Annotated in this window: 47 protein-coding genes and 4 pseudogenes (1 of these 51 only partly in view); 36 read left to right on the top strand and 15 right to left on the bottom strand. The window is 37.1% G+C overall.

Annotated elements, in window-relative coordinates:
* Nucleotides 1-562, top strand: the 3' portion of a protein-coding gene (locus ACM03V_RS09280; RefSeq protein ID WP_414620475.1) for an FAD-dependent oxidoreductase. Its footprint begins 431 nt before the window's first position; the window shows 562 of its 993 coding nt (coding positions 432-993); the start codon falls outside the window, past its left edge; its stop codon occupies nt 560-562.
* Nucleotides 563-1,506: 944 nt separating this feature from the next.
* Here the strand turns inward: ACM03V_RS09280 and ACM03V_RS09275 are convergent.
* The 3 genes from ACM03V_RS09275 to ACM03V_RS09265 all read right to left on the bottom strand — a co-directional run bounded on the left by ACM03V_RS09275 (nt 1,507) and on the right by ACM03V_RS09265 (nt 6,986).
* On the bottom strand, nt 1,507-4,800 hold the full coding sequence (locus tag ACM03V_RS09275) for a PAS domain S-box protein (protein ID WP_414620474.1): 3,294 nt from the start codon (nt 4,798-4,800) through the stop codon (nt 1,507-1,509).
* A gap of 1,395 nt (nt 4,801-6,195) precedes the next feature.
* Complete coding sequence (locus ACM03V_RS09270) at nt 6,196-6,453, bottom strand: DUF1816 domain-containing protein (RefSeq protein WP_414620473.1); 258 nt, start codon at nt 6,451-6,453, stop codon at nt 6,196-6,198.
* An 8-nt stretch (nt 6,454-6,461) separates the two neighbouring features.
* On the bottom strand, nt 6,462-6,986 hold the full coding sequence (locus ACM03V_RS09265) for a hypothetical protein (RefSeq protein WP_414620495.1): 525 nt from the start codon (nt 6,984-6,986) through the stop codon (nt 6,462-6,464).
* A 64-nt stretch (nt 6,987-7,050) separates the two neighbouring features.
* Between ACM03V_RS09265 and ACM03V_RS09260 the strand changes: the two are divergent.
* From ACM03V_RS09260 to ACM03V_RS09240, 5 genes and pseudogenes are all read left to right on the top strand, one after another.
* A pseudogene (locus tag ACM03V_RS09260) lies at nt 7,051-7,212 on the top strand (ISLre2 family transposase); the annotation flags it as partial.
* A 214-nt stretch (nt 7,213-7,426) separates the two neighbouring features.
* The gene (locus tag ACM03V_RS09255) at nt 7,427-7,909 is read left to right on the top strand and encodes an adenosine-specific kinase (protein WP_414620472.1); all 483 of its coding nucleotides are present in this window, start codon (nt 7,427-7,429) and stop codon (nt 7,907-7,909) included.
* Nucleotides 7,910-8,098: 189 nt separating this feature from the next.
* Nucleotides 8,099-9,004, top strand: coding sequence for a cation diffusion facilitator family transporter (locus ACM03V_RS09250; RefSeq protein ID WP_414620471.1), 906 nt, complete (start codon nt 8,099-8,101; stop codon nt 9,002-9,004).
* Nucleotides 9,005-9,458: 454 nt separating this feature from the next.
* Nucleotides 9,459-10,565 (top strand): class I SAM-dependent methyltransferase, encoded by a 1,107-nt coding sequence (locus ACM03V_RS09245; RefSeq protein ID WP_414620470.1) that lies wholly within the window; start codon nt 9,459-9,461, stop codon nt 10,563-10,565.
* Nucleotides 10,514-10,756: a S16 family serine protease gene (locus ACM03V_RS09240; protein ID WP_414620494.1), complete on the top strand. Its 243-nt coding sequence runs from the start codon at nt 10,514-10,516 to the stop codon at nt 10,754-10,756. Before ACM03V_RS09245 ends, ACM03V_RS09240 begins: the two co-directional genes overlap by 52 nt.
* 53 nt (nt 10,757-10,809) lie before the next feature.
* On the opposite strand, the gene ACM03V_RS09235 is transcribed toward ACM03V_RS09240, so the two are convergent.
* From ACM03V_RS09235 to ACM03V_RS09210, 6 genes and pseudogenes are all read right to left on the bottom strand, one after another.
* Nucleotides 10,810-15,162, bottom strand: a complete 4,353-nt coding sequence (locus tag ACM03V_RS09235; protein WP_414620469.1) for a PAS domain S-box protein — start codon at nt 15,160-15,162, stop codon at nt 10,810-10,812.
* A 321-nt stretch (nt 15,163-15,483) separates the two neighbouring features.
* Nucleotides 15,484-16,515, bottom strand: a complete 1,032-nt coding sequence (locus ACM03V_RS09230) for an Acg family FMN-binding oxidoreductase (RefSeq protein ID WP_414620468.1) — start codon at nt 16,513-16,515, stop codon at nt 15,484-15,486.
* A 51-nt stretch (nt 16,516-16,566) separates the two neighbouring features.
* Nucleotides 16,567-16,797 (bottom strand): DUF3796 domain-containing protein, encoded by a 231-nt coding sequence (locus ACM03V_RS09225; RefSeq protein WP_414620467.1) that lies wholly within the window; start codon nt 16,795-16,797, stop codon nt 16,567-16,569.
* Nucleotides 16,798-16,914: 117 nt separating this feature from the next.
* Nucleotides 16,915-17,445, bottom strand: a complete 531-nt coding sequence (locus tag ACM03V_RS09220) for a universal stress protein (RefSeq protein ID WP_414620466.1) — start codon at nt 17,443-17,445, stop codon at nt 16,915-16,917.
* A gap of 134 nt (nt 17,446-17,579) precedes the next feature.
* Nucleotides 17,580-17,798: pseudogene (locus ACM03V_RS09215) on the bottom strand (putative PEP-binding protein); the annotation flags it as partial.
* A pseudogene (locus ACM03V_RS09210) lies at nt 17,794-18,184 on the bottom strand (PEP/pyruvate-binding domain-containing protein); the annotation flags it as partial. The pseudogenes ACM03V_RS09215 and ACM03V_RS09210, both read right to left, overlap by 5 nt.
* A 285-nt stretch (nt 18,185-18,469) precedes the next feature.
* Here ACM03V_RS09210 and ACM03V_RS09205 point away from each other — a divergent pair.
* On the top strand, nt 18,470-18,760 hold the full coding sequence (locus ACM03V_RS09205; RefSeq protein WP_414620465.1) for a hypothetical protein: 291 nt from the start codon (nt 18,470-18,472) through the stop codon (nt 18,758-18,760).
* 113 nt (nt 18,761-18,873) lie between these two features.
* Here the strand turns inward: ACM03V_RS09205 and ACM03V_RS09200 are convergent, their stop codons facing one another.
* Nucleotides 18,874-19,404 (bottom strand): universal stress protein, encoded by a 531-nt coding sequence (locus ACM03V_RS09200; RefSeq protein WP_414620464.1) that lies wholly within the window; start codon nt 19,402-19,404, stop codon nt 18,874-18,876.
* A 286-nt stretch (nt 19,405-19,690) separates the two neighbouring features.
* Here ACM03V_RS09200 and ACM03V_RS09195 point away from each other — a divergent pair, with 286 nt between their 5' ends.
* The 6 genes from ACM03V_RS09195 to ACM03V_RS09170 all read left to right on the top strand — a co-directional run bounded on the left by ACM03V_RS09195 (nt 19,691) and on the right by ACM03V_RS09170 (nt 27,580).
* Nucleotides 19,691-23,626 carry a response regulator gene (locus tag ACM03V_RS09195; RefSeq protein ID WP_414620463.1) on the top strand — a complete coding sequence of 1,312 codons (3,936 nt, stop codon included), beginning with the start codon at nt 19,691-19,693 and terminating at the stop codon, nt 23,624-23,626.
* Nucleotides 23,627-23,790: 164 nt separating this feature from the next.
* Nucleotides 23,791-24,168, top strand: coding sequence for a response regulator (locus tag ACM03V_RS09190; protein WP_414620462.1), 378 nt, complete (start codon nt 23,791-23,793; stop codon nt 24,166-24,168).
* Nucleotides 24,169-24,322: 154 nt separating this feature from the next.
* Nucleotides 24,323-24,916 (top strand): Hsp20/alpha crystallin family protein, encoded by a 594-nt coding sequence (locus tag ACM03V_RS09185; RefSeq protein ID WP_414620461.1) that lies wholly within the window; start codon nt 24,323-24,325, stop codon nt 24,914-24,916.
* A gap of 99 nt (nt 24,917-25,015) precedes the next feature.
* A complete protein-coding gene (locus ACM03V_RS09180) occupies nt 25,016-25,729 on the top strand; it encodes a GerMN domain-containing protein (protein WP_414620460.1) in 714 nt (237 codons plus the stop codon).
* A 24-nt stretch (nt 25,730-25,753) separates the two neighbouring features.
* Nucleotides 25,754-25,930, top strand: a complete 177-nt coding sequence (locus tag ACM03V_RS09175) for a hypothetical protein (RefSeq protein ID WP_414620459.1) — start codon at nt 25,754-25,756, stop codon at nt 25,928-25,930.
* A 102-nt stretch (nt 25,931-26,032) separates the two neighbouring features.
* Nucleotides 26,033-27,580, top strand: coding sequence for an AAA family ATPase (locus ACM03V_RS09170; RefSeq protein WP_414620458.1), 1,548 nt, complete (start codon nt 26,033-26,035; stop codon nt 27,578-27,580).
* Nucleotides 27,581-28,196: 616 nt separating this feature from the next.
* On the opposite strand, the gene ACM03V_RS09165 is transcribed toward ACM03V_RS09170, so the two are convergent.
* On the bottom strand, nt 28,197-28,856 hold the full coding sequence (locus ACM03V_RS09165) for an IS1634 family transposase (RefSeq protein ID WP_414620457.1): 660 nt from the start codon (nt 28,854-28,856) through the stop codon (nt 28,197-28,199).
* Between the two features lie 46 nt (nt 28,857-28,902).
* Here ACM03V_RS09165 and ACM03V_RS09160 point away from each other — a divergent pair, with 46 nt between their 5' ends.
* From ACM03V_RS09160 to ACM03V_RS09080, 17 genes and pseudogenes are all read left to right on the top strand, one after another.
* Nucleotides 28,903-30,219 (top strand): TonB-dependent receptor plug domain-containing protein, encoded by a 1,317-nt coding sequence (locus ACM03V_RS09160; protein WP_414620456.1) that lies wholly within the window; start codon nt 28,903-28,905, stop codon nt 30,217-30,219.
* 616 nt (nt 30,220-30,835) lie between these two features.
* Nucleotides 30,836-31,825, top strand: coding sequence for a helix-turn-helix domain-containing protein (locus ACM03V_RS09155; RefSeq protein ID WP_414620455.1), 990 nt, complete (start codon nt 30,836-30,838; stop codon nt 31,823-31,825).
* A 181-nt stretch (nt 31,826-32,006) separates the two neighbouring features.
* Nucleotides 32,007-33,014 (top strand): AMIN domain-containing protein, encoded by a 1,008-nt coding sequence (locus ACM03V_RS09150; protein WP_414620454.1) that lies wholly within the window; start codon nt 32,007-32,009, stop codon nt 33,012-33,014.
* A 32-nt stretch (nt 33,015-33,046) separates the two neighbouring features.
* Entirely contained in the window at nt 33,047-33,448 is a 402-nt protein-coding gene (locus ACM03V_RS09145) for a TonB-dependent receptor (protein WP_414620453.1), read from the top strand.
* Between the two features lie 302 nt (nt 33,449-33,750).
* Nucleotides 33,751-34,605 carry an iron-siderophore ABC transporter substrate-binding protein gene (locus ACM03V_RS09140; RefSeq protein ID WP_414620452.1) on the top strand — a complete coding sequence of 285 codons (855 nt, stop codon included), beginning with the start codon at nt 33,751-33,753 and terminating at the stop codon, nt 34,603-34,605.
* A 17-nt stretch (nt 34,606-34,622) separates the two neighbouring features.
* Entirely contained in the window at nt 34,623-35,945 is a 1,323-nt protein-coding gene (locus ACM03V_RS09135) for an MFS transporter (RefSeq protein WP_414620451.1), read from the top strand.
* Between the two features lie 27 nt (nt 35,946-35,972).
* Nucleotides 35,973-36,266 carry a hypothetical protein gene (locus tag ACM03V_RS09130; protein ID WP_414620450.1) on the top strand — a complete coding sequence of 98 codons (294 nt, stop codon included), beginning with the start codon at nt 35,973-35,975 and terminating at the stop codon, nt 36,264-36,266.
* Nucleotides 36,263-36,598 (top strand): hypothetical protein, encoded by a 336-nt coding sequence (locus ACM03V_RS09125; RefSeq protein WP_414620449.1) that lies wholly within the window; start codon nt 36,263-36,265, stop codon nt 36,596-36,598. Before ACM03V_RS09130 ends, ACM03V_RS09125 begins: the two co-directional genes overlap by 4 nt.
* 23 nt (nt 36,599-36,621) lie before the next feature.
* The gene (locus tag ACM03V_RS09120; RefSeq protein WP_414620448.1) at nt 36,622-37,623 is read left to right on the top strand and encodes an ABC transporter substrate-binding protein; all 1,002 of its coding nucleotides are present in this window, start codon (nt 36,622-36,624) and stop codon (nt 37,621-37,623) included.
* A 111-nt stretch (nt 37,624-37,734) separates the two neighbouring features.
* The gene (locus ACM03V_RS09115; RefSeq protein WP_414620447.1) at nt 37,735-38,436 is read left to right on the top strand and encodes an ATP-binding cassette domain-containing protein; all 702 of its coding nucleotides are present in this window, start codon (nt 37,735-37,737) and stop codon (nt 38,434-38,436) included.
* A complete protein-coding gene (locus ACM03V_RS09110; protein WP_414620446.1) occupies nt 38,436-39,230 on the top strand; it encodes an ABC transporter permease in 795 nt (264 codons plus the stop codon). Before ACM03V_RS09115 ends, ACM03V_RS09110 begins: the two co-directional genes overlap by 1 nt.
* 117 nt (nt 39,231-39,347) lie before the next feature.
* Nucleotides 39,348-40,346, top strand: a complete 999-nt coding sequence (locus ACM03V_RS09105; RefSeq protein ID WP_414620445.1) for a helix-turn-helix domain-containing protein — start codon at nt 39,348-39,350, stop codon at nt 40,344-40,346.
* A gap of 258 nt (nt 40,347-40,604) precedes the next feature.
* Nucleotides 40,605-42,081, top strand: a pseudogene (locus ACM03V_RS09100) (TonB-dependent siderophore receptor).
* A gap of 5 nt (nt 42,082-42,086) precedes the next feature.
* A complete protein-coding gene (locus tag ACM03V_RS09095; protein WP_414620444.1) occupies nt 42,087-43,064 on the top strand; it encodes an ABC transporter substrate-binding protein in 978 nt (325 codons plus the stop codon).
* A 107-nt stretch (nt 43,065-43,171) separates the two neighbouring features.
* Nucleotides 43,172-43,999, top strand: a complete 828-nt coding sequence (locus ACM03V_RS09090) for an IucA/IucC family C-terminal-domain containing protein (RefSeq protein ID WP_414620443.1) — start codon at nt 43,172-43,174, stop codon at nt 43,997-43,999.
* Between the two features lie 219 nt (nt 44,000-44,218).
* Complete coding sequence (locus ACM03V_RS09085) at nt 44,219-45,238, top strand: ABC transporter substrate-binding protein (RefSeq protein WP_414620442.1); 1,020 nt, start codon at nt 44,219-44,221, stop codon at nt 45,236-45,238.
* Nucleotides 45,239-45,352: 114 nt separating this feature from the next.
* Entirely contained in the window at nt 45,353-46,675 is a 1,323-nt protein-coding gene (locus ACM03V_RS09080; RefSeq protein WP_414620441.1) for an MFS transporter, read from the top strand.
* Nucleotides 46,676-46,740: 65 nt separating this feature from the next.
* Here the strand turns inward: ACM03V_RS09080 and ACM03V_RS09075 are convergent, their stop codons facing one another.
* The gene (locus tag ACM03V_RS09075) at nt 46,741-48,306 is read right to left on the bottom strand and encodes an energy transducer TonB (RefSeq protein WP_414620440.1); all 1,566 of its coding nucleotides are present in this window, start codon (nt 48,304-48,306) and stop codon (nt 46,741-46,743) included.
* 414 nt (nt 48,307-48,720) lie between these two features.
* On the opposite strand from ACM03V_RS09075, the gene ACM03V_RS09070 reads away from it, so the two are divergent.
* From ACM03V_RS09070 to ACM03V_RS09045, 6 genes are all read left to right on the top strand, one after another.
* A complete protein-coding gene (locus ACM03V_RS09070) occupies nt 48,721-49,374 on the top strand; it encodes a MotA/TolQ/ExbB proton channel family protein (RefSeq protein WP_414620439.1) in 654 nt (217 codons plus the stop codon).
* A complete protein-coding gene (locus tag ACM03V_RS09065) occupies nt 49,358-49,762 on the top strand; it encodes an ExbD/TolR family protein (RefSeq protein WP_414620438.1) in 405 nt (134 codons plus the stop codon). Before ACM03V_RS09070 ends, ACM03V_RS09065 begins: the two co-directional genes overlap by 17 nt.
* A gap of 128 nt (nt 49,763-49,890) precedes the next feature.
* Nucleotides 49,891-50,886, top strand: a complete 996-nt coding sequence (locus ACM03V_RS09060) for a helix-turn-helix transcriptional regulator (protein WP_414620437.1) — start codon at nt 49,891-49,893, stop codon at nt 50,884-50,886.
* A 480-nt stretch (nt 50,887-51,366) separates the two neighbouring features.
* Nucleotides 51,367-54,096 carry a TonB-dependent receptor domain-containing protein gene (locus ACM03V_RS09055; RefSeq protein ID WP_414620436.1) on the top strand — a complete coding sequence of 910 codons (2,730 nt, stop codon included), beginning with the start codon at nt 51,367-51,369 and terminating at the stop codon, nt 54,094-54,096.
* A gap of 77 nt (nt 54,097-54,173) precedes the next feature.
* Nucleotides 54,174-55,481: an MFS transporter gene (locus ACM03V_RS09050; RefSeq protein ID WP_414620435.1), complete on the top strand. Its 1,308-nt coding sequence runs from the start codon at nt 54,174-54,176 to the stop codon at nt 55,479-55,481.
* Nucleotides 55,482-55,755: 274 nt separating this feature from the next.
* Nucleotides 55,756-56,640: an iron-siderophore ABC transporter substrate-binding protein gene (locus ACM03V_RS09045; RefSeq protein WP_414620434.1), complete on the top strand. Its 885-nt coding sequence runs from the start codon at nt 55,756-55,758 to the stop codon at nt 56,638-56,640.
* Here ACM03V_RS09045 and ACM03V_RS09040 read toward each other — a convergent pair.
* The 3 genes from ACM03V_RS09040 to ACM03V_RS09030 all read right to left on the bottom strand — a co-directional run bounded on the left by ACM03V_RS09040 (nt 56,615) and on the right by ACM03V_RS09030 (nt 57,589).
* On the bottom strand, nt 56,615-56,860 hold the full coding sequence (locus tag ACM03V_RS09040; protein WP_414620433.1) for a hypothetical protein: 246 nt from the start codon (nt 56,858-56,860) through the stop codon (nt 56,615-56,617). The two genes, ACM03V_RS09045 and ACM03V_RS09040, sit on opposite strands and share 26 nt — an antisense overlap.
* A gap of 107 nt (nt 56,861-56,967) precedes the next feature.
* Nucleotides 56,968-57,315: a type II toxin-antitoxin system RelE/ParE family toxin gene (locus tag ACM03V_RS09035; RefSeq protein ID WP_414620432.1), complete on the bottom strand. Its 348-nt coding sequence runs from the start codon at nt 57,313-57,315 to the stop codon at nt 56,968-56,970.
* Nucleotides 57,299-57,589: a type II toxin-antitoxin system Phd/YefM family antitoxin gene (locus ACM03V_RS09030; RefSeq protein ID WP_414620431.1), complete on the bottom strand. Its 291-nt coding sequence runs from the start codon at nt 57,587-57,589 to the stop codon at nt 57,299-57,301. Before ACM03V_RS09030 ends, ACM03V_RS09035 begins: the two co-directional genes overlap by 17 nt.
* Nucleotides 57,590-57,671: the final 82 nt, after the last annotated feature.

Below are 57,671 nucleotides of genomic sequence, written 5' to 3'. Positions count from 1 at the left end.
AATTCGCTTAAATGTCAATGTCGCGGATATCTCTAGAATGGCGGATGGTGTCAAAATTGAACTATCCGACGGTGCAACTTTTGGATTTGATAAAGTTGTGCTTGCAACTCCACCAGATAAAGTACTAAAGCTATTATTAGATCCCACAGTTGCTGAAATTAGACGTTTTAGTGCTTGGGAAAACAATCAAATAACTACGCTAATTCATGCCGATACTTCGATGTACGATCGATACGGTATTAAACAACCTTCGGAGTTTGATTTTTTCGAGACAGCAGCGGGATGGGGATATAACGCTTATCTTAATCAGTTGTGTGGAGTCTCATCTGAGATTAAATATAGTTTGGCATTTAATCTTGAATCTTTAATCGATCGAGATAAAATCGTTCAGCGTTTAGAACACAATACACCTCTGTATACTGTTGAATCTTTCCGATACCGAGACGAGGTAGTTGATACCAATGGCGAAAACCATACTTATCATGCAGGGGCTTATTTAGGAGATGGCTTACATGAAGGTGCGATCGCATCGGCAATTCGGGTAGCTGAATTAATCGGATAGCCTACAATCACGGTGTTATGAACCAAACTATCCCTACCCGAAAAAAAAGACAAACACCAAGTTGTGATGGTAATTGGTGTTTGTCCTAAAAGATGGAGAAGCGCATCGTAAAACCGTAAAAATAGAAAATCGCAGTAATTACGAAGTAGAGATTCAAAAAGGCTTAATAAGAATGAAATAGTAATTTTATATCCGAGCGAACAAATAGAAGCAGGTATCGCTATAAAAGTTCGATAAACCCAAATTTAGCCTTTACAATACTTCATATTTATAGAAGTACAAATTATCAATATGATTAAAAAAGTAACGCATTTTGAATGAAAAATATTGATTAAATTTAAAGGTAAAGATTCGTATCAAAATAGTCTACCTTTAATTAATGATTGCTATATTAAAGATGAAGCAATAAAGCTTCCCTGGCAGATAAAATAGCCTGGTGCATACAGGTTCAATCAAGTGAAAAGGTAAGAAAACTGTTTCATAATCTGTCTCGAAAACTAACAACAACACCCAACTTGAACGCTTATAATTCCTCGCTGTGAGAGTCAGGGGGCAACGTAACTAGCAATTTGTTAAGCAGTTGATTAGTACGTCCCTGTAAAGACAAAGAAGAAGAGGAAATCACTGAGCAAGTAGATGCTTGGGTGTTGTTGTTTTAAAAGTATAAATCTTTAAAGATTTAGTACTGCTGATTTGAACGGCAGTAATTGTTTTTTATATCTAAAAATATTTCTGTAAGTAGCTATTGAAAAATTGCTTTAAAGAAAAATAGTTTTATATTTACAGGTTAAAGGTGATGCCTAACAAATATAAAACTATCTTTGTAGACAGTAATCAGTTAGCTAATCTGATTACTGGCAAGTTCAATATACACAGTAAAATAAAAATATGAGGAACTTGTGAGGAAAAATGTTTATTATCTAAATCCTATGAAATCGGAAAATTTATTCAAGATTAATAACTTGATGCAGCTTTCTCAACAAATCTTCGCTGGTATAAGGTTTAGATAAAAATAACTTGGCACCATTACTCATAGCTGCATTAACCTTATCGCTAGTAGATAATCCGCTGACGGCAATTATCTTAACTTGAGGATTCATTCTTTGCAGCGTGCGAATGCTTGTTACACCATCCATTTCCGGCATCATCATATCCATTAATACGGCGCTGATTTCGTTTTTATGTTGGGCATAAAGCGCGATCGCTTCAATTCCATCGTAAGCGGTAAGTACTCGGTAGTTATGATTTTCTAGAGATGTTTTAGTAATATCCCTAATACTCATCTCATCATCTACTAAAAGGATTAATTCCCCTTTCCCTTGAGGAATTTCTACTTTTTCATCTTGGACAATTTCATCTGTATGGACTACTGGCAAATAAACTTGAAATTTAGTTCCTTCATCGATTTCGCTGTAAACATTAATAAAACCACCGTGGCTTTTGATAATACCAATTGTGGTTGAAAGTCCCAATCCCGTACCTTTACCTTGTTCTTTGGTAGTAAAAAATGGTTCAAATATTCGTATCTTAGTTTCTGGAGGAATACCCGTACCCGTATCTGTAACTGTAATTAAAATATAATTTCCTACGCTAGCATCAAGATTCATTTTGATGTAGTTTTCGTCAATATCAATATTTTCGGCTTTGATACTCAGCGTACCTCCTTGCGGCATGGCATCGCGAGCATTAACGCAAAGATTCATTAGCACCTGATGAATTTGTGTTGCATCGGCGCTAATTAACCGTAAATTATCGGGTAAAGCAACTTGAATTTCAATTGATTTAGGAAAAGTATTGCGAGCAAATTCCTGAATTTCCGAAATGATATGCTTTGCTTGAAGCACAGTGCGATCGCCTTGTACTCCTCGTGCAAAAGATAGCACTTGCTTTACTAAAGTAGCCCCCCGTTTAGCACTGGTTTCGAGGATGTCAAAGAAATGCTGAGTTTGCTCATCTACTTTCGGGATTGTAAGCGGGAGAAGCTGGGAAATCGCTAAAATTGGTGTGAGAATATTGTTTAAATCGTGAGCAATTCCGCCAGATAATGTACCGATACTTTCCAAACGTTGAGCGCGAAGAAATTGAGCTTCTAATTGTTTTTTCTCGGTAATATCAGTATTAACAATTAGCGTTGATTTGGGATTTCCTTGCTCGTCGCGAACTAAATTCCAGGTACTAAAAACAACGATATCCTTACCCTGCTTGGTAACTTGATGCAATTCACCTTTCCAGTAATTTTCGTTGAACAATACTTGATGAATTTTTTCTAATTGTGGTAAAGACTCGCAGAAAAGTAATTCATTGCCATTTTGGCCCAATGCTTCTGCCAAAGTATAACCATATAAACTTTCCGCTCCTTGATTCCAAAATAAGATTTGGCTTTCCAAACTACGAACCATAATTGCATCTGTTGCAACATCTAATAAAGCGGCTTGTTCGTGAATTTTTTCTTGCGTATGCTTGTACTCCGTTACATCCCGTGCTACCGAATAAAGCATTTGTTCGTAAGGAGTCGCATTCCACTGCAACCACTTATAGGAGCCATCTTTGCAGCGATAGCGGTTTTCAAAAGCAATCGTTTTGACTCCCTGGGAAAGTTTATCCATTTCCGAAGTAGTCGGTGCAACATCATCCAGATGAATAAAACTTAAAAAGGGTTGTGCAAATAACTCAGCTTTTGTATATCCTAAAATTTCTTCAAAAGCTGGGTTAATTTGTTTGAAATAACCATCAAATCCAGCAACACACAACACATCCAGAGACAGTGAGAAAAAGCGGTTTAAATCTTCTTCTAATTGCTTTTTCTCGGTAATATCAATTCCTGTGGCAATAATATATTTGACCGAACCATCATCATCAATTAAACAAGTATTTGACCAGCTAATTAAACGGCGATTTCCATCTTTTGCTACCCAATGATTTTGGTTTTGATTGGGAAAATCACCTCTTTTAAGCTGTTCAAAAACTTTTTTAGTAGTTTCTATATCTTCTGGGACAATCAAATTCCATATCTCTCTATTTTCTACCTCTTTAAAGCTGTAGCCCGTAATTCGCTCGCAGGCTTGGTTAAAACGAACAATTTTTCCTTGTTTATCGAGGACAACAATTAAAGCACCAGCAACATCTAAAATTGCAGATGTGAAATTTCTTTCTTGTCGCAGTGCTTTTTCTATTCGTTTGCGTTCTTCAAGTGCTGTTTGTGTTTGCTGATAAAGCTGAGATTGCTGGGTGTAGCTTTGCGATAGTTCGCTTCTTTGTACTTCCAAGCGTTCTACTTGGTGCTGCAATAGTTCAAGAACCCCATACATCTCAGTCGGGTCTAAAGCTTGCAATAAGCTAGTTTCCGTTATTACACCTCTTAATTCTTGTTGCTCCCCTGCAACTACCAACCGCCGTACTCGATGATAAAGCATGGTTTTGTGTACATCCCATAACGACTCATCCGTACTTATCAAAAACAACGGCGCACTCATCACTGCTTGTACCTGAGTGCGTTCTAAATTCAACTCCAATTTTTGAAATTGTAGAATATCGCGTTCGGTGATAATTCCGATTGGGAAAATTAATTGAGTAGAGGAGTCACACATAGATAAATTTTTCTCCCCATCCTCTTGTCCCCCCATCCCCCCATCTGCTTGTGTCTCTTCCACAATCACCACGCAGCTAACATGATGCTCAACCATTAACTTAACTGTGTCGAGTACCGATACTGTTGCAGGTGCATGAATAATTTCGGTATTCATCACCTCCTCTACCCGGCGAAATCTCAGCCACTCGGTAGGATGTAAAGCTCGTCGCATACCTTCGGTGGTGATGACTCCCAAAAGTTGATTCTGCTCGTCAACAATTGGTAAATGTCGAATCTTGCGATCGCAAGTTAAACTCAAAACCGTAAAAACATCTTCAACTTCAGAAGCTTTGAGCGTAACAACTTCCTTGCTCATCACTTCTGCTACAGTAGTCTGGTGTAGTATTCTACCAGCAGCAAGCAACCGCACCATGTCGCGCTCGGTAAAAATACCAACTATCTGCGAATCCTGCATTACTAAAGCAAAACTACTATGCGCTGGCAATACTTCCGAATCATTTGTTGTTGAATCATTTTGATCGAGATGACAAATTCTTCTCCACCCCTGGCTCATTAAGTGAACCACTTCAACTAAAGCTCTGTCAGGAGTAACAATCAAAGGATTGCGTTCTATCGCTTGTTCCAGTACAAATCGCTGGTTCTGCTGCATAGTGCTAGTGCGGGTGGTAATTTCAAGAAGGCATTTTTGTCTTTAATCTTTACAATAGGACATATTTAAGATTTGTGTAACCATCGATGTCTCAAATTTTCTTTACTTAATCAGGACTTACGCTTGTCAAATTAGAAGATAAAAATAATTTTTCATGATGCCGAAGAAGACTACAACCCGTCAAAAGTTGTAAAGATAGCGCAAATGCGAATAAAAAATTAGTGATTTAGGGCATCGTATTGTTTTCATCAAACCCGCCTTAGCTTCAAAGCGATTGTTTTATTTCTATTTCTAAGCTACTCCTATCCCGCTCTAAGATTACCTATCTCTCTTTATCTCTTTTCTCTGCGCTCTCTGCGTCTAGTAAGGTTTTTTTCGGTAATCTTCTGGCGGAAAGGTAGTAAGTAATTAATTTGAGGAAGTTGTGAAGAATTGGGAATCGTTAGGAGTTAGGAGTTATAAAACTATTTGTAGTGGGAGCATCTTGCTCCCTTGTTGTTTCTATCCCCCATCTCCCCCTCTACCCATTCCCCAATGTAAGCCGGAGGCTTTCGCAGAGAACAACTTTTCAAGACAAGAGATATAGGTAATTACAGAACGCGTTGGGAGTAATTACGATTTTCAACGCCAATCTACTTATTTGTTAAAAAAATTCACTTTTTAAAATATTTTCGATTTTCCTCACGAGTTCCTCATATTGTTGGAGTAATTTTAATTAGTAACAATTAAGAAACTTATCTTGCTCTTGGAAAGCTGCTATCTCCTACGAATACTAAGCTCATAGTACTATTCTTAGGAATACTATTTAATAGAATTATGTTTCATTTTGTGATGTCAATTCTATTCTCTATTAGCCATCATACAGGGCAGAGTTAAAAGAGCAATAAATCCTGGTTTCTTGTTTGCTAAGTAGCTGAAGCTTCCTTGTGTATAGTCTTTTGCGAGTTCCTTCCGTTTTTATAAGTGCAAAGAATGTATACGTTTGCTCTGGTTAGGGGCTACAAAAAGGCGATATATTCTTGGCACTTATTTTTTACCTCGCCCTAACCCTCTCCTTTGCTTTGAAGTAGACTTTGAAACTAGTTGCTTGTTTGTCACTATATACATTGATAAATCCACCGTAACTTTTGACAATACCAAACATAAGTAATAGCACGACCAACCGTAAGCGTTTGAAATCACCAGCAATTAAGCATTATTTTTTACATATATAAAATGATCTTCACAAGTTCCTCAAGTTTATTTTTTACCCTAAAAATATAGACAAATAACTGCCGTCAAGAGATTGTTTTATTATAATTAGCTGCTTATATAGCCTAGTTTATCGATTATTAAAGCATTCTGTTGGAGACGTAGCAATGCTACGTCTCTACATCATTGTTAACCGTTGCCAAATTAATCTTCTTCATACACAGTCAAATTTTTCGGTTTACATTTCTTAATTTCAACATATATTCCCGAAGCTTGTTCTTCAATTAAATCTTCGACATAACCATTCTGATTAAGTTTAGCTTCTTGAGAATTATTAAAAGGACCGAAGTAATAAATACACTTGGGTTGAGCCGTTCTAATTTTTATCCAGTACGGTATATTTTGATTTAAAAAAGGAATATTATTTAAGAAAGGAAGATTTTTTATTACAGGAAGATGCATGGCAAATGTTACTCCTTGATGATTTGACTAGCTATTTTCAAAATTGCTTGATATTCTTCGTCGGTTAATTTATCACCCGTTTCAATACTTTTACAAACAGATGGTAATTCTCTCCTCATCACTCCACACAGTATTGTACTAACCCGATCAATTTCTTCTAAAGGCACTGAGTCAAAAAGACCACTAGTTACCGCCAAAAGCACTGCTATTTGTTCGGCTGCTTGCAGGGGTTGAGATTGGGGTTGTTTGAGTATTTCCCGCACTCTTCGTCCTCTAATCAAAGTCTTTGTAGTTTGTTCGTCAAGTTGCGTACCAAAACGGGCGAAAACTTCTACTTCTTGGAATTGAGAGTAAGACAGTCGTAAATCTCCAGCAACAGCACGGTAAGCGTTTAATTGAATTTTACCGCCTACTCGTGAAATAGACTTACCTACATCTATAGCGGGGAAAACAGCTTTTTGAAATAAGTCTGGAGACAGATATATTTGCCCGTCTGTAATCGAAATCAAGTTTGTAGGAATGTATGCCGAAATATTCTGCGCTTGTGTTTCTACTATAGGTAATGCTGTTAAGGAACCACCCCCATATTCATTACTTAAATGGGTTGAGCCAAAGCTTTTAACTATTTACACAGTTGGCAAAAATGGTAAAAAAATTAAAAATGGCGTAATTCCTATTATAAACGATAGGACTTATGAAGATTATCAGGGATTTCTAAAGATACTAGAAATGTACCTTGTTAGTTTAGGAATGAAACAACTTTACCGAAGCTGGTTTGATCTAGCACAGCCATGTATATTCACTCCTTTTTAAAAGTTTTTATTACAAATTTGAGGAAGTTGTGAGGAAAAATAATTTAATTCGGAAGATAACACCTTCACGATTTCCCCATATTCTTTATTTAATATAAAAACAAGATTATGTTACTACAAATAAGAATTTAAAATTGTTATTTGCTTAGGTTATAAAAATTATGCATATCAAAATAGTTTCAGTAGAAATTCCTGAAGATTGTAATATTATCATTGGTCAAAGTCATTTCATCAAAACTGTTGAAGACTTACATGAAGTAATGATTGCAAATTCCACACAAGTCAAGTTTGGATTAGCTTTTTGCGAAGCATCGGGAGATTGCTTGGTTCGACATTCAGGAAATAATGAATATTTACAAGCAGTAGCTCAGAAAAATGCTTTAGAGGTAGGGGCAGGACACTGCTTTATTATCTTGTTGAAAAATGCTTATCCAATGAACTTTCTTAATACTATTAGACAAGTTCCTGAAGTTTGCACGATTTACTGTGCTACTGCCAATCCAGTAGAGGTAATTGTGGCAGAAACCGAGCAAGGGAGAGGGATTATCGGTATTATTGATGGATTTGCGCCGAAGGGTGTAGAATCATCTCAAGATATGATAGAACGTAAAGATTTTCTACGTCAGATTGGATATAAACTTTGATTTACAACATTTTATCGAATTGTCAATGCAAATATAAATCGCGGCGTTGCTCAATTAAAATATGATGTCACAATTTCACAAAATGTAGAAACCTGGCAATATGCCCCAGGCTACAAAGGATATTCTACAAGAATTAAAAGTCTTGGTATCGCTTAAGAAGGAAACCAAGATAATAAACAGGGTTGCTCCATGAATCTCGATAATCGTCTCACAGTTCAAAAAGTTTTAACTATTACTTTGTTATTCAATTTGTTAGTTATGGGGTTAAAAATTTTTGTAGGAGTATCAACTGGTTCTTTAAGTTTAACTGCTGATGCACTCCATAGTGTAACAGATAGTGCCAACAACATTTTAGGATTAGTTGCTAACAGATTTTCTTCCCCCTTGCCTGATAGAGAATATCCTTATGGACATCAAAAGTTTGAAGCTTTAGGAGCATTAGGTATCGCAGCTTTTTTAGGTATAGCTTGCTTTGAAATTCTCAAAGGTGTAATTGATAGAGTTATCCAGGGTACTGGAGTAGTCAAAGTTTCACAGCTTGAGTTATGGATATTACTAATTGTTTTAGGTATTAATATCTTTGTAGCATTTACTGAACGTGCTGTAGGCAAACGTATTATGAGTGCGATTTTAATTGCTGATGCCAAACATACGATGAGCGATGTTTGGATAACTATTACGGTGATTGGGGGTTTAATAGGTGTTTGGTTTGGTTATCAATGGTTAGATATAGTTTTGGCTTTACCAGTCGCTATGTTGGTATTTTGGAGCGGGTGGTCAATTGTCAAAGAGAATTTACCTTGGTTAGCAGATAAAATCGCAATAGCACCAGAAATTATTCATAAAATAGCACTTTCGGTTCCCGGAGTAGTCAATTGTCACGATATTGCATCGCGAGGTGTTATTGGACATCAAGTATTTGTTGAAATGCATTTAATTGTAGATGCTCTCGATGTAGAACAAGCACATTGGATTACCGAAGAGGTTGAACACCGTATACAAGAAAAATTTCATCCCGTGCGGGTTGTTATCCATGTTGAGCCACCTACTTATAAAGTAGATAGTATTACTTTTGGCGATAAGAAATTTAACTAATACATTGCGTTCTCCAAAAATTGGGAATGGGGCATGGGGAATTGTGGATTCTAGATTTTAAAATCCAATTCACTCTTCTATTTTTATTTATAGAGAAATAATTTGAGGAAGTTGTGAGGAATGATTTTCATCAACCGTAAACAGTTTAAACAAGATCCAAAAAATAAAATACTCAGCCGTTTCACATATATTGCTGCTTAATTAAAATTCTTTACCGGATTGAGAATTCCTGGCGCTGTACATTTACGCTAAACACGATCGCAGTCTAATGCTTGCTTACTAATTCTTAAATCAATCAGATTATCGGGCTGAATGTTTACAAAAATTTAGCAAAATACAGTATGACCTTCACAAGTTTCTCACAATCTATTGCTTAAATTAATTGCGAAAGTACAGAGTGTTACTCTGTATAATCCCTATTCGATCGAAGTCCCATACATTTTAAAAAGAGAATATGATGAGAAGCTTATCGGAAATAAAAAGGTTTGTTTTATTTGCCCCTGAAATGATTTTTTTTGGTCTAAGTTATGCCAGATTTTTATACTGGGCAAGAAGTACACAAATTCTAGACCCTCAAGAAACATGGAATAGATTTACTAAGTCTGAAAGCATTTTATGGGAATGGTTTCTTGATAACTATCCTCCGGCTCTCATGAGGCGACTTCTTTGTAATTTATCCTCTCTGCGATTTCGAGACCATGCCAACGCTATATCACAGCATTACGATTTGTCTAATCAATTTTATGAACTGTTTTTGGACAAAAAGTATATGTTTTATAGCTGTGCTGATTTCTTAAAAAGCACGGATACTATCGAGGATGCTCAAGAAAACAAAGCAAACTATATACTTAACCTCATTGACCCAAAACCTGGTGAAAAGATTTTAGACCTTGGTTGTGGATGGGGAGCGATGCTTAAAAAGATATACGAGAAAACCAAGGATAAAAAGCATCTTTATGGATACACATTGTCTACAGAGCAGAAGAATTTTATCGATCAAAAATACGGTTTTAATGTTGAATTAAAAGATTTTATCACCACTGAATATGAACCAGAATCATTTGATAAAATTTACTCGATAGGAAGCTTTGAGCATGTGCGGGAAGATGAACTACTACCATTGTCCAAAAAATTATCGCAAGCTTTAAAGCCTGACGGAAAATTTATCCATCATTTCTTCTGTCGGATAGGAGATGTTATTCCTACACGTCTTCTTGTAGGAGGAGTGGCAATATTTCCGGGCATCGATCTGGCTAACCTTAAGAAATATCTAGACGTTTTTGAACAAACAAACCTTGGAGTAAAACACCATTCTGTCCATGATTACCGTCCTACCTTAAAAGCATGGTTTGACCGTTTGGTTGCCAACAAGGAAACAGCTATTCAACTAGTAGGGGTTCAAACTTATAATAAGTATTTGTGCTATTTGGCTGAAGCTTGGCGGTTGTTTGACGACCGTAATTTGATGCTGATGAGGTTCGTGTTGCAACGTCAGGATGCACCAGTAGCATTGAAAACTTCGGTCGCACCCGTTGCATCTCATCTTTTGCAAGAAGTGTAAATATTCAGAGTGCCATCCGTTTCTTTATTCGTTATCCTCTCAACGCTAATCGTACTGATATCAAACGTGTACTTTTACCTACTGCTAATCAACAAAATTTAGTAGATATACCAGAAGCAGACCGCGAAAACATCAAATTTATATTTTGCGATGGTATCGAAAAAGTCTTAGAAAATGCTTTGGTTGAATGAGAGGGAGAGACAAGGGAACAAGGAGAATTTTAACCTTTAACCTTTGACCTTAATTACTCCTGATTCTGTAACACGCCATTTATGGTATTCAACAAGTCTGACTTAGTAAATGGTTTAGCTAAAAACCCTTGAATTCCATTACCTGCTGCTTGAGCTAAAGCTTCTGTTGATGCCAATCCACTCATGGCAATAATTTGGAGTTGTGGGTTTAGCTGCTGTAATGTACTTATAGCTGTTGCTCCGTCCATTTCTGGCATCATCATGTCTATCAACACGAGTCTAATTTTCTTTTTATTCTGTACGTAGGTTGCAATCGCTTCGATGCCATTTTCAGCAATAAATACCTCAAAGTTTTGACTTTCTAAGGTAGTTTTGAGAATTTCACAAATTACTGGTTCGTCATCTACTACTAGAATTAATTCTGAGTTTCCTATTTGCGCTACATTTTCTTGTGCTGCTTCGATTCTCCTTTGCTGAGTGCTGGGTAAATATACTTTGAATTGACTACCTTTTCCCAATTGGCTGCTTACTTCAATAAAACCACCGTGGTTTTTAACGATACCGATGACAGTTGATAAACCCAATCCCGTTCCTTTACCTACTTCTTTGGTGGTGAAGAAGGGGTCAAAAACCCGCTCAATTACTTCTGGGGGAATACCCGTTCCGGTATCGGCTATTGTGACTACAACGTAGTTGCCAATTTTTGACTCAATGTTCATTTTGGCGTAGCTTTCATCGACATATAGATTTTGTGCGGCAATGGTTATAGTTCCACCATTGGGCATGGCATCGCGAGCATTGACAACCAAGTTCATCAATACTTGATGCATTTGCGTGGGATCTGCGGAAATTGTCAATAAGTCTTGCGGTAGATTCCTTTGAATTGCAATTGATTTGGGAAATGTTCCTTTGGCAAAATGCTCAATATCTTTCAATAAATGTTTGACTTGCATTACCGTGCGCTTACCTTGATTACCGCGAGCAAATGTCAGGATTTGCTTAACCATGTCGGCACCGCGTTTGGCACTATTTTCTAACATGGTAAGCATTTCGCTGCAATCTGACTCTTGAGATTTCAACTTTAACGGTAACAGTTGGGCGATCGCCAAAATCGGTGTGAGCATATTATTCAAATCGTGGACGATACCGCTTGCCAAAGTTCCCAGACTTTCTAAGCGTTGAGTGCGGAGAAACTGGTTTTCCAGTTGCTTTTTCTCGGTGATGTCGGTGTCCACAGTGAGGATTGATTCGGGGTTCCCCGCTTCGTCACGAACTAGCGTCCAGCGGCTAGCAACGATAATATTTTTACCAGATGCAGTAACTTTATTTAATTCTCCCTGCCACGAGCCAGTTGCAACAACTTTGCGGTGGGCTTTTTCTAATTCTGATGAAATTTCTTGATACAAAAGCTCGTTAGCTGTCTTTCCAATTAATTCTTCTTTCGTCCAACCATATATTTGCTCGACGCTGCGGTTGCAATATAAGATAGTTTCTTCTAAATCTTTGACTAAAATTGCATCTGTAGTTATATCGAGTAATTGCGCTTGTCGGGCAATTTTGTCTTCGGCTTCCTTGCGTCGGGTAATGTCAGAAAACGAAGTTACTACACGATAAGGGATAGTTTGTCCGGGTAAAAATAACGGTTCGGAGTTAATCAAAATCCAGGTGACTTTTCCATTGGGTTTGTGAACTCCCATCACCGTATCTAAACATGGTTTACCCGTATGTAAGGTAATCATTGCCGGATAATTTTCAGGCTTGAAGGGAGAACCGTCTTCATGGATTGTAGGTAAAGGCGGTTCTAAAGAAGTATTTCCTTTGATTTGTTCGGCTGATAGCCCCAAAATCTTTTCTGCACTGTAATTACAGGAAATTATAGTACCATCCGCTTGGCTTATCACTATACCTTCATGCATCGATTTGACAATCGAGCGATAGCGTTCTTTACTCTCGCGTAGCTCTAACTCTACTTGCTTCAATTCGCTGATATCTTGAGCAACACCATAGTAACGACACAAGTTTCCTTGAGAATCGCGTTCTACCTTTCCGCAAATAAACAAGTAACCAACAGTACCATCGGAACGTAAAAAGCGAACTTCAGTTTCATAAGCAATGCCCCGAAGTATGCAATCCATTACCATTTGATAAATGCGATCGCGGTCTTCCGGATGCACGATCGTATTAATCAAGTTTTCTACATCGGGCATTCCATCATCGGGATTCAAGTTAATTATGCGGTAAAATCCTTCCGACCACCAACTTTCATTTGTAGTCAAATTCCTCGACCAATTGCCCATTCTGGCGATTCTTTGCGCTTCTTGCAGCGAAGTTTGAGTGCAACGCAATTGTTCTTCTGTTTGCTTGCGTTCTGTAATATCAGTAACAGTACCCAAGTATCCAGTTATTTTTCCTGTTTGATTGCGAATGGGTATTGCATTTCCAAGCACCCAACTGAGTTTACCTGCTGGGGTACGGAAGCGATATTCCATTGCAAACTCTTGCCCTTGTGCTGCTGTTTCGTACCATCGGGTAAAAACCTGCTCTTTATCTTCAGGATGTAACGCTTTAGCCCAACCTTCTGCTGATGCTTCTTCTAAAGAAATTCCAGCAATTTCCGACCAGCGCGGGTTGACAAATAAAAATTGTCCTTGCCTATCAGTTTGAAAAATTCCCACAGGTACGTGAGTTACCAACAATCGGAAACGTTCTTCACTTTGCCGCAATGCATCTTCTACTTGAAAACGTTCGGTAATATCTCTATCAATCCCGCGATATCCTCGAAACTGCCCGCTTGCATCAAATACAGGCACCCCGCTTGTTTCCACAACTACGAAATGTCCGTCTTTGTGCAAGTTGATATTTTGTAAATTTTTAAATGGCTGCTGTTCTAAAACAAATGAGTTAATAACCTCACTAAGCCGTAATTGTTCTTCGCTAGGCATCAAATCAAACGGAGTTTTACCTAATATTTCTTTAGGGGTATAACCAAGAATATCAAATACTTTTGGACTAACGAAAGTAAAAAAGCCATATTCGTTTACTTCCCATACCCAGTCGCTGGATATCTCTACCAAAGAGCGAAATTTTTCTTCAGAAGTTTGGAGGGCAATTACTGCACGTTTGCGAGCGGTGATGTCAATATCTATACCATTTACAATCAAATCGCCATTTTTATCTTCAAAACAGCGAAAATTGTCTGCAATCCATTTTACTTGCCCCAAAACATCAGTAACTCGATATTCTATATAGTGCGATTGATGTAGCTCTTGACTAGCAGTTATTAACGCTTGTATCCATCGCTCTCTATCATCCGGATGGATTGTTGAAAGTACATCTTCGGGATAAGCGCTCATATCAATGGGATTTAAACCTAAAATTTGGCGATAAGCTTCGCTTGCATAAGGCATTGATATGCTACCATCGGCATGGTAAATAAAGCGATATATTCCTACCGGATTATTCGCGGCAATGGTTTCTAGCTGTTGCTGTTTTTCTTGCAAAGCAATTTCTGCACGTTTGCGCTTAGTAATATTGCGAATAACAGCAAGGAAGCCGATATTTTCGCCGCTAGTATCATCTTTAAGCACGCTAACCGATGACTCAACGAAAATTTCTTCGCCATTATTTTTGATATGAATATTCTCTCCCTGCCAGCCATTTGTTGCTGACAAAGCATCATATGCAGCTTGCTCGTCTTCTGGATTGAGCCACCGAAAATCGTAAGTTTCTTCTAAATTCCGACCGAGAAACTCTTTACTATTAATATTATATAACTGCTCTGCTGCTTGATTTAGATAAATAATCCGATGCTCGTTATCAATTCCTACTACTGCATCACCTACACGATTTAAAATATTAGTCTCAAAACTAGTCTCAAAGCTAACTTGCCTGTGTGATTCAGAACAATTTGCTCTTATTTGATGCTGTAGCGCTTGCAAATCCAAAGCCTGTAACAAACTGTCCTGACTTACAATCCCGATTATTTCTTCTTGCTCATCCAAAATCGGTAAATGGCTAATTTTATGCTGGCGCATTAATTGCAACGCTGTGAAGATATCATGATTTTGAGATTGCTTTAAAGTTACTACTTGCCGTGTCATTACTTCGGCAATTTTAGTTTGAGTTAAATTGTTCCTAGATAAAATAAGCCTAACTATATCTGATGCCGTTAGTATGCCCTGGATATGAAAATCTTCAACTATTAACAAGCAATCTCTTTGTTGATGATTTGTTGTAATTGTTGTTGAAATATTAGATATTTTTGAGTGACTAACACCATTTTGCGCTTGAAAAGTCATCAAAGCAATTGCATCAATAACCAAAGTTTCCGGCCTAACTATTGTCGGATTTGTATTTATTGCTTTATCCAAAGCGAGTAAATTAATAGTGTCAGCATTAGATTGCATTGTTAAAAGGCCTCAGAAAAAGTTTCGGCGAAAAAAAAATTAAAATCTTATACATTTAATTTTAACGTTAATTACAAGTTGTTCTAATTAGTTTATAAAATGAAATAAGATTTTACAAACACAGTAAATCATTACTAATATTTTCTTGAGAACAAACTATGCTGGTCTTACAGACAATTATCTATTGTAAACAATTTGTTTCTGTGAATTATTGTAAATAACTGATTCAGATAAAAATTGAGAGTTTCTCTCTAAGAAAGTTGATCGTTATCATAGAAAACATTTATCAATTATATTATTGGCAAGCAATTTAAACAGTTTCTAAGATAAAACTTGATCAACTCCTCGTCTTGGAGTTGGTTTAACTTCCTTACAGAAACCCAGACGCAAAATAATTTGTGGAAAACCAGATTGAGATAATATTTTGCTCAATTCGCTTCGCAATTCTGGTACTTGAACGGGTTGATTTAAGAACGAACTACGAAGCCCTACAGCTTGTCCTCTTAATAAGATTTTTTCTAAAGCTTGTCCCGCTATTAACCAATCAAAATTAGTATCATTTTTAGTACCCAAGACTACAATTGCTGGTGATTGTTCGAAGAGTTTACGGCTGCGTTCGGCTACAGTATTTCCTAAATCAAAAGTTCGCAAAACCAAAGCGAATAAAGGAGTTGCAAAATCGAGATATTCGTTTATACCTTGAGCATAACCGGGAATACCATCATGAGTTTTATTAGTAGCAGGACGAATCCAACTTGCTAACTCCTGACGGTAGTTGGGGTCATCCATTAGCAAATGTTCGGCTTGTACTACTAACTCTAGAACTTGATGACGAATAGTATCTTTTCTGACAATATGTAACCATGCTCCTTCCTGTTCTGCATCTGACTGTAACCATCGAAGTAAAGATTGCGGAGCATCCCACCACTGATAATTTTGTCTATTAATATGTCGGTGTGGTATTGCACTAAATAAAAGCTGATTGTCAGTGCTTTCGGGCATCGGATAACCAAGTTTAATACAAGCTAATAAATTTACATTGCTTGGGTCAGGAAAGGTAATAATTTGACCTTTATAGCCGAAATGATGCAGAGCAATACGCAAGTTAAATAATGCCGTACCGCAACTGATAATTAATTCTCTATCTTTTGGATCGGCAACAAATAAACCGCGACCCCGATCGGCGTAAAGATAAATTGCTTCTGAATCAATCTTGAATAACCAAGGTTGAGTATTGTGGCTAGAAGGAGCTAAAATGACGTAACTTAGAATAAATTTAAGTTTTTCCTCCACGCTTCCATGATAAGGAAATTCAGTTTCTTTCACTTTCCAAATATTTAATAATTCAGACATAATAATCCTCCGGAAAACAATTAAAATCTCAAAATAATGAATTAATTTTAATTAAATTGGAATGATACGCAACACACCCAATATTGCGACGATAAAGCCGATTATTCCCAAGAGTCCCAGATACTTTAGTTCTTCTCTTAGATAGCGAAAAGCGCTAAAAAAAGAAAAAAATGTCAAATAAAACAGCAACGGGGGAGCATCCTGGGCAAACCCTAAAAACCCTAAAAACCCTAAAAACCCCAAAAAACCTAGCCAAAAGCGCTTTTTATGTCGTCTATCCACGTTTATTAATCTCCTGAATCATTTATAAATGCTTCTATCCGATTCGGTTATTGGTAGATGAGGAAAGTTAAGTGTTTCTTTTCCAATGCCCAGTTTTAAGTTTTTAACTACTGATTTTTAATTAGAAGTTTCTGCTTGTTGATTTTGAGATGCTTCCGTAGTTGAAATATTCGTTCCTTGTACTGTTAACACCGAACAAGGTGCATGATGTATCACATAATTACTCACACTACCTAACAATAATTCAGTAAAACCACGACGACCTCGACGACCAATTACGATTACCGAGGCATCCCAAGCACTAGCGATATCGCAAATTCTGCTAGTTGGGTTGCCTATATTAAGGGTAAATTCAGTTTTGACACCTGAAGATGTAGCCGATTCACATAAAGAGCGCAACCAATTTTCTTTATCTTGCTTATATTTTTCCCAATCGCTCAAATTCTTTTTGTGAGCTTCACTGTGTAATTCTGTATAAAGAACAGTTGGCTGCATGAATAAAGAGTCAAAATATGGCTCATCCAAGGGAGATATAATGTGTAGAAACATCAAACTTCCACCCGTTGCTTTTGCCAAAGATACAGCTTCATCAACAACGTGTTGAGTCATATCCGAATGGTCTATCGAAACCAAAATTTTAGTAAACATAATATTTTCAGTGAACAGTTATCAGTGAGCAGTGAACAGTTACCCTGGAGCAGTTAGGAGTATTAAAAACTTAGTGGGAGCGTCTCGCTCCCTAGAAAAAACCTTCCCCTGTCTCTTCCTCTTCCCCATCTCAATTATTCCACGGAAGCGATTTCTAAAAGTGTCTTGAGTACAGAATCTGGGTTAAGACTCATAGAGTCAATGCTCTGCTCTACTAAAAAGCGAGCAAATTCGGGGTAGTCACTGGGTGCTTGTCCGCAGATACCGATTTTACGGCCGTGTTGCTTAACGGTGGTTATGGCTTTGGCGATCGTTCGCTTGACTGCTTCGTTGCGTTCGTCAAATAAAACCGTACTCAGAGCAAAGTTTTTGGTAAGCTTCGGCTATTGCTTGTTGCAATTCTTCGGGGAAAGAGGTTTGCAACATCAAAATTCTTGCTTTTCTACCTCGCTCTCGCAAGTTGTCAATATCCTCTACATCCAAAAGAGCAAATATTTCTCTGAGTTTGGTTTCTAATCCTGCGGCTTTGATAAAATGCTGATAAGCATAAGCAGTAGTCGCAAATCCGGTAGAAACTTTTACACTTTTTGGTTGCAACTGACGAATCATTTCCCTAAAGAAGCATTTTTCCGCCAACTTTAGGTATATCAGTAATTCCAACTTCATTTAAAGGTAATACCAAAGCTTGTTCCAAAGAACGAGGACGTTCCGATTGTTGATTAACCACTATGTTTCGCATAGCTTGACTTCCCATAACTCAATTTAGAGTAATACCAATGTTTCCGTTCTTTTCCTCTCACACAAGTATTTTTATAACCAGATAATTTGAGGATTTTGTGAGGATGGGGTTTCCAAATTAGGCTGCTCTTGAAAACAAGCCCACGAGGTCAAAGGTTAAAGGTTAAAATTCTCCCCATCTGTTCATCTCCCCATCTCCCCATCCCCCCATCCCCTCTCCCTCACAAGTTCCTCAAATTTAAAATTTATAGTCGTTGCAATGAAACACCTTCGGATTTAAAAAATCATGAATTACTGTCCTTGCTGCAAAGACACACTTTTACGTCATACACAAAGAAATAGTATTTCCTGGTTTTGCCGAAGCTGTTGGCAAGCTATGCCAGTAAGTACTTATAAACAATCTCCAATGTCAATAGAGACAATACCCGAAGATTTGAACGCACGATTAAATTCACGAAATAAAGCAAATTCTCTAGGAAGTTCTAGAAGAAAAAATCGCGTACCATTACGTCAACCATCAGTAAAGTTATCTTCTAGTTTATATCGAAATATCGGCTTAAAAAAGTTGATTAAGTGAAGAGAAAGGTAATTAAATAGCTTCTGAAACATGGTAAGTAATACTAATAACTAGATGATTTTTTTCAAAACCTCCCAAAATAATTGGGAGGTGAAATCAATCAGTGTTTCAAATTACATTGAAACAGCTTCCATCACCTTTGAATCGGTTTCCTGTTGATGAATTGGTCCCTGGATTGTCAAAACAGAACAAGGTGCATGATGCAGTACATAATTGCTAACGCTACCCAAGAAAAATTCACTTAATCCGGTACGACCGTGACGACCTATCATAATCAAGTCAACCTCTCGGTTACGAGCAACCTTACAAATCATAAATCCAGGAGAACCAGTAGCTTGAACGTACTCAACCTCTACACCGCAAGTTCTAGCTCTTTTTGCAAATGATTGTAACAACTCGATACCTTTTTGTTCCAAAGCTTCCAATCTTTGCATATAGTAAGTAACTGCGGTTTCACCATGTATAGTCGGATGATAACCATGTGCGGCAATATATCCAGGCTCCGGATATACTTCAATAAAGGGGGGTACTACGTTGGTAAGTATTAGTTGAGCATCGTTTGCTAAAGCTAAAGAAATCGCTTGCTGTAAAATATTTTGATTAGTATCTCCATCGTCTATGGCAACTAAAATTTTATTAAACATATTATTTACCTGTTCTGTGTCAGCGTAAAAAATATCTCGATGTTTGTTCGCTGTAACTAACTTATTTAATTTAAATTTAAATCTAAAATTTGAGGAAGTTGTGAGGGAAATATTCAAAATTTATGTAATTTTCAAAAAAATCAATAGTTTTACCGTTTTATTTTTTATTAGGTTTCTAAAACATGAATGTATTAAATTATAATTAGAAGGATTAAGTAAACATCATATTGATTAAATTAAAAAGTTTCTGATATCAACCTTTATTGAATTTAAACTGCTCCAAGCCATGAAAATCCTAGTTGTAGAAGATGATGAACTTGTTGCTCAAGCGCTGAGTGCCGTACTGACTCATCAAAATTATGCAGTTGAAGTTGCTAGCGATGGAGAAACAGGTTGGGAATTGGTTCAAGCTTTTGACTACGACTTAATTATTTTAGATATAACTTTACCGAAATTAGATGGTATTAGCCTTTGCCAGAAAATCCGTTCTGGTGGCTGGTTGATTCCTATTATGCTGGTGACTGGATGCGATAGTCCCCATGAAAAAGCAACTGGTTTGGATGCTGGGGCAGATGACTATGTAGTTAAACCTTTCGAGGAAGAAGAATTAGTTGCTCGCGTTAGAGCTTTATTGCGAAGGGGAAAAGTCAATTTACAGCCAGTATTAGAATGGGGTAATTTGCGACTCGATCCTACTAGTTGCGAAGTCGATTATGATACAAAAAATCTATCTTTAACCCCTAAAGAATATTCATTATTAGAACTGTTTTTACGCAACAGCCGCAGGGTATTTAGCTGTGGAATGATTTTAGAGCATTTGTGGTCTTATGAAGACATTCCTTCCGAAGAAGCCGTTCGCACTCATATAAAAGGATTGCGAATGAAGTTAAAAGCAGCGGGTGCCCCCGGTAATTTAATTGAAACTGTATATGGTATTGGTTATCGGTTAAAGCCACAAGAAGAGAAGACAAAGAGAGAAGGGGACAAGGAGACAAGAGTAGAAGGTGAGAAAGAACAAGTTACTAAAGCCCAAACTCTTTTAGCCATAGCTGGAGTATGGGAAAAATATAAAGGAAGGGTATCCCAGCAGGTGAATGTATTGCTCGAAGCAGCACTTACATTACAAAATAATGAATCTTTGACAAACGAACTGCATTCCCAAGCAGCCGCAGAAGCTCATACCCTAGCTGGTTCTTTAGGTACTTTTGGCTTTGCGAAAGGCTCTAAATTAGCGCGTAAGATTGAAAATTTACTCAAAGCAGATCAGGTTTTAAATAAAGCTGAAATATCTCAAATGGGGGAATTGGTAAAGGCTTTACTTACTGAAATTGATGCACCCCAAACTACATCTACATCTTCTAGCAATAAATATGAATTAGATGAGCGTCCTTTACTTTTAGTGGTTAATACACATCAAGAAATATCTGAAGATTTAGCTGACAAAGCTGCCAGTTGGGAATTACAAACCCAGATTGTTGACAGCATAACTACAGCAAGACAAAAACTCTACCAAGAACATCCAAATGTGGCAGTCGTTGATGCTGATATTTTAGATTCGGATGATGGTAACGGTTTATTAACTGAGTTACAAAATCGTAAACCGGCAATTCCTATAATCGTTTTAACTCAAAAATTAGACAATAATAATAAGCAAATTATTAATCAACTTATTAATAAACTTGAATGCACTGTACTAGAAAAATCCGCATCCTCAGAACAAATTCTAGAAACTGCAACACAATTAATAAAACAGTCAGAACAAGCACAAGCAACGGTATTAGCCGTAGATGATGACCCAAAAATCCTAGAAGTATTACAAAAATTACTCAAACATTGGGGAATTACAGTTAAAACTTTAACTTCCCCGGATTTATTTTGGGAACAGTTAGAAACAATACAGCCCGATTTATTAATTTTAGATGTAGAGATGCCGGGATATAGCGGTATTGAATTATGCGATAAACTTCGCAATCATTCGCGCTGGAGCGAGCTACCAGTTTTGTTTCTAACTGTGCATAATGAAGCTGAAATCGTCAACCAAGTTTTTAGCGTTGGTGCAGATGATTTTGTTAGTAAGCCAATTGTAGGACCGGAATTAGTTACCAGAATCATCAACCGTTTGGAAAGAATTAAATCCCAACAACGGATGATAAAAGAACGGGAAGAACATAATAATACTGAATCTGAACGCTGGCGAAAAATTTTTAAGACATCTCCTGAATGTATTAAATTAGTGGCTGCGGACGGAACATTGTTAGAAATGAATCCCGCCGGTTTAGCAATGATTGAAGCCTCGGAAACTGCAATTGGTAAAAATATTTATTCCGTAATTGCACCAGAACACCGGCAGGCTTTTGAAAATTTGAATAAAAGTGTTTGTGAAGGAAATAAGGGGAGTTTGGAATTTGAAATAATCGGTTGCAAAGGTAGCCGTCGTATTGTAGAAACTCATGGAGTACCTTTAATAGACCCAGAAAATGGTAAAGTAATGCAGTTAGCTGTAACGCGAGATATCACGGCGCGAAAACAAGCTGAAGCAGAAAGAGAAAAAATGGATCTGTTACTGAGCGCCAAAGTTAAACAACAAGCAAGTGTCGCGAAATTGGGACAGTTGGCTTTATTGAATAAAGACATATCTGCTTTGATGGATGAAACTGTGGCGCTGGTTGCTCAAAGTTTAGATATAGAATTTTGCCATATTTTAGAAATCTTACCATCGGGTAGCGCTATGTTGCTACGGGCGGGAGTTGGCTGGCATGAAGGATTAATAAGACTAGCGCTATTAAGTTATAATGATTCGCCCTCAATTGCCTTAGTAACAAAAGAAGCCGTTATTATTGAAGACTTGCGCCAAGAAACCCGATTTAACAGCCCGACTTTACTTGAAGAACACGGAATTATTAGCGGTGTTAGCGTACCAATTTTTGGAATTAACGAGGCTTATGGTGTTTTAGGTATCTACACTCAAGAAAAACGCGCTTTTAATCAAGATGACATTTATTTTTTACAAGCCGTTGCGAACGTGCTTTCGGGTGCTATAGAAAAACAGCATACAGAAACAACTCTACGTAAAGAATCGGAAGAATTGGAAAATCGAGTCACAGAACGTACAGCCGAATTAGTGAAGATGAACGAATGCTTACAATTGGAATTAGGGGAGCGTCAGCGAGCGCAAGCCCAATTTACTGGGATTGTAGAAATTGCCTCGGATGCCATAATTTGCATTGATAGCAATCAGCGCATTACTTTATTTAATCAAGGTGCGGAGAAAATTTTCGGCTATTCGGTAAGCGAAGTACTCGGACAACCTTTAGATTTACTTTTACCCGAACGTTCGGTAGAAGCTCACCGTCACCATGTAGCCGATTTTGGTAAGTCACAGCCAAAATCTCGAAAAATGGGCGAACGTAGCGAAATTTACGGGAAACGCAAGAATGGAAACGAATTTCCAGCAGAAGCTTCGATTTCTAAATTGAATTTAGGCAATAAAACGGTTTATACAGTTTATTTACAAGATGTGAGCCACCGCAAACAAGTAGAGCGGATGAAAGATGAGTTTGTTTCAGTAGTTTCTCACGAACTCCGCACTCCTTTAACTTCGATTCACGGTTCTTTAGGAATGCTGGCTACCGACTTAATTCCTTTGGGTTCTGAAGATAGCAAACGCTTAGTGCAAATTGCTACCGATAGCACCGAACGTTTAGTAAGATTGATTAACGATATTCTCGATATCGAGCGCATCGAATCGGGAAAAATCACAATGTCCAAGCAAATGTATGAGGTAACTGATTTAATTACACAAGCAATAAATGTAGTTCAGCCTTTAGCCGAGAAAGCGCAAGTAAAATTATCAGTTGAAAATCCACCCCTAAAACTGCGAGTAGATGCCGATAGAATTATTCAAATTTTCACAAATTTACTTAGTAACGCAATTCGATTTTCATCATTGGGTGACACAGTTAAATTAAAAGCAGTTGAACAAGATTCAGAAATATTGTTTACAGTTAAAGATACCGGACGCGGTATTCCTCCAGATAAACTAGAAATAATTTTTGAGCGCTTTCAACAAGTAGATTCTTCAGATTCGCGCAATCATGAAGGTACGGGTTTAGGTTTAGCGATTTGTTGTAGCATTGTAGAAATGCACGGTGGAAAATTCTGGGCTGAAAGTACGATCGGAGTTGGTAGTACATTTTATTTTACTTTGCCATTTGATAGTTAAGTAATTAGGTCAAATTAGTAAAACCTCACCCTGCCGTATCGCTTCCCTCTCCTTCCACCAGGAGAGGGATTGAGGGTGAGGTCTTATTATTTTATATTTAATTACGTCTACCTACTTAACAGTGAGTACAAGAAAAATCATTAATACAAATCTTTATATTAACAATGGCAGTAAAAAAAATATTAGTCGTTGATAACGAACAATATATTCGAGAAGTTACCAAAATTTGTTTGCAAACTACCGCTAAATGGCAAGTTGTGACAGCAAGTTCGGGGACTGAAGGAGTTCAAAAAGCCGAAACAGAAAAACCAGATGCAATCCTTTTAGACGTGATGATGCCAGATATGGACGGTATTACCACTTTCAAATATTTACAAGAAAACTCAACAACTCAGCAAATACCAGTAATTTTACTTACTGCTAAAGTACAAAATGCTGACCGTAACCGCTACAAAGACTTGGGAATAAAAGCGGCGATCGCCAAACCCTTCAGCCCTCTAACGTTAGCCCAAGAAATTTCAGAAGTCCTGGGTTGGGCATAGGGCATTAGTTATTTAAAACTCATAACTCTAAACTCCTAACTTCTAACTCATCAACTTTCCTCACAAGTTCCTCAAATTGTTTTCCTAATGTGAAAGTAGAGCCAAGAAAGGCTCGCCAATCAAAGTTTTCATCGGGATTGCAGGGAGGAAATATATGTCTGAAAGAAACTGGCACCCACTTAAAGATATAGATAGTTTACGCCATCAAATCAATAATTTATTTGATGAGGTGATGCATAAAAGCAGTAATAAAACGAGCTTACATTCTTCTAGTGCTATTCCTAAAGTTGAAAATGCAACTTGGGAACCAGCAATCGAAATCAAAGAAACCGATTCCAATCTTATTCTTCAAGCTCAAGTACCTGGAATTGAACCCAAAGATTTAGATATTCATGTAACTAAAGATGCGGTTTCAATTTCTGGAGAACATGAAGAGCAGAAAGTTCATTACGAAAAAGGTATTTATCGTTCCGAATTTAATTACGGACACTTTCAACGCATAATACCTTTACCTATGTGCGTTGAATACAACAAGGTGAAAGCCGAAATTCATAATGGTCTTTTGACGCTGAGTTTACCAAAATCTCATGTTGAAAAACATGATGTATTAAAGCTTGATTTGGCGATGCAAGAAAAAGCACGTGAAGCAATGGTTCAGCAGCGTCAACATGAAGAACATATTGAAGAAACAATGCACTCTCGCGCTGAAGCCGAAATTAATACACCTTCCTCATCTACTACCACTTAATTACAATACAAGAATATACGGGGTGTTTTTCTAGGATGAGGTATCGGGGTAAATCTAAAATTTAATAATTTACTCAACAAAAATGTAGGAGAAAAAATTATGAAAACCCAAAATACCCGTCCTGTTTATCCAAATTTATTTATCATCTACATACTGTCATTATTAGGTTTGGTGGTTAGTGTGGTTTGGTTGAATTTGGTGGATATGAATAAAAATCCCGCTTCGACGGAAACAATTACAACTCCGACACGCGAACAAGTTAAAATAGCACCCGTTCCTAAAGAAAACAGTACAGTTCCAAAACCAACTATACTATTTACAATTCCCAAACAAGCAGAACAATTAACACCCAAAGAAAGTACCGCAGCGTTACAACTACAGCCAAAAGCTTACTTATTACAAGTTGAAGGTGAAAAAGTTAGCTTATTTCCACAACCAGTTGCCATTCAAAAAGGAGCATCGAAAGAAGCCGCATTGCACCAAACCTTAAACTACCTTTTTGAGCATAATCAAAATAATCAATTTTCATCTACAATTCCCCAAGGAACTAAATTGTTAGGCTTGCGAATTGATGAAACAGGAATTCACGTAAATCTATCCGATGAATTTCGTCATGGTGGTGGTTCAACTTCAATGATTTATCGCCTTGCTCAAGTACTTTATACAGCTTCAAGTCTTGACGCAGAAGCTAATATTTACCTTTCTGTAGAAGGTGAATTATTAGATGAAAAAAACCCTCTTGGCGGTGAAGGAATAATTTTCGCAGAACCGCTTACAAGACAAACATTTGTTGAAGATTTTTCTATTAATTAGATTAGTTACAAAGGAGAAATCATTATGTCTACCGCATCTCAAGCCAAGCAAATGATTAAATCAATTGTAGAAATTCCTCAAAAGCTAATTAATTTTGCAACCAATGGAATAACTAGGATTTTTAGCCCCAGCGATGATGATTATCCTAAATCTGGAGTACAGCCATACGAAGGAGATACTGCTGAGAACAGACACTATTAAGCATCGGAAAAAGTTAGCTAGAAAGAAGCAATAAGCGGGTTTAGATTATTTCTAGCCCGCTTTGTGCAAACAGTTGTCAGTTTTTTAAGAGAACTATAAATAATGGTACGTGCATCTATCCCAACTTTAATTAAACAAATGCTAAAACCGGATTTTTATCCGCATCCGGTTAGCAAAAAGATACAGTTAGTTCAAACTCATATTTCTTATGTTTTATTAACTGGTGATTATGCCTACAAAGTCAAAAAACCTGTGAATTTTGGATTTTTAGATTTTTCCACTCTGGAGAAGCGCTCGCATTTTTGTCAAGAAGAATTGCGGTTGAATTTCATAGGAGCAGCACAACTATATTTGGAAGTGTTGCCCATTACTCAAGATGGTGAACAATATCATCTAGGAGGTACAAAAGAGCCTGTAGAATATGCATTAAAGATGCATCAGTTCCCTGAAGAAGGGTTGCTGAGTACTATGCTCGAACAGGAAAAATTAACTGAGTTAGATGTAGAAGAGTTAGGCAAAGTTGTAGCCCGCTATCATAATCAAACTGAAACTAATGATTATATCCGTAGTTTTGGTGAAGTTGATAAAGTTAGATGTTCAATTGATGAGAACTATGAGTTAACTAGTAAGTATATCGGAAAAGCGCAAACAGAAACTCAGTATAAAGAAACAAAAGCTTATACCGATCGCTTTTTTACTCAACATCCACAATTGTTTGTCAATCGCATTAAAAATGATTGTATTCGTGAGTGTCATGGAGATTTACATTTACGCAATATCTGTATATGGCATTCGCAAATTTTACTGTTTGACTGTATTGAATTTAACGAAACATTCAGATTTGTTGATGTTATGTACGATATTGCTTTTACAGTCATGGATTTGGAAGCTCGTAAAAGAAAAGATTTAGCTAATATTTTTTTAAACACATACTTAGAACAGACAGGAGACTGGGAAGGTTTACAGTTACTACCCCTATATTTAAGCAGACAAGCTTATGTCAGAGCCAAGGTGAATTCATTTTTACTTGACGAGTCAGAAGTTTCTGTGAATGTAAAAGAAGAGTCGAGAAAAATTGCTGCTAATTATTATAAACAGGCTTGGAGTTATACTAAGCCCCAACAAGGTAAACTATTTTTAATGTCTGGAGTTTCGGGTTCTGGTAAAAGTACAGTTGCCCGCTATTTATCTCCGAAGTTAGGAGCGATACACATTCGTTCTGATGCAGTTCGCAAACATTTAGCTCGAATACCTTTATTAAAAACAGGCAGCGATAAATTATATACAGATGCCATGTCGTCAAAGACTTACAACAAACTCTTAGAGTTAGGAATAATGTTGGCAACTCAAGGATTTACGGTAATTTTAGATGCTAAATACGACAAACTAAATATACGCGCTGATGTTATCGCCGCAGCTAAGCAACATCAAATTCCTCTGAAAATCATTTACTGTACTGCACCCGAAGAAATTCTGCGCGATCGCCTAAATAGGCGGAGTGGTGATATTACTGATGCTACTGCTAATCTATTGTCATCACAGTTACAGAATGCAGAACCATTTTCAGATGAAGAAAAAAGTTATTTAAAAATCTTAGACACAACCGAGCCACGAGAGACACAACTAGAAGAAGTGATTCGTAGTAGCTAAAAGCCGAATAAAAGAATCGGTGATTCTGCTGACAACAGGGACTTTTAATCCCAGATTCCACACCCAAAGATGTAGCACTCGGTTATCACTAAAATACATTGAACGAAAAAGAATCAAATCATACCAGAACCTATTTTTTAGATGTAGTACGCTGCGACCGCCCTATAATCTTTGTACAAAATAAATGCAAATGAGTATCAATAAGCATAGTATTCTCTTTTAATGAAGATTTATACTCAATACATAATGTAATACTATAATCAATTTCGATTTTTTGGATATTACTAATGTTAATGTACGGTAAAATCATAAAAAAAATATAATAATTGAGAGCTATAAATAATAATTTAATAGCTCTAATGTAAAATAAATTAATAAATAACGATGTTAATTGTCTAAGCTAACATTGATAGTATTGATAGCATTCACTTGGTAAAAAATTGAGTATAAATTTTCTATATTCTGTCAGATTAGATATTTGTTTATCATTGTTTAAAAAGATAAGGTGAATAGATTGAAAACATTGAAATATCCATCTTAATGTAGGTCGCTCTGTAGGTTTTCCTAATTGGTTCTTAATAGTTGATTTTGAACATGAGAGAGCGGCGCGGATTTGTCATTGTGCAATAGTATAAACTAATAGACATAAAGCCATTATCATTGTGAGAGCTTCTATTCTTTTGGGAGTTTTTAGAAAAATACTGTCTGCAAAAAATAAAGGGTCTTTGAGAAAACCAAATCCCCTCTCGCAAGACTGTTGGGCTTTATATTCAGAAATCATTTCTGAATTACTAAGTATTTTTTCATCTAAAATATTTGTAGCAAGGACAAAACGTCCAGCACTCTGAACGCTATTAGTAATCGCAGCTTCGTTTTTTGATAATGTTGCCTCTAAGTGATAAAAAGATACATCAAAATTTTTGACAGCATTTAATGAAATAGCGAGAAAAATGCTACTTAATCCCTTACTAAACAATTTATCCATTGTCCTGCCCAGCTTATCATCGTTCAGATATTCAGGTTTTACTCCTTCTCCAATTAAATGTTCACAAGCTCGGTGTTCAAAAAACCTTGAAAACATATACAATGGAGCCGAAACAAAACCTAAGCCATTTAAAATCATTGCTTTTACAACATGACCCGCACTGATTTTTTCGGAAATATCTTCTCCTAAAAATTCATTAACTATTTCTACTAAGCCTATTGAATCAATAATTCCTGCGACTATTCCCAAATGGTCAATGTTTTTAATTTCAATTTCTTCGAGAGTAGACATAGTACCTGCAAAAATCCTAAAATACTTCTTAATATTTTCACATTTTATGTGCTTAAAAATTTTTGGGTTAGCACCTACTGCTTCTACCGCACAAACCCCAACTCAGAGGGAAGACTCGCCAACACAAGAGAAGCCTACAACTGAAGCTCCATTAACACAACCAGCACAACCAACAACAGATAATGATAAGCCAATTGAATTGATAGTGAGTGCGACACGTACTGAAGAAGATGTTCAAAATGTACCACGTTCGGTGACGGTAATAACCCGCGAACAAATTGAGGAGCAAACTACTGTTAATCGCGATCTAACATCGATACTTGCTAATACAGTTACTTGTAATGGGCCAAGTTCTGAATCACAACAAAGTTTTACTCAGAATTTGCGAGGAAGACCACCTTTAGTATTGGTAGATGGGGTACCAATTACCTCGAATATCGATAATGATACCTCAATCGATCCTGCGGCAATTGAGCGCATAGAAGTAATTAGGGGACCAAGTGCTACTTATGGTGATGGAGCAGCAGGTGGAGTAATTAATATTATTACCCGCAAGCCTGACCAAGACAGGGTTGTATCAGAAGCTGAAATTGGCGTGCGTTCCGTTGGTAACTTCAAATCTGGTAGCTTTGGCAACTTTATTAACTACGGGTTTTCCGGTAAGCAAGGTGATGTAAATTTTGTTGCTTCTTTCACCCGCGATAGTTTTGGAACACCATTTGATGCAGAAGGTGATCGCATTCCTTCATCTCCTCAAAAAGTCGATAGTTACGAATTGGGAATTCGCGGAAGGTGGAACAATTTTCAAGCTTCTTTGGCAGGATTTTACAGTTATTCAGCTTTAGGAACAACAGTACAATTTGAAGACTTTGGCACTGGTAATTGTAGTATTTTACGGTCTCCCCAACGTAACTATGGAATCGAATTAGCATTAGACTGGCAACCAAGTGACAAATGGAAATTGGGAAGTACATTGACTTGGAGTGAAGGAGAACGGGAAGAATCAGAACAAAGTGGATTTGTTGCCATCACCAGTTATGAAATTTCACCTTTGAAACTGACAGCATACTTAGAGAATGAAACTTTACCAGGATGGAGCAACCGACTGCAAGCATTATATGTTGGAAGTAGAGACCGCGCTTTTGATGCAGAAGTTGACCCGATTGGTATAGACAGTTATTTGCTCGTGGATTTAGTTAGCAGTTTGAAACTTGGTGATGGTAGCCTCAGTTTGGGCGTTCGTAACTTGCTGAATAACCAATATTTGAATATTAGCAATCAACTTAGCGCTGGTTTTGACGACTCTTATGCTTTAGCTTCTAGGGGTCGAAGTTTTACTTTAAATTATCGTTGGAGTTGGTAGTTTAACTGGCGGTTTCTAAGCCCATTTATCTTCGATATAATTCCCAGGTTCAACCTGGGAATTAGGTTTTGGAGGCTCAGCAAAGCGGTTATTGAAAATAAGTGAATTCAGATGAATTAGTATCTATTATCGCTTCATAAAGTTGAATATACAATAATTACTATCCTCCGTAACTAAAATTATTTTTTAATTTTAAGATTACCTTTTTTAACTGCTCGCTGTTATTTGCTTACTACTCCCTATTTTCAATGCAAAATTTACCATACAAAACGATCAAATTATTCTTATTAACAACCCTAACATTGTAAATAAATATAAATCAAGCTCAAATCGTTTTCCCTTATAGCTCCTGTCTTTAAAGTATGAAGCAGAAGACAGGGGCAAGGAAAAATTCTACTTAGATAATTATTGATGAAAATATTAGTCAAAAGAATAGCCAATCACAGCAATAATTTTCGCATTTACCGAAGCGTATGCGAAAATTGAATAGGAGAAGATAGCCTTACCCCTACTTAGCAAAAATATTTGTAACCCTTGACACTAATATTATATCTTAATTAATGATACTATTTCTCATCTACCTTTTTACAATTTGAATATCAAACCCAAAATTGACATGACCCTTTTTCTCAAAGAACCAGCAGATTGTCACCATTTACTACCTTCAAATTCATCTGATAATCAAAGCAATTTTCGCCCACAGACTTACGAATTTCAACTGCAAGACCCCAAAGGAATCAGTCATGGTAAAAGAAGTTGGTTTAACCTACGTCCGGGAATCTCGCTTTTAGTAGAAGATTATAAATTGCAAGAAAACTTAGTTGTTGAAACTACCCCAACTCAACCCTGTACTTTTTTAGAATTAGGTTTTGGTGTTTTTGGTAATAGTTACGATACAAATCTCAACTCAGGACAAAATTTTATATCGCTTGACTCAGATACAGATGAAAGTAACACGAAAGAATGGCAAGCTCAGGAAAGAATCTTAAAAGTAGATATTCATATCGAATATTCATTATTTGAAAGTTTGGTGCTTTCTCCTAACGATAAATTACCTGATAATTTCCAAGATGTTATTAAAAATGTCGATATAAATTATTTTCAAGTTGGTAGAACAACACCACAAATGCAAACTGTTTTGCAGCAAATTTTAAATTGTCCTTATCAAGCTTTAACAAGACAGCTTTATTTGGAAGGTAAAGTATTAGAGTTGATGGCTCTGCGTTTGGAAGATTTGCAAGATGCTAAGTTGTTAGACTCAAGTATCAATCTCAAACCGGAACAAATCGATAGTATTTATCAAGCGAGAGATATTATCATTAATAATTTTAGCAATCCACCATCATTATTGACATTAGCGCGTCAAGTAAATCTCAATGATTGCACTCTCAAAAAAGGCTTTCAGGAAATATTTGGTACAACCGTCTTTGGTTGTTTACACGATTATCGCATGGAACGAGCCAAAGAATTATTGCTAGAAACCAAGCTCACGGTAAATCAAGTTGCACAAACCGTGGGTTATGCTAGCCGCAGCGCTTTTGTGAGGGCTTTTAGCAAAAAACTTGGTGCTAATCCTAGCGTTTATTCCCGAAAAAATTCCGTTTAGGGAACGATTAAATTCCGTCTGGAGAACATCCTGGGCTTCATTTTTTTTCTTACTTCCCGTAAGATTACTGATAAAACTTATTAATAAGACTGTAGTTTAGAGTCCAAAAAAATTGTTTGAGCATCAATCGTCGGGTGGCTTCGGTTACGGGCAAGTATTATTATTTGATGTGGGGAGATAGATGAAATTAGATAAATTGTTTCAAAGCCTGCTGCTGACAAGTGCGATTGTTTTTCTCATTGGTACTCCTGCTAAAAGTGAGGAATTGCAAAAAGATAGAATCAGTAAATCTGGAGTACGTAACAAGATTGCTGTTAGAGATAATAAATCTTTGGGTTCTCGGATACGCCGAAATTTCCAATTGCCAAGAGCAAGTTTGGAAAAAAGGATAAAGTTGGGTGAAGCAGGTAAAAATATTCTCCAACTTAGCGAAATCGAACTGAGTGCAACTAGCGCTCAAATGCTGGTGCAAACTCCAACACCTGCTCAAGGAGGTATTGTACCAATTACTGGAGTTAAGACCAATTCAACAGATAAAGGTTTAGAAATAATCTTGCAGACACCTCAAGCAAGACAGTTACAGGTAGTAAATCGCAGCAGTGGTAATGATTTTATTGCCGATATTCCTAACGCTCAACTGCAACAAGCGACCGGAGATGCGTTTAAATTTACTCAAGAAAAACCAACTGAGGGAATTACTGAGATTACGGTAACTAATTTGAATGCGAATACCGTCAGGATTGCGGTTAAGGGTGAGACAGGATTGCCGAAAGTTGAATTGTTCGACAGTGGAGAAGGTTTGATTTTTGGGTTAGCGCCTGATGCTTCTACCGCACAAACACCAACTCCAAAACCAGAAGAAGAGAAGCCTACTACAAGTGAAACTCCATCAAAAAAACCAGCACAACCAACAGCAACCGATGATGAACCGATTGAATTGATAGTGAGTGCGACACGTACTGAAGAAGATGTCCAAAATGTACCACGTTCGGTAACGGTAATAACCCGCGAACAAATTGAGGAGCAAACTACTGTTAATCGCGATTTAACATCGATACTTGCAAATACGGTTCCTGGTTTGGGGCCAAGTGCTGAATCACAACAAAGTTTTGCTCAGACTTTGCGGGGAAGACCACCTTTAGTGTTGATCGATGGAGTTCTCCCCAACGTAACTATGGAATTGAACTAGCATTAGATTGGCAACCAAGCAATAAATGGAAATTGGGAAGTACATTGACTTGGAGTGAAGGAGAACGGGAAGAATCAGAAGAAATTGGATTTGTTGCCATTACTGGTTATGAAGTTTCACCTTTGAAACTAACAGCATATGTGGAGAATGAAACGTTACCGGGATGGAGCAATCGACTACAAGCATTATATGTTGGAAGTCGTGATCGCGCTTTTGATGCAGAAGTTGACCCCATTGGTATAGATAGTTATTTAGTTATGGATTTAATCAGCAGTTTGAAACTTGGTGATGGTACCCTCAGTTTAGGCGTTCGTAATTTGCTGAATAATCAATATTTGAATGTTACCAATCAAATTAATGCTGGTTTTGACGACTCTTATGCTTTAGCTTCTAGGGGTCGAACTTTTACTTTAAATTATCGTTGGAGTTGGTGAACCAGTGTGGTCTTGGGGGTTTCTCCCATGAACAACTGGTGAACCCGAAGGGTAATTTATGTGGCGGTTTTAACCGCCATTTATCTTGATAAATTTGATTAAATAAGGTCATAGGGAACAGGAAACAGTAAAAAAATGGTATTTATAAATTATAAATAGTAATGATAAAATCGTTATCCAAATTTCTAAAATTATTCTTATTAACGAGCTTAACATTTATTATAGTTACAGGTTGTAATTATTATTTACCTCAAAAAAATCAAACTTCAAACTCCAATTTAGTTACATCTGAGTGTAGAGTAGTGAAGCATGATTTAGGAACAACTTGCGTTCCTTTAAATCCTCAGCGTATCATCGCTTTAGATGAGACAATGATGGAAATATTACTAGCACTAGATTTACAACCAGTAGCAGCACCAGAGCCACCTTTAACAGGTAGTAGAAGACAAAAATTTACTAACAAAGCCAAAGAGATAGAGACTTTAGGGAAAGTTGCTCAGCCAAATTTAGAAAAAATAGTACAGTTAAAACCAGATTTAATCGTAGGTTTTTCTTTTGGTGTAGAACAAAATTATAAATTACTTTCTAATATTGCTCCCACAGTTGGAATTGATTATACCCACAATGCTTGGAAAGATGCTTTAGTGCGTGTTGGTGAAATCACAGGTAAAAGTAAACAAGTACAACAATTATTAGATGAATATCAACAACGGATTAAAATATTACGTACAAAGTTAAACAATAAAAATAATCTAAAAACAGTGACTATCAGCCGCTTTTATGCACCCGGAATAGCCCCAGAATTTCGCAACAAATTTTCATTTCCCGTCAGCGTTATTTCAGAAGTCGGATTATCTATTCCAGAAAAACAAAATCAAATAAGTACAAATCCAGACTATTCTTATGTAGCGGTAAGCTTAGAACGTATAGATTTACTTGATGCAGATATTTTATTCGCAGCATTAGACTCTAAAGCCGAAGAAAACTTCCAGAAATACCAAAACAGTTCTTTATGGCAGAAGCTCAATGTTGTACAAAATAACCGAGTATATACTGTTGATTCAAGTTACTGGATATTTGGCAATATTCTCTCAGCAAGTGCCATTTTAGATGATTTAGAAAAATATTTATTAAATGATAAAAATATCAATAATTAAACATGATAATTATTTGAATGACAAAACAACAATTACCTAAACACCTGCGTACTTTCATAATAATTTGGTTTGGTCAGTTAGTATCTAATATTGGTAGTTCCATGACCTATTTTGCTATCACAATTTGGGCATGGGAACTGACAAATCAGGTAACTACAATTGCTTTATTGAGTTTTTTTGAACTCATTCCCAGTATTTTTATTACCTTAGCTTCAGGATTAATTGTAGACCGTGTAAATCGGAAATTTTTGTTAATAATAGCCGATTGTGTAGCAGCAATATCTACTATAGTTATCGGCTATTTGTATTTAACTAACCAATTACAAATATGGCATATTTACGCAACTGGTGCAGTAAATGGAACATTTAGCGAAGTTCAAGCATTGGCTTATTCCTCCTCAATTTCCATGCTAGTACCCAAACAACATTACCAAAGGGCTACTAGTATGAATTCTGCAATTCATTACGGTTCAATAATTATTGCCCCCGCATTGGCTGGTTTTCTCTATTACATTATTGATTTGGGTGGGATTTTATTAATTGATTTTATTACTTTCACAATTGCGATCGCGACTATTTTAAAGGTACGTATTCCTCAACCAAAAATTACAACTCAATCTGAGAAAAGTATCGGCTTTTTGCAAGAAATTATTTTTGGTTTTCGCTATCTGCTCAAAAATCCTAGCCTTTTAGCTGTCATCGCTGCTGGTTCGTTGTTTTGGTTTGCCCATGACATCGGTGCAACCCTACACTCACCGATGATTTTGGCACGTACAAATAATGACACCAGGATATTAGGTAGTATTTCCTCTGCGGCTGGATTGGGAGGAGTAACGGGAACTGTACTTTTGAGTATTTTGGGTGGTTCCAAACGACGGATTAATGGCTTTCTTTTGGGAATGATGGGTGCTGGAGTCAGTAAAACGATATTTGCTTTGGGACAAGGGTTAATGATTTGGCTACCTGCCCAATTTTGCTCCTCTCTCAATTTTCCCATGTTGACAAGTTCTTCAAGGGCTATATTGTTGAGTAAAGTTAGACCGGATATACAAGGACGAGTCTTTGCCACCGAGTCTATTATGCAACAGATTGTTTCGGCGATCGCTGTTTTTATTGCTGCTTTGCTTGCCGACCATGTTTTTGAACCTGCTATGATGCCAGGAGGTAATCTTGTACCTTTATTTGGTAATTTATTTGGTACTGGAAAAGGTGCGGGGATGGCAATTTTGTATGTGTTTTCTTCTGTTTGTTTATTGTTAATTGGGTTAAGCGGATTCTTTGTTGCTCGATTGCGGAATGTGGAAACTATTGTGCCAGATTATGATACTAAAGATTATTGATATAAATAATATTTAATTTTTTAGATTATGAACAATTTTTTCTGTGCAGAAGAATCTTGTGAAGTAAAAGAAGACCCGATTGGCTGTGCATTAAATCGTCGATATTATGTCTTACTCGAATTTCCACCGCCTTGGACATCTGAACCTCTGGATTCAAAAGCCCTTTCTGATAACTTCACAGCCTTAAAAGCAGATATTAATGGAGATGTAGAATTATTTTTAAGGCTAGTATTTATTTATAATGCCCAATATTATGAGAAGGGATATAATCGCTTAATTATTACGGTAGACTTGACCAAAAATCTTTTGCTGCTATTTTGACTAGAACTGGTGATATTGAATGTTTGAAAAATATCTATCGCGGTTGGGGAATTTTACCTTGGCAAGTTCAATTGTTAGAAAGAGAGTTGATGTTAAAGCATGGGTGGGAATGGTTTAATTATCAAGTGCAAGGTCATGTAATTAAACATAATGAAGATGAAACTTTTAATCAAGTAGAAATATCTTTTAAAACATCAGATGGCACGATTAATATTTATCGATGTAACGTCATTGAAGATGAAACAAAAAATATTTTATCAAAAGGCGAATGTTGCAATAGCGAATTAACTCACACTCCACAATTTAAAATTACAAACTTATTGAAAATTTAATTATTATTAGTAGTAGCTATATTATGTTTTTTAACGCAAAGGGACGCGGAGGTAAACGCGGAGTCACGCGGAGTTTTTTGACTCATATTTTTAATTCTCGTCAAATCCAATTAATTTTCTTCAGTATCATCACAGCTTTAATTATTATTGGCTGTGGAGTTAGTACTTCTAAAAATATCAGTTCAAATTCTGAAAATATAACTTCACAAACGCGAGTTGTTAAACACGCTATGGATGAAACTAAAGTTCCACTAAATCCGAAACGTGTAGTTGTTTTAGGAGGCTTAGATAATGCTTTGGCTTTAGGAATCAAACCAATTGCAGCTACCACTTTACTTTACGACCAATATCCGGATTATCTGCAATCAAAGACTGAAGAAGTCGAGAAAGTTGGTGTTAATGGTAGTCCAAGTCTAGAAAAAATTTTATATCTAAAACCAGACTTAATATTAGGACTTAATTGGGATGCCGATATATATCAGCAGCTATCTCAAATTGCACCGACAGTTTTGGCTGATGCAGATAAGAGTTGGCAAGAATGGCTAACTAAATTTGCTGAAGCATTAGGTAAAACGGAAACAGCAGAACAATTGTTACAAGATTACGAGCAAAGGATAAATACACTGCGTCAGAAAATCGGTAATAAGCTTTCCAATACTCAAGTATCTTTGGTAAATTTTTGGAATAACTATACTCGTATTTACATGAATAATTCTTTTGCTGGTTCAATTATTAAGGAAATCGGCTTACCTCGTCCCAACTATCAAGATAAAGATAAAGTTAATGAAAATATTTCCTTAGAACTAATTCCGCAATTAGAGGGTGATGTAATTTTCTTGAGTCTAGGAGGACACGATCCATCAAAGTTGAAACAATTTACAAATCACCCATTGTGGTTACAATTAGAAGCTGTTCGAGAAGATAGGGTTTATCAAGTTTCTAGCGATACCTGGATTAGCTCCTGGGGAATGATTGGAGCTAATAGCGTTTTGGATGACTTGTTTAAATATTTGATAGATAAATGAACAATTACTGGTTAGCATGCGGACCCCTTGCTTGGTAAGTAAATTTTAAAGCTAAAAACTTGCAATTAGCTGGTAAGGTTAGTTTATCTGGTTGCCCTCACCTGTTTAGCCATGAAAACTCAATTAATGCAAAACCAGGCTGCTGAAACATTGGTATCTTCTCAAGCACCTATTCTTTCAGTACAAGGCTTGGGTCGGAAAATCGATAAATATTGGATTTGGCGTAACTTAAATTTTGAATTATTCTCGGGTGAAAAAGTCGCTGTCTTAGGTGCTTCGGGTTCGGGTAAAAGTTTGCTGTTACGTGCTTTAGCTGGTTTAGACTCAGCACAAGCAGGAAAAATAATTTTTCAGGAAAAAAGTATTGATACTTGGCATTTACCTAAATGGCGATCGCAAATTATTTACCTGCATCAACGTCCGGCTTTATGGTTCGGAACTGTAGAGTCAAACCTAAAGCAAGTTTATCATCTCAAAGCCAATCTTCATCTAGTTTATAACCGCACTGCAATTCTAGATTATTTACAACTTTTACATAAAAATGATGACTTTTTAAAGCGTTCGATAAGTGCTATTTCTGGAGGTGAAGCGCAAATTGTGGCTTTTTTGAGAGCATTGCAACTCGCACCTAAAATACTTTTACTCGATGAACCTACCGCGTCATTGGATGCTCAAACTGCTCATAGTTTAGAAGCTTTGGTGGCAGCTTGGCAAGCCCAAGACCCTCAAAGAGCCTACCTTTGGACTAGCCACGACTCAACCCAATTACAGCGAATTACCAACCGTCAAATTAGTTTGCAGGAAAAAGATTGATGGATAACTATATTTCTATTAGTTACGCTCAACTGGGTTTAGCGACTTTATTTATTATGATTAATGTTGGTATTTCCCTAGCTTTACGTTTGGGATTAACGCAAAGTTTGGTCATAGCATCGCTGCGAATGGTAGTACAACTATTGCTGGTGGGTTATGCTTTGCAGTGGGTGTTTACCCTGCGTAACCCTCTATTAGTATTACTTGTAGCCGTTGCAATGACCACCATCGCGGCTCTGTCGAGTGTCAACCGTACCCGCAGACGATTTTCCAGTATTTATTGGAACAATTTTGTCTGTCTATTGAGCGCTTCATTTTTGGTTACTGGATTAACGGTAAACGGAATTATTCGCGTTGAACCTTGGTACGATCCGCAATATTTAATTCCTTTACTGGGTATGGTGTTAGGTAACTCGCTGACGGGTACATCTCTAGCGCTAGATAAATTTATGGAAGATTTGAGCAGTAAGCGCGAGCAAATCGAAGCATTGTTAACATTAGGGGCTACTCGTTGGGAAGCAGCACACGAAACATTAAAAGAAGCGCTGCGAACGGGGATGATTCCCACGATTAATTCCATGATGGTGATGGGGTTAGTTAGTTTACCGGGAATGATGACTGGTCAAATATTGGCTGGTGCTAGTCCCACTGATGCCGTGCGCTACCAAATTCTAATTATTTTTACGCAAGCTTCCGGAACGGCTTTGGCTACGATAGGTGTGTTGATTTTAGCGTTTTTTGCCGTGTTTAACCGACAGCATCAATTGGGTGGGAATTTAATCCAAAGTTCGTAGGTATGTTATGAATTCCCAGAGATAATCAAAAATTAACTATAATTATTCTCAGAATGATGATATTATTTCTCAATAATCATTATAAATTCCGAATTAAACCAAACATATAAAATAAATATGACCTTAATCATCTCGGAAGAGGAGTTTTATAAATCAATCCTTCAAATGCAAACTGAGAAAATTTTGCCCTATCAAACTGTGGAAATACCACTTAATGATTCAAAACAACTCAGCCAAGGGTATCGTCGTATAATTGATATTTGTCCGGGACTGAATTTTTTGATTGATGATTATACCCTCAAAGAAGATTTAATTGTTGAGTTAGCGAGTGGTGAACCTAGCTCACAAATAGAATTGAGCTTTAGTATTTTAGGCGATAATTATAATGAAGAAACTCCTTGCGGACAAAACTTTTTTTTAGCACATTGGCATTCTGGAGAAGCAGGTTTGTTCAAATGGCGAGGTGGCGATCGCATTCTCAAATTCGACATCCATCTTGATGTTGATTTCTTCCAAACCCTGATTACAGATGAGCTTGAGCATTTACCCCCAACGATGCGACAGGTGATGACAGTTGCGGATGCGCGAAAATATCTCCATCTGGCAAAAACTACATCTGGGATGCGAGATATTATCAATCAAATATTAAATTGCCCTTATCAAGGGATAACTAGAAGATTATATTTAGAAAGCAAAGCATTAGAATTAATTGCGCTACGTGTGGAACAAATTCAAGGAGATACACCAAATATATCTAAGCAACTCCATTCAGATAATATTGAATGTATTTACTATGCCAGGGATATATTAATTAATAATCTCGAAAACCCACCATCATTAATGGAATTATCCCGCATGGTGGGTTTAAATGACTGCACTCTTAAAAAAGGTTTCCGAGAAGTTTTTGGTACAACTGCATTTGGTTATTTATACAACTATCGATTAGAAACAGCACGAAATTTACTGGAAAGCCGCAAGGCTAAAATAACCGATATAGTACAGATGGTTGGATTTAAAGATAGAAGTTATTTCGCTGCTGCTTTTCGGAAAAAATTTGGTGTGAATCCGAGTATTTATCTGAGAAGAAATGGGAAAAATTTGAAAAATTCCGCCTAGCCACCATAAAAATTCCGTCTAGCCATCATAAACATCTTCACTCTCAATCATCTTGCCTGTAAGCTTATTGATAAACATTCCTGTTCTCTGTTGCGATCGGGTTGCGTCTCTAAGTAGGGCTAAGTAGTGTTATTGAGTGTGAGGAAATAAATGAAATTAGATAGATTGTTTCAAAGCCTGCTGTTGACAAGTGCTATACCCTCAATAGCACTTCTTCTAGGAACATCTGTACAAGCTGAGGAACTGAGAGAAGATGCGATCGCTAAAAATATTCCCCTTCTAAGTGATATCCAACCTCTTGTAACTAGCGCTCAAATCTTAGTACAGACACCAACACCAACTAACCCCCCGAATCGAGGAGAAATAAGCGAGGAGCAAGTTGTACCAATCACGGGAGTGAAAGCGAATCGCATTGATAAAGGTGTAGAGGTGATCTTACAAACTCCTCAAGCAAAACAGTTGCAAGTAGTAAATCGCAGCAGTGGTAATAATTTTATTGCCGATATTCCTAATGCTCAACTAAAGCTACCATCAGGAGATACATTCAAATTTAGTTCGGAAAAACCTTTAAAGGGAATTACTCAAATCACTGTAATTAATTTAGATGCGAATACCGTCCGGATTACCGCTACAGGTGAGACTGCATTGCCAAAAGTAGAGTTATTTGATAGCGGGCAAGGTTTGATTTTTGGATTAGCTTCAGCTGCTTTGACAGCACAAAAACCGGACTCCAAACCGGAAACAGAGGAAATGCAACAACCAGAAACAAAGAAACCAGCGCCGGATGGCCCGATTGAATTATTGGTTACGGGAAGGCAAGATGGGTATCGTGTACCGGAAGCCAGCACAGCAACTAAAACAGACACGATTCTGCGTGATATACCCCAAGCAATTCAGGTAATACCTCGACAAGTATTGCAAGATCAACAAGTAAGACGTTAAATTAGTTTTAGGTGGAAGATTTGATATTGTCACCCAAAAACTAGAAAATACCCAGGGAGAAACTACTTCTTTTCAACAAGATGAAGCATTTAGTCCCCGAATTGGCTTAGTTTATCAGCCGAGTGAAGTAATATCTTTGTACGCTAACTATAGCCGTTCATTTCAACAAGTAACTGGCTCAAATTTAGACAGAACACTTTTTGAACCAGAACGAGGAACTCAGTATGAAGTTGGAATGAAAGTCGATTGGACAAACAATCTTTCTTCAACTTTAGCTTTATACCAAATTACACGCTCAAATGTTCTCACATCCGATCCTTTAGACCCTAATTTTTCCATCCAAACAGGAGAACAAAGAAGTAGAGGTGTTGAATTAGACATAACAGGTGAAATTACACCAGGCTGGAAAATAATTGGGGGCTATGCTTACACTGATGCACAAGTTACTCAAGACAATGATATTCCAGAGGGAAATCGGATTAATAATGTACCAGAACACGCTTTTAGCTTGTGGAGTACCTACGAACTTGAAAAAGGTTATCTGCAAGGATTAGGATTTGGTTTAGGACTTTTTTATGTCGGAGAAAGACAAGGGGATTTAGATAATAGTTTTAGTTTACCAAGTTATTTACGTACAGATGCAGCTTTGTTTTACCGCAAAAATAACTTTCGAGCTGCTTTGAATTTACAAAACTTATTTGATAATAAGTATTTTGAAACAGGTGAAAGCCGTCTGCGCGTTTATCCTGGCGCACCTCGGACTGTAAAATTTACTTTAGGTTGGCAATTTTAATCACAATGTTTAGAAGCTGGTTCAATTTTATTATTTTAATGGCATTGGCTATGTTGTTAGTTACAGGGTGCTATCCAAAATTAATCAATAATAGCGACTACCCCAAACAAGAAAATAGGATATCTGAGTGTAAAAAAGTTAAACATATATTAGGAGAAAGCTGTATACCGTTAAATCCTCAACGGATTATCGTCACCGATGCAGAAATGTTAGAAATGGTTGTCGCTTTAAATTTCCAACCTGTGGGAAGAGCTAAAGCAAATATTGCCGGAAGCAAAGCTCCTGTTCTAAAAGGAAAAATAGGAGAAATCACCGATTTAGGAAAAGAAAGTCAACCTAATCTTGAAAAAATGGTGCAATTAAATCCAGATTTAATTTTAGGATTAGGAATTAGCCCAGAAAATTATAATTTATATTCTAAAATAGCTCCAACTGTGACATTTGATTATTATCATGCTGGTTGGAAAGATAATTTACGTTTAGTTGCTCAAGCATTAGGTAAAACCGAAGAAGCAGAAAAGTTACTATCAGAATATAATGACAAAATTAAAAGTATTCAACAAAAAATCAACAATCAACAAGGAAACATATCAATTTCTATAGCTAGATTTTATGCAGGTTGGAATTTTACCCAATTTCAAACTCCGTTATCTTTTTCTGGAAGTGTTTTAAAAGAAGTTGGATTTGCAGTACCGCAACCACAAATTCAATTGGGTGCAGATAAATTATCAGACGGAACTTATGTCACAGTTAATCAAGAAAGAATTGAACTACTAGATGCAGATGTTTTATTTATCGCTTTAGATCCAGGCTCGGAAAAAAACTTTAACAGATATCAAAATAACCCTTTATGGCAAAAACTTAATGTTGTCAAAAACCGGCGTGTTTACACAGTTGATTCTGGTTACTGGATATTTGGTAATATTCTCTCTGCAAATGGCATTTTAGATGATATTGAAAAATATATTTTAAAGTCAAAGTAGATTAATGATTCATCCCAATTATAAATATACAAGAAATGAACATAAATAATTTCACAAAAAAAAGCAATGTTAATATAATATCTAGTTTTTTAGAAGAAGTTTTTTTATTGAAAGTACAAAAATTAGATAACTTTTATACTGATTGTATAATTTTCAATCTTCCTCCAGAAACCGAAGTAGTTCCGGTTGCAGAATATCTACAACCGGAAAAGCTTTTAGCTCTATTTAAAGCAACATCTTTTTATCAAAGTAGTCAAAATATTCGCGTTGCTGCATCTATATGTAATAAAGTTTATAGTTGGAAAACTTTACCTGGAGTTTTAGCTTTAATGACATTGGCTGGTGTAGGTTTGGATGCATCTATTGATAATGTCAGCTTTGTATTAGAAGATGGTCAACCAAAAGCATTATGGTTCCACGATCTTACTCAAACTGTCATTTTTCAAGAGCGTTTGCCTATTCCACTTCCTGAAGACTATCCAGGCAAGCTAGTCAATAACATTGAAGAATTACACAAATTTGTATTTACTGGATTATTTTACAATAATATTAACAACGCAATTAATATTATCCATAGTATTACTAAACTTTCTAAAAAAACGATGTGGGGGAATGCAGTTAATGCTTCAGAGTGCTTATATGAAGATTTTACTAAAGGTACAAGCTTAGATGTTATAAAAGCAGATTACTTTGTCTTGTTTGAGCAGCCATACAGTTCAGTAATGCCAAATTATAATCCTCTTTATAAATTAATTCGTACTGAAAAAATCAACGAACCCGGTTTACCAAGTGAATACACCGTTAGACTTACTTGCTGCTTATATTATCTAATTCCACCTCATAGTGAAAAATGTACCAACTGTCCTCTACTCCAACCGTGCGTTCGCATTGCCCAAATTAAGCAAGATATGAGCGAGAGTGAGTATAATTCGTAATTCGTAATTCGTAATTTCTCCCTCCGAGAGAGGCTACGCCAACGTAATTAATTCCCCATAAATAATGGTGCTTCTACAGAGTATAAATCCACGGATAAATCCGCTTCAAACCTTAAAAAATTAACTTGGTGATTAATTTAATGTCACATCAATTTACTGGATTACGAAGCTTTTTAAATGACTGTCATTGACTTATTAAAAAATTGGAGGATAGAAATAATGCAACAGCTCCATCGTTTTATTAAGCTTTTGTTTTTAGCCAGTATAACTTTCTTATTGATTTCGGCTTGTAACAGTAACGCTTTCCAAAATGTGAAACCTCAGAATCAAGAGTCGGCAACATCGGAATGTCAAATCATCCAACATGATGCAGGAGAAACTAAAATTTGTGGTGTACCCAAAAAGGTCGCTGTTCTCGGACCGCATATGCTCGATATCTTGCTATCTCTGGGAATACAACCTGCTGGATATGCAGAATTTTCTGCTGAAAATATTGGTCAACCAGTTTCGGAAATTCCAGTACTGGGCGATCGCGTTAACACAAAGCCAGTTAGCTTAGGGCTTCGCAATACTCCCTCCCTAGAAGCAATTGTACGGTTGAAACCCGACTTGATTATTGGGGAAGACTTTCTAAGACAATACTATTCTAATTTATCAGCAATTGCTCCTACTGTACTGTTTAGCGGTCAAGAGAATGACTGGAAACAAAGTATTCCCAAAATTGCCCAGATTTTCGGGCGTGAAGCGCAGGCAAAAAAGATTGTAGAGTTATACAATCAAAAGGTTGCGAATCTTCGTAGTGAATTAGCTGCTGTTAGAGCAACTTATCCCCGAGTTCTGTTGTTTGCGAGTTCTGAGTTACCAGCTTCTATAGAGGTAAGGACTGGTAATAGCTTTAGTGGAGTTCTCTTTCAAGAGTTAGGTTTTGATCTAGTATTACCTGAAAATTACAAAGCTGCATTTGGCGAAATTTCTATCTCTTTAGAGGTTTTATCGCAACTTGAGCCAGATATCATCATCGCGATTGTCACAGATTACCTCCACGAAGATGCGATGGATCGGGTTAAAAATGTTTGGAAACAAAATCCCCTTACCCAATTGATGCAAGCTAGTAAACAAGGTCGGGTGTATTTTGTTAATTATTACACTTGGGGGAGCAATATGCGCGGACCGATTGCAGCAGACATAATACTGGAGGAGACTCGTCAAATTTTATTGTCACTCGCTGATAATAGTTAGTCTTTGACAAGCCACTTTGGAGTTAAGTCCACCTGGGCTTAGTAATTGTAGCTCTAGCCTTCGCTGGTTAAGAGTGAAAAGAGCGCTTTCTTCAATTATCAAAATTACTCAAGAATGAATTTAGAAAATATTTCTCCTGGACTACGTAAATTCTTTATTGTCTGGCTGGGTCAATTTGTTTCTACTATTGGTAGTAGTATGACCAGTTTCGCCATTGAAATTTGGGCTTGGGAAATCACAGGGAAAGCTACTACTTTAACATTAGTCGGCTTTTTCGGTTTACTTCCCCGTTTAATTATTGCTCCAATTAGTGGAATTATTGTTGATAGATACAACCGCAAATTATTAATGATATTGGGTGATACCGTCGCCGTGATATCAACATTTTTTATCTTATTACTATACTTAAATAACCAATTACAAATTTGGCATCTTTATTTAATTTCTGCTATCAACGGTACATTTAATCAATTTCAATATCTTGCTTACTCTGCATCAATTGCATTGATGGTTCCCAAACAACATTATACCCGTGTTAGCAGCATGGATTTTATCTCCGGTTACGGTTCCAATATTCTTGCACCACCTTTAGCAGGATACCTTTATAAAATAGTTGGCTTAACAGGAATTGCTGGAATTGATATTATCACTTTTTTATTTGCAATTACGAGTATTTTATTAATTAAAATTCCCCAATTATCACAAACAGATAAACAAGATCGAGATTCAGAAAATACTTGGTCTAAATTGGGATTTGGTTTACACTATATTTTTGCACGGAAAGGCTTATTGGCATTATTAATCGCTAATTTATTATTTTGGCTACCTCACGATATTGGGGATTCCGTTTACGCTCCTATGATATTATCTCGCACCAATAATGATACTTTTGTATTAGGGAATTTAGCTGCTGCGGCTGGCTTTGGTGGGGTAACGGGAGCAGTAATTATTAGTACCTGGGGTGGCTTTAGACGCAAGATAAAAGGTGTATTATTCGGGATGATTGGTGCAGGATTGAGTAAAATTGTTTTTGGCTTGGGTAGAAATCCTTGGATTTGGGTTCCCGCACAATTTTGTTCTTCCCTTAACTTTCCTTTGAATGGTAGTTCTGATGATGCAATTTGGTTGACAAAGGTTGCTCCTTATGTACAGGGAAGAGTCTTTGCAGCGCGATCGCTAATTCTGCAATTATTATCTGCATTGGGCTTACTCATCGCGGGACCTTTAGCAGACAATGTTTTTACACCTATGTTGAATAATAAGAGTATTTTTGGGGGAATATTTGGGATTGGGAAGGGTGCTGGAATTGCAATGTTGTATGTAATATCTGCTGTTTGTATGTTGTTGGTGGGAGTGATCGGATTTACTATTCCATCATTGCGGAATGTGGAAAGTACTGTAGCAGACCATGATATTGAAACTCTACAACAAAGATAATTATCTTCTAATTATCTTCAAAATTCACATTTTAAAGATTTCCCATCCAGAGTTCTTTGCGATATTTATTGAAGTTCATATTTAGTAATAATCGTCACTCTTGGTCTACCATTGGAACTACGTTTGAGTTTCCACTTACGTGCCATGTTCAAATGGTGGTCATCCAATCTACTGTTTCCGCTACCGCTAATCAAGGTTACATCAGTAACATTACCTTGAGCATCAGCATCAACAGATACCGTTATGCTTCCTTGAATTCCTTTATTTCTTGCCCAAGATGGATAACTTCTATTACATCTAACACAAGCTGCGCTTCCATCTCCGTCACCAACCGAATCACCACTACCGCTACCCAAACCATTACCAGTTCCAGTATCAGTATTATTTGGTGCTGCTGCAACATTATTACCTCCAATAATTTCCCGTCTTCTTCTAGGAGCGTTATCGTTACTTTCGCCAATATTAGAAGTGTCGGGTAAAGATGGTGCTGTATTGTTGCTGCTAATATTTGGATCTCGGCTTTCTCTAATTCCTGAAAGAGTATCTCTTAACTCTCCGCTGTCTTGTTGACTTGTTGCTGGTGGTTCAATCGGAGGAGTCACGGGACTTGAAAAATTCCGCGCTGTTCTTCTAGAATCTCTTTGTTGTGCAAGCAAGTCTTTCAAACCTTCGTCGGGTTTAGGTGCTGGTGCTGGTGGTTCTACCGGAGGATTCACCGGAGTTGAAAAATCTCGCGCTGTTGTTCTGGAATCTCTTTCCTGTGCGAGCAAATCTTTTAAATCTTCATCTGGTTTAGGTTGTTCTTTCGGAGGAGTTACCGGAGTCGAAAAATCTCGCGCTGTTCTTCTAGAGTCTCTTTCTTGTGCAAGCAATTTTTCTAAGTCTTCATCTGGTTTGGGTGGTTCTATCGGAGGAGTGACGGGAGTGGAAAATTCCCGTGGTGTTCTTATTTCTGGTTGCGGTTCCGGTTTTGGTATTGGCTTGGGAATATCATTTTTAGCGATGGGTTCGGGTTTTTCCGGTTTTGGTTCCGGTTTAGGCTCTGGCTTTTGTTCTGGAATAACTGGCTTTTCCCGCACAGCTACAGGAGGAGCAGAAGGTAAAACAGGCGATAATGGTTGTTCAAATGGTTTAAATGCTTTAAAGTCTGGTTGTTTAATCTCTGGTTTTGGAAGCGGTTGTTTTACAACGGGTGGTGCTTGTGGAGTAGTTATTCTAGGTTGTGTCGGTAACGGTCGAGAATTTGACGCAGCAGGACTTCCACCGCTAATTCGAGACTGAGTGGGACTGCTGTCTAAGTTGGGTTGAATTTTACTAGTATCAATAACTGGTTTCGGTTCGGGTTTCGGTTCTGGCTTTTCTAGTTTCGGCTCTACCTTTTTTGGTTCTGGCTTCGGCTTCGGTTTTACAACTTCATTTGGTTCAATTTCTTCTATGGGAGTATCCAGAAGAGTTATTTCAACCGGCTCATCCTCAACTTCAGGTACCCTGTTTAATAAATATTTGCCAATCCCTGAAGCTAACAACACTAGATGGAATATCAGCGAGCCTAATAAACTGCACGCTAGAAAAATTCTCAGAGCTTTTGATTCTCTATGTCGCTCAATAAGCGCGGTACTTGAAAAGCTCATAGTTGTTTAAAAGTAATTGATATAGATTTGCATTAATTGCCCATTCTAAAATAATTAGGTGTAAAAGTCAATCAATCTTTTCTGATAATTCTTTAATAATATGTTGCAATTGTAAGCGTGAATATATCTTTAATTTGCAGTTTAAATTACATTGGCGTTTGCAAATATCCTTTGAGCGAAAAAAACGCTATCACTGTTGATTGAACGGGTTTTTAGGATTTAAAGTATTTGGAATAGTAGCCCTAAAGCACGCTTGCAAAAAAAAAATACCTTTAGACTTAAATTTTGTTGATTTTTAATCCCTTGAAACGATTGACATTTATTCTCATCTGCTCTAAGTTAATTTGATAACTACTATTATCTACCTCTGTAGGAATTAGTAATTACTTTCATTAATGCATTTGAGAGCTACAAATGGGAATAAATAATCTATTCTCGGCAGGTGGTGTCGTCATGATACCGCTACTGGGTTTTTCGGTGTTGGCATTAGGGCTGATTGTCGAAAGGATAAAGTTTTGGCTGAAAATAAATAATCGTCAGACTAAAGTAGTGCGAGATGTCTTAAATCTCTATCGTCGTAATAATGTCGTGGGTGCAATCGATGGATTGCGAAAAAATGCAGATTTGCCTATTGCGCGGATGTTTCTCACTGCTTTGGAACTAGAAGAACCCACTCCGGAAGAGTTTCGTTTGGCATTGGAAAGTGAAGCCCAAGCTGAGATACCTTTACTTAAACGCTTCCAAAATATATTTGATACTATAATTTCCCTTGCACCGTTATTAGGTCTTTTAGGTACAGTTTTAGGATTAATTGGTTCTTTTGCTTCCTTAAATCTTGGTGATGTAGGAGGTACTCAAACAGCGAATGTAACTGGTGGTATTAGTGAAGCGCTGGTTTCCACGGCTGCGGGATTAGTTGTAGCGATTTTTACGCTGATGTTTGCCAATGCATTTCGAGCCATGTATCAAAGACAGATCGCGTTGATTCAAGAATACGGTGGAGAATTGGAATTACTTTACCGTCGTTATTACGAACGAGGAAAAAAAGATTATGCGTCTACCAGATGAAGCGGATGTACCAGCGCAGATTAATATCGTCCCAATGATAGATGTTATATTTGCGATTTTGACATTTTTCATCATGTCAACGTTGTTTTTGACTCGTCAAGAAGGTTTGCCAGTTAATTTACCCCAAGCATCTTCTGCTAAGAAAGCAACTCAGCCAGCACGAGTTACCTTAACTGTAGATAAAGCTGGGGAAATATTTTTGAACAAGGAACCGATTACTTTAGATAAATTGGAAGCAGGGGTAAAAGCGAAAGTTAAACCCGAACAGCCTTTGATGGTGGTGTTGAATGCAGATGAAGGGGTGAATCATGGAAAAATTGTCGCGGTTATGGATAAAGTGCGACAGGTGAAGGGTGCTAGTTTAGCGATCGCCACTCGTCGGGATTAATTGAATCAATTTTGTTGGCTTTTTTGTTCGTTTTTATATATGCATCTGTGAATTCGCCGTTAAATGTAGAGACGTAGCAATGCTACGTCTCTTTAGATTAAAAATAGATATCCAATTTTATAAAACAAATGACTATAAAAATATCACAATCGGATTATTACCAATCAATGGGGCAAAGCTATCATCTAAGTAAAAATTCATCAATTGATAAAACAGATATAATTTGCCAATATCCTCAAGAATTAGGAAAAGGATATTATCGAGAAATTCAATTGCGAGAAGGATTGGAATTAGCAATCGAGAATAATCAACTGCACGATGACTTAATTGTAGAATGTCCCGAACGCCAGCATTTATTAGAATTTACTTTTCAAATTTCTGGTAGTAGTAGCGATAAGTTTGTTTATGCTAATGCGGGTGAATACTATTTTTATGGTAGTGGTATTGCTCCCCACGAGCAATGTCAAACTTCAAGCAAGCACCAAAACTTAATAGTAAACGTTCACGTCGAGCCGGAATTATTTTGTTGCTTTATCGGCGAAAATAAATCAGATATTCAAAAGCAATTAAGTTATCTTGTAAGAAATGACAACCAAGAATACTATTACTGTTCCAAGGGTAAAACAACGGCACAAATGCAGGTTGCATTACAGCAAATCTTACAGTGTCCCTATGAAAAAATAACTAAGAAAATATTTTTAGAAAGTAAAATTTTAGAATTAATGGCTTTATTAATAGAGCAAACGCAACAGCCAAAATTAACAAAAACTTGTTCTCAGAAATTTAATTCAGAAGATTTAGAAAGGTTGCATTATGCTAAAGAAATTTTACAGCGTGGTTTTGAAAATCCGCCATCATTAATAGAATTAGCGCATCAAGTGGGACTAAACGACTACAAACTCAAACTTGGTTTTCGTGAAGTTTTCCAGACAACCGTGTTTGGATATTTACAAGATTACCGCATGGAATTAGCCAAAAGATTGTTAGCAGAAAGAACAATCAGCGTTCAACAAGTAGCTCGTAAAGTCGGCTATGCTCATGCTGGTTACTTTTCAGCAGCTTTCAAGCGAAAGTACGGGGTTAATCCGAAGTTATATCAGAAGAATCATATTTTATCTGCTTGAAAATTCCCGTTTGTAATTGTGCTTTAGCTGTAGGGTGTGTTGTCGCTCCGCGCAACGCACCACCGAGTTTTAAATAATAAAATCAAAATGGTGCGTTAGGCGCTAAACAAATATATTTTGTCATCATCAAGATTATATATCGCGCCATAACGCACCCTATCAACTAATTAAAATATGAAGTGATGATTTCAAATTGTTGGAGACGTAGCACTGCGCCCCGTCTCTACAGGTATTTCGTGTTGGATACAAAATTTAAAATTGCTATATCATCAATCTGGAAAAAATCCGTTTAGTGACTGAAATAATCCGTACAGTAGCAGAAATCGTCTTCACAACTAAAGTAATTCACTGTATTTTTTGAATATAGTTTTCAATAGTCTAAACTCCAGAAAGTAGTTCTCCGTTGAAATAAGCTATTAATTTTGGGTGTATATATTGCTAATTTATTGCAAAAGATTACTTATAGTGGTGTGAAGAGTAATGATTCAAAAATGGTTGCTTCGTGGATGGTTTGGTGCGGGAACTGTCTTACTGATGGTAACTCCGACGTTTGCTCAGAATGTTACTAGCAAAGAAATTCCTCAATTAAGTGAAGTCAAGCAGTTTGCCAAAAGTGCATCTTTGCTCGTACAGACACCAACAAATAACCCTTCTCAAAACCCCCAAGGGGATATTATACAAATTACCAGAGTTAAAGCCAACCCCACGGATAAAGGCTTAGAGATAGTTTTACAGACATCTCAAGCAAGACAGTTACAGGTAGTGAATCGCAGCAGTGGAAATAACTTTATTGCCGATATTCCTAACGCTCAATTACAGCAAGCGACGGGAAATGCCTTCAAATTTAGTTCGGAAAAACCTTTGGAGGGAATTACCGAAATTACGGTTACTAATTTAAACGAGAATACTGTCAGAATAACCGCAAGTGGTGAAACAGCATTGCCGAAGGTGGAATTATTCGATAGCGGACAAGGTTTGATTTTTGGATTAGCACCTTCCACTAGTACGGCACAAAAACCCCAAACAAAACCAGAAGAAACGCAAAAACCAGAAGCACAAAAACCCACAAGTGAAACTCCTTCCAAGGAACCAGCCCAGCTATCGGAACCGATTGAGCTGGTAGTAACAGCGACACGTACAGAAGAAGAAATCACTAACGTACCGCGCAGCATTACAGTGGTTCCTCGCGAAGAAATTGAAAAACAATCAGCCATTAGCAACGATTTGGGAGATATCTTAGGTAGAACAGTTCCGGGTTTGGGACCACCGAATTCTCTTAACCGCGCTGGTAATGCTCAAACCTTGCGGGGTCGTCCGGTGTCGATTTTGATTGATGGGGTACCGCAGCAAGGGAATTCTTTTGTCAATACTCAGTTAGGGTATATTTCACCGGATGCGATTGAACGGATTGAGGTTGTACGCGGTCCTACAGCTATTTTTGGTCAAGGTGCATCTGGGGGTGTAATTAACATTATTACCAAAAAGCCGTCAGAAGCAGGAGTTACTTCCACTGCTCAAATAGGTATTAATGCAGCAGCTGGTGGAGATGCTTTCTTAGAAGAAGATAGCTTTGGTAATTTCTTGCAATATGGATTTTCGGGTCAAGATAAGATTTTTGACTATGTTTTTTCCATATCCCGCGATAGTGTCGGTGCTTTCTTTGATGCTGATGGCGATCGCATTCCTAGCAACAATGCCACGTCTGATGATACGGTATCTACAAATATTTTAGGCAAAATCGGATTAGATATTGGTAATGACCAACGCTTACAAATTTCTGTAAATCACGGGAATAACTCACGGGACATTAATTTCGTTGCCGACCCAATTACTCGCACCATACCCGAACTGCAAAAAACTCGCGCTATAAGACAAAATCAGATTTATCAAGGAACAGATGCACCTCGAATTACAAGTACATCTGCCAATCTCAGCTACAATAACGATGCTCTGTTCGGTAACAATCAACTTCAAGCCCAAATTTATTATCGAGATTCGGAAGAGGTAGGTGTAGCTAGTGATAACCGGGGTCGTTTTGGTGATTCTATCAATCGCTTCCGACAGTCAGAAGAAGCTTTAGGAGGTAGATTACAAATTAATACTCCCCTCGCTTCATCTATGTCTGTATTATGGGGTGCTGATTATGAACAGCAAAAACAAGGAGATAGCCTGCGAGAAATATTTGACCCGGTAGCTTTTGATGCCAGCAGTAACGATGGGCGAATTCTGCGTAAAGTTGGCGAAGACGTTTTTTATCCAGCTTTTGACTTGAGTAGTTTGGGACTATTTGCTCAGTTGAAGTGGGATATCAGCGAGCAATTTCTTGTCAGTGGTGGATTGCGTCACGAGCGTTTTGACTTCAGCGTCGATGAATTCACGCCTCTACTTGACAACAACTTCGATCCCTACGTCGGTCCTTCAGTACCAAGCGCTGAATTAGATTTTGATGACACTGTATTTAATCTAGGTGCGGTATACAAAGTAACCCCTGATGTGAGTCTTTTTGCTAACTTTGCTCAAGGTTATTCAGTACCACAATTATTCCGCGTTCTCAACTTCTTACCCGTTGGATTTACCATCGAGAATGATGTCGGGTTTTTACAGCCGCAAAAAGTAGACAACTATGAAATTGGTGTCCGAGGTAATTGGAATAACGTCCAAGCAACTCTAGCTGGATTTTTTAACTATTCCTCTTTAGGTTTATCTTCTAGAGGTTTACCAGACGGAACTATCCAGTTTGTTCGCGCTCCCCAGCGAAACTATGGAATTGAAGCGACGCTAGATTGGCAAGCAGCGAAAAACTGGAAAATTGGAACGGGTTTAACTTGGACGGAAGGAGAAGACGACCAAGATGAAGATGGTGATTTCGATGCGCTGCGAACCTTAGAAGTACAACCATTGAAATTAACTGCTTATGTCGAAAATCAAACAACTCCGGGTTGGCGTAATCGATTGCAACTACTATATGTAGGGAATCGCGATCGCGGTTTTGAAGCTGGTAGTGATTTTGTCTCTATCGAAGACTATCTAATTGTTGATTACATCAGCAGTTTCCGAATCGGTTCGGGAAGTTTGGAAGTAGGTATTCAGAATCTGCTTAATAATAGATATTCTTCTGTCTTTTCTCAAGCAGGAGGTGGACTTGACGAACTTCTGAATAATTATGAAAGAGGTCGTACTTTGAGCGTTAATTACCGCGTTAGTTGGTAATCATTAACTCAATAAAACAAATACAGAAGGTAGAGATAAAAAATTATAAGTTTTAGTTCTACCTTTTAAATACAAATATGCAAAATAAACCAAAAAGTTTGCGTAGTTTTTTGATTATTTGGGTGGGTCAGGTAGCATCTATTCTTGGCTCGGAAATGACCAGTTTTGCAGTTACTCTTTGGGCATGGCAAGCAACAGGTCAAGCAACACCAATATCTTTAATTTTGTTGTTTTATCAAATACCAAGAGTCATTGCCTCAATATTTGCCGGGGTATTAGTTGACCGTTGCAATCGCAAACAGTTAATGATGTTAGGAGACACAGTTGCCGGAATTTCTACTATTGTTATCCTTTGCTTATTTTTGCTCAATCAATTAGAAATTTGGCATCTTTATATCACCGCAGCAATTAATGGATTATTCGGCTATTTTCAAGGATTAGCTTATTCTGCTTCCATGTCAATGATTGTACCCAAACAGCACTACACCAGAGCTAGTGCTATGAGCGACCATCTAACACAATTTGGCTCGACAATTTTAGCACCAGCCCTGGCAGGAACATTTTATTACCGAATTGGATTAGGAGGAATATTCGCTATTGACTTGATAACATTTGTAGTCGCGATTACTACTGTTTGGGCTGTGGATATTCCTCAACCAGAACGCAGCAAAACCAATCAAGCAACTGAAACTTTATGGCAAGAATTAACTTTTGGTTTTCGCTATATTATAAAACGCTCGGGCCTCTTATTTATTTTGCTGTTTCTGCTGGTTCTCTACTTATTTGATACCGTATTATATGGTATACATTCACCCTTAATTTTGGCTCGTAGCAATAATGATGCTGCGATGTACGCGACTATCCAAGCTGCAATTGGAATTGGTGGGATAGTTGGGGCTTTATTGTTGAGTATTTGGGGTGGTTTTAAACGTCGTATCCACGGGTTTTTGTTAGGTACAATATTTAGCTACGGTAGCATGATGGTTTTTGGCTTAGGTAATTCACCATCGATTTGGATTATTGCTGGCTTTTTTACGGCTTTCTTTTGGACTTTTATTAGTAGTTCCAATCAAGCAATTTGGCTTTCTAAAGTAGATCCACAAGTGCAAGGACGTGTGTTTGCTGCTCGTTATTTAATCTCTCAAATTGCTTCACCAATTGGGTTAGCAGTTTCGGGTCCCTTGGCTGATTATGTATTTTCCCCAGCAATGAAACCTGGTGGCAGTTTAGCATCTGTATTGGGAAATTGGTTTAGTACTGGTTCTGGAGCAGGGATGGCTGTTCAATATACTTTATTTGCCTTTTTTGGTGTAGTAATTGGTTTAGCTGGTTATGGATTCCGGAAATTGCGGGATGTGGAAATTATTGTGCCTGATTACAGTTAATAAATTAAGGATAGGTAATTGGTAATAGGGAATAAATGATTAACACAGAGTCATATAGTAAGTAATTAGCCGAACATAATATTATTTGTTTATTTAATCTCATTCAATTAAATTTATTGAAAATATTTTAAAAATAACTAGTATGAATAACTGCAAAAAAATAATAATTATCTTCAACTTTTGCAAAAATATATTATTCCTACCTAATAAAGTATTTCAGTTATTTTTATTAGGGATAATAGCAACAATTGCAATTTCAAGCTGTCAATATAATTTGCAAACTTCTAGCAATACAACAACTACGCCATTATCTACTACAGATGTACGAATAGTTAAACACGCTGCCGGAGAAACAAAAATTCCCAACTCTCCCCAACGCATTATTACTTTACATGATTCTACTATTTTAGACCCCGCACTAGCTTTAGGAGTCAAACCAATTGGTGTCGCAACTTATCCACCCGAAGAAGGATTTTTATTTCGCGGTATAAGCAACGATAAAGTAATGAATATTCCGCAAGTCGGGACTGCATTTGAACCTTCTTTAGAAAAAATTATGACGCTCAAACCAGACTTGATTTTAGGAAGAGAATATCAAAAAGATATTTATAATCTACTTAGTAATATTGCTCCTACAGTCTTGATTGATTGGGGAAGTTTCTCTTCTTTTCAGGATAATTTTCGTTATATTGCCCAAGTATTAGATAAAGAAGAAGAAGCCAAACAAGTATTAAATCAATATCAAGCAAGGATTCAACAATTTCAGCAATCTATGGGAAAGCGATTAGAAGAAATAGAAATATCAGTAATAGGATTTACAGGACAAAACATCAAATCATTAAGTCGTGACGCTACATTTAATCAAATTATTGATGACGCAGGATTAAAGCGGATATCAATTCAAAATAATCAAAAAGAACGTTTTTTAGAATTGAGTATAGAATCGTTAAATGATTATGATGCAGATGTTTTATTTGTGATTAATGAATCTCAAGATAAACGATTATCTTACTTGAAAAATCCTATATGGTCGCAACTTAAAGCCGTTAAAAATAAACAGGTTTATGAAGTAGATGAAGATATTTGGTATGCAGGAGGTCCTTTAGGAGCTAATAAAATTCTTGACGATTTGTTTAAATACCTTGTCGAAAATGCTTAAATTTTTGCAAAGTATCGGGAGGAGCTACGCGAATTCTCTTAATAAATCTGTCTTCAAATCGAGTAATTAATACCCAAGTCGGACTAGTAGCTAAAGCAAACAAAGATTTAATAATCTTAAATTGTGTAACAGTATCGATTTTGACTAGATTAGGACTTACGCAACTGGCATATTTTTCTCGTAGGGGAGGCAAAATGCGGTGTAGATTTTCTTCCCGCATTATTGCCGTTGCTGTGACACTTTGAATTGCTTTGGACGTAGTGATAACATGAAGCCTGTGTAACGCACCAACAGGACATTGTGACGATTGCGGCCATTCCTGTAGATTTATTCATCGCTATCTTCTAATAACTCTTTAGAATCACCTAACCTCTGTTGTGAACCATGACGAACTCTATGAATGCGAACAATCCCCTCATCTTCCTCTGAAGTCTGAGTAACAGTGAACAAAATTCGGAAGCGCTTTTTGTAGAGTAGCTGTCGTACTTCTATATTCATGTACTCGCTTTCTGGTGACATAGGACAACGAGTAGGAAAACTTTCCAAAGTTAGCATGATTTCGTAGCATCCTCTAACCCATCGATGAGCTTGATCTAAAGAATTTTCCCGCATCCACAGAAATATTTTTTCGATGTCAGCAACCGCAGTCGGCGAAATTTCAACCTGGTATGTCATATTTATCTCGTAGTTGCTCAAATGCTTCGTCTAAAGACATACCTTTACCAAGCTCGAATTCCTCGATACTTTTACGAATTCCTGCGCTTGTCTCTAAAAGTTCCAGTCTATCGAGCAGTTCTTGATAGCTTTCGGCATCTTGAACAACCACGGATGCTTTACCATTAACAGTCAGAACAATGGGTTCTTTGCTTCCCCGGAGCTTCTCCAAAAAGGCTTTTGCACCACGTTGAAATTCCGAGAGCGGATAAATATTACGAAGGCTAAGAGTCATATTTTCACAAAATAAACTGATAATTCCATGTTAATTATTTGAAGTTCTGTTGTCAAAAATATTTTAAGCTTTTAAATTGTTC

Origin of the sequence: Calothrix sp. CCY 0018, from assembly GCF_963920925.1 — a bacterium.
Taxonomy (GTDB): Bacteria; Cyanobacteriota; Cyanobacteriia; order Cyanobacteriales; family Nostocaceae; genus Rivularia.
This window is presented reverse-complemented; position numbering and strand designations above follow the sequence as displayed.

Excerpts from the sequence above, each read along its gene's own strand:
- ACM03V_RS09255 (WP_414620472.1), top strand. The coding sequence starts at position 7,427 with ATGCATATCAAAATAGTTTCAGTAGAAATTCCTGAAGATTGTAATATT.
- ACM03V_RS09120 (WP_414620448.1), top strand. The coding sequence starts at position 36,622 with ATGTTTTTTAACGCAAAGGGACGCGGAGGTAAACGCGGAGTCACGCGG.
- ACM03V_RS09070 (WP_414620439.1), top strand. The coding sequence starts at position 48,721 with ATGGGAATAAATAATCTATTCTCGGCAGGTGGTGTCGTCATGATACCG.
- ACM03V_RS09270 (WP_414620473.1), bottom strand. The coding sequence starts at position 6,453 with ATGCATCTTCCTGTAATAAAAAATCTTCCTTTCTTAAATAATATTCCT.
- ACM03V_RS09030 (WP_414620431.1), bottom strand. The coding sequence starts at position 57,589 with ATGACTCTTAGCCTTCGTAATATTTATCCGCTCTCGGAATTTCAACGT.
- ACM03V_RS09115 (WP_414620447.1), top strand. The coding sequence starts at position 37,735 with ATGAAAACTCAATTAATGCAAAACCAGGCTGCTGAAACATTGGTATCT.
- ACM03V_RS09220 (WP_414620466.1), bottom strand. The coding sequence starts at position 17,445 with ATGTTTACTAAAATTTTGGTTTCGATAGACCATTCGGATATGACTCAA.
- ACM03V_RS09135 (WP_414620451.1), top strand. The coding sequence starts at position 34,623 with ATGACAAAACAACAATTACCTAAACACCTGCGTACTTTCATAATAATT.
- ACM03V_RS09180 (WP_414620460.1), top strand. The coding sequence starts at position 25,016 with ATGAAAACCCAAAATACCCGTCCTGTTTATCCAAATTTATTTATCATC.
- ACM03V_RS09245 (WP_414620470.1), top strand. The coding sequence starts at position 9,459 with ATGATGAGAAGCTTATCGGAAATAAAAAGGTTTGTTTTATTTGCCCCT.
- ACM03V_RS09065 (WP_414620438.1), top strand. The coding sequence starts at position 49,358 with ATGCGTCTACCAGATGAAGCGGATGTACCAGCGCAGATTAATATCGTC.
- ACM03V_RS09205 (WP_414620465.1), top strand. The coding sequence starts at position 18,470 with ATGAATTACTGTCCTTGCTGCAAAGACACACTTTTACGTCATACACAA.
- ACM03V_RS09055 (WP_414620436.1), top strand. The coding sequence starts at position 51,367 with ATGATTCAAAAATGGTTGCTTCGTGGATGGTTTGGTGCGGGAACTGTC.
- ACM03V_RS09155 (WP_414620455.1), top strand. The coding sequence starts at position 30,836 with ATGACCCTTTTTCTCAAAGAACCAGCAGATTGTCACCATTTACTACCT.
- ACM03V_RS09275 (WP_414620474.1), bottom strand. The coding sequence starts at position 4,800 with ATGCAGCAGAACCAGCGATTTGTACTGGAACAAGCGATAGAACGCAAT.
- ACM03V_RS09105 (WP_414620445.1), top strand. The coding sequence starts at position 39,348 with ATGACCTTAATCATCTCGGAAGAGGAGTTTTATAAATCAATCCTTCAA.
- ACM03V_RS09085 (WP_414620442.1), top strand. The coding sequence starts at position 44,219 with ATGCAACAGCTCCATCGTTTTATTAAGCTTTTGTTTTTAGCCAGTATA.
- ACM03V_RS09200 (WP_414620464.1), bottom strand. The coding sequence starts at position 19,404 with ATGTTTAATAAAATTTTAGTTGCCATAGACGATGGAGATACTAATCAA.
- ACM03V_RS09130 (WP_414620450.1), top strand. The coding sequence starts at position 35,973 with ATGAACAATTTTTTCTGTGCAGAAGAATCTTGTGAAGTAAAAGAAGAC.
- ACM03V_RS09195 (WP_414620463.1), top strand. The coding sequence starts at position 19,691 with ATGAAAATCCTAGTTGTAGAAGATGATGAACTTGTTGCTCAAGCGCTG.
- ACM03V_RS09095 (WP_414620444.1), top strand. The coding sequence starts at position 42,087 with ATGTTTAGAAGCTGGTTCAATTTTATTATTTTAATGGCATTGGCTATG.
- ACM03V_RS09040 (WP_414620433.1), bottom strand. The coding sequence starts at position 56,860 with ATGCGGGAAGAAAATCTACACCGCATTTTGCCTCCCCTACGAGAAAAA.
- ACM03V_RS09185 (WP_414620461.1), top strand. The coding sequence starts at position 24,323 with ATGTCTGAAAGAAACTGGCACCCACTTAAAGATATAGATAGTTTACGC.
- ACM03V_RS09080 (WP_414620441.1), top strand. The coding sequence starts at position 45,353 with ATGAATTTAGAAAATATTTCTCCTGGACTACGTAAATTCTTTATTGTC.
- ACM03V_RS09235 (WP_414620469.1), bottom strand. The coding sequence starts at position 15,162 with ATGCAATCTAATGCTGACACTATTAATTTACTCGCTTTGGATAAAGCA.
- ACM03V_RS09050 (WP_414620435.1), top strand. The coding sequence starts at position 54,174 with ATGCAAAATAAACCAAAAAGTTTGCGTAGTTTTTTGATTATTTGGGTG.
- ACM03V_RS09170 (WP_414620458.1), top strand. The coding sequence starts at position 26,033 with ATGGTACGTGCATCTATCCCAACTTTAATTAAACAAATGCTAAAACCG.
- ACM03V_RS09165 (WP_414620457.1), bottom strand. The coding sequence starts at position 28,856 with ATGTCTACTCTCGAAGAAATTGAAATTAAAAACATTGACCATTTGGGA.
- ACM03V_RS09110 (WP_414620446.1), top strand. The coding sequence starts at position 38,436 with ATGGATAACTATATTTCTATTAGTTACGCTCAACTGGGTTTAGCGACT.
- ACM03V_RS09250 (WP_414620471.1), top strand. The coding sequence starts at position 8,099 with ATGAATCTCGATAATCGTCTCACAGTTCAAAAAGTTTTAACTATTACT.
- ACM03V_RS09075 (WP_414620440.1), bottom strand. The coding sequence starts at position 48,306 with ATGAGCTTTTCAAGTACCGCGCTTATTGAGCGACATAGAGAATCAAAA.
- ACM03V_RS09190 (WP_414620462.1), top strand. The coding sequence starts at position 23,791 with ATGGCAGTAAAAAAAATATTAGTCGTTGATAACGAACAATATATTCGA.
- ACM03V_RS09160 (WP_414620456.1), top strand. The coding sequence starts at position 28,903 with ATGTGCTTAAAAATTTTTGGGTTAGCACCTACTGCTTCTACCGCACAA.
- ACM03V_RS09060 (WP_414620437.1), top strand. The coding sequence starts at position 49,891 with ATGACTATAAAAATATCACAATCGGATTATTACCAATCAATGGGGCAA.
- ACM03V_RS09230 (WP_414620468.1), bottom strand. The coding sequence starts at position 16,515 with ATGTCTGAATTATTAAATATTTGGAAAGTGAAAGAAACTGAATTTCCT.
- ACM03V_RS09035 (WP_414620432.1), bottom strand. The coding sequence starts at position 57,315 with ATGACATACCAGGTTGAAATTTCGCCGACTGCGGTTGCTGACATCGAA.
- ACM03V_RS09150 (WP_414620454.1), top strand. The coding sequence starts at position 32,007 with ATGAAATTAGATAAATTGTTTCAAAGCCTGCTGCTGACAAGTGCGATT.
- ACM03V_RS09175 (WP_414620459.1), top strand. The coding sequence starts at position 25,754 with ATGTCTACCGCATCTCAAGCCAAGCAAATGATTAAATCAATTGTAGAA.